The organism is Nocardia arthritidis NBRC 100137 (genome assembly GCF_001612765.1).
In the GTDB taxonomy this organism is placed as follows: Bacteria; Actinomycetota; Actinomycetes; order Mycobacteriales; family Mycobacteriaceae; genus Nocardia; species Nocardia arthritidis.
On the sequence record NZ_BDBB01000055.1, the window covers coordinates 1 to 43,126 of the forward strand.

34 protein-coding genes and 3 pseudogenes are annotated in these 43,126 nt (G+C 68.8%); 22 read left to right on the plus strand and 15 right to left on the minus strand.

Annotated features, from left to right (window positions below; all coding sequences use genetic code 11):
* The 4 genes and pseudogenes from NA8_RS28965 to NA8_RS28980 form a co-directional block, all read right to left on the minus strand.
* Positions 1-1,233 (minus strand): annotated as a pseudogene (locus tag NA8_RS28965) (endonuclease); the annotation flags it as partial.
* Between the two features lie 3 nt (positions 1,234-1,236).
* Positions 1,237-2,658, minus strand: a complete 1,422-nt coding sequence (locus NA8_RS28970; protein WP_063053500.1) for a TIGR02678 family protein — start codon at positions 2,656-2,658, stop codon at positions 1,237-1,239.
* Complete coding sequence (locus tag NA8_RS28975; RefSeq protein ID WP_245664046.1) at positions 2,658-4,367, minus strand: TIGR02677 family protein; 1,710 nt, start codon at positions 4,365-4,367, stop codon at positions 2,658-2,660. The genes NA8_RS28970 and NA8_RS28975 overlap by 1 nt, the downstream gene beginning before the upstream one ends.
* Positions 4,368-4,474: 107 nt before the next feature.
* On the minus strand, positions 4,475-5,614 hold the full coding sequence (locus NA8_RS28980) for an NsdA family TPR-like regulatory protein (protein WP_063053524.1): 1,140 nt from the start codon (positions 5,612-5,614) through the stop codon (positions 4,475-4,477).
* Positions 5,615-5,945: 331 nt separating this feature from the next.
* On the opposite strand from NA8_RS28980, the gene NA8_RS28985 reads away from it, so the two are divergent.
* The gene (locus NA8_RS28985) at positions 5,946-6,251 is read left to right on the plus strand and encodes a hypothetical protein (RefSeq protein ID WP_063053501.1); all 306 of its coding nucleotides are present in this window, start codon (positions 5,946-5,948) and stop codon (positions 6,249-6,251) included.
* On the opposite strand, the gene NA8_RS28990 is transcribed toward NA8_RS28985, so the two are convergent.
* Together NA8_RS28990 and NA8_RS28995 are read right to left on the minus strand one after the other, a co-directional pair.
* Positions 6,153-8,741 (minus strand): AMP-binding protein, encoded by a 2,589-nt coding sequence (locus tag NA8_RS28990; protein WP_157106979.1) that lies wholly within the window; start codon positions 8,739-8,741, stop codon positions 6,153-6,155. The two genes, NA8_RS28985 and NA8_RS28990, sit on opposite strands and share 99 nt — an antisense overlap.
* Positions 8,742-8,843: 102 nt before the next feature.
* Entirely contained in the window at positions 8,844-9,728 is an 885-nt protein-coding gene (locus tag NA8_RS28995; RefSeq protein ID WP_039798445.1) for a PAC2 family protein, read from the minus strand.
* A gap of 166 nt (positions 9,729-9,894) precedes the next feature.
* On the opposite strand from NA8_RS28995, the gene metH reads away from it, so the two are divergent.
* The 9 genes and pseudogenes from metH to NA8_RS33235 form a co-directional block, all read left to right on the plus strand.
* Positions 9,895-13,491 carry a methionine synthase gene (gene metH, locus NA8_RS29000; protein WP_157106980.1) on the plus strand — a complete coding sequence of 1,199 codons (3,597 nt, stop codon included), beginning with the start codon at positions 9,895-9,897 and terminating at the stop codon, positions 13,489-13,491.
* Between the two features lie 387 nt (positions 13,492-13,878).
* Positions 13,879-15,696 carry a serine/threonine-protein kinase gene (locus NA8_RS29005; RefSeq protein WP_063053502.1) on the plus strand — a complete coding sequence of 606 codons (1,818 nt, stop codon included), beginning with the start codon at positions 13,879-13,881 and terminating at the stop codon, positions 15,694-15,696.
* Positions 15,697-15,964: 268 nt separating this feature from the next.
* Complete coding sequence (locus NA8_RS29010; protein WP_369690274.1) at positions 15,965-16,636, plus strand: HAD family hydrolase; 672 nt, start codon at positions 15,965-15,967, stop codon at positions 16,634-16,636.
* Between the two features lie 159 nt (positions 16,637-16,795).
* Positions 16,796-17,659 carry a HalD/BesD family halogenase gene (locus NA8_RS29015; RefSeq protein WP_063053504.1) on the plus strand — a complete coding sequence of 288 codons (864 nt, stop codon included), beginning with the start codon at positions 16,796-16,798 and terminating at the stop codon, positions 17,657-17,659.
* 44 nt (positions 17,660-17,703) lie between these two features.
* The gene (locus NA8_RS29020) at positions 17,704-18,540 is read left to right on the plus strand and encodes a class I SAM-dependent methyltransferase (RefSeq protein WP_174550153.1); all 837 of its coding nucleotides are present in this window, start codon (positions 17,704-17,706) and stop codon (positions 18,538-18,540) included.
* Complete coding sequence (locus NA8_RS29025; RefSeq protein ID WP_063053506.1) at positions 18,537-20,351, plus strand: choline/carnitine O-acyltransferase; 1,815 nt, start codon at positions 18,537-18,539, stop codon at positions 20,349-20,351. Before NA8_RS29020 ends, NA8_RS29025 begins: the two co-directional genes overlap by 4 nt.
* A gap of 102 nt (positions 20,352-20,453) precedes the next feature.
* Positions 20,454-20,735, plus strand: a complete 282-nt coding sequence (locus NA8_RS29030; RefSeq protein WP_174315390.1) for a phosphoribosyl-ATP diphosphatase — start codon at positions 20,454-20,456, stop codon at positions 20,733-20,735.
* A 44-nt stretch (positions 20,736-20,779) separates the two neighbouring features.
* Positions 20,780-21,631, plus strand: a complete 852-nt coding sequence (gene hisG / locus NA8_RS29035; RefSeq protein ID WP_040867212.1) for an ATP phosphoribosyltransferase — start codon at positions 20,780-20,782, stop codon at positions 21,629-21,631.
* A gap of 261 nt (positions 21,632-21,892) precedes the next feature.
* Positions 21,893-22,312 (plus strand): annotated as a pseudogene (locus tag NA8_RS33235) (putative sulfate exporter family transporter); the annotation flags it as partial.
* Positions 22,313-22,368: 56 nt separating this feature from the next.
* On the opposite strand, the gene NA8_RS29045 reads toward NA8_RS33235, so the two are convergent.
* On the minus strand, positions 22,369-23,220 hold the full coding sequence (locus NA8_RS29045) for a RecB family exonuclease (RefSeq protein WP_063053527.1): 852 nt from the start codon (positions 23,218-23,220) through the stop codon (positions 22,369-22,371).
* A gap of 135 nt (positions 23,221-23,355) precedes the next feature.
* Here NA8_RS29045 and NA8_RS29050 point away from each other — a divergent pair, with 135 nt between their 5' ends.
* Positions 23,356-24,189, plus strand: coding sequence for a tRNA (adenine-N1)-methyltransferase (locus NA8_RS29050; RefSeq protein ID WP_063053508.1), 834 nt, complete (start codon positions 23,356-23,358; stop codon positions 24,187-24,189).
* Positions 24,190-24,230: 41 nt separating this feature from the next.
* Here NA8_RS29050 and NA8_RS29055 read toward each other — a convergent pair whose 3' ends face one another.
* Positions 24,231-24,749 (minus strand): WKL family lipoprotein, encoded by a 519-nt coding sequence (locus NA8_RS29055; RefSeq protein ID WP_063053509.1) that lies wholly within the window; start codon positions 24,747-24,749, stop codon positions 24,231-24,233.
* Between the two features lie 178 nt (positions 24,750-24,927).
* Here NA8_RS29055 and arc point away from each other — a divergent pair, with 178 nt between their 5' ends.
* From arc to NA8_RS29070, 3 genes are all read left to right on the plus strand, one after another.
* Positions 24,928-26,688, plus strand: coding sequence for a proteasome ATPase (gene arc / locus NA8_RS29060; protein WP_062972891.1), 1,761 nt, complete (start codon positions 24,928-24,930; stop codon positions 26,686-26,688).
* A gap of 110 nt (positions 26,689-26,798) precedes the next feature.
* Positions 26,799-27,464: a TetR/AcrR family transcriptional regulator gene (locus NA8_RS29065; RefSeq protein WP_063053510.1), complete on the plus strand. Its 666-nt coding sequence runs from the start codon at positions 26,799-26,801 to the stop codon at positions 27,462-27,464.
* Positions 27,436-28,905, plus strand: a complete 1,470-nt coding sequence (locus NA8_RS29070; RefSeq protein WP_245664047.1) for a glycosyltransferase family 39 protein — start codon at positions 27,436-27,438, stop codon at positions 28,903-28,905. The genes NA8_RS29065 and NA8_RS29070 overlap by 29 nt, the downstream gene beginning before the upstream one ends.
* Positions 28,906-28,955: 50 nt before the next feature.
* Here the strand turns inward: NA8_RS29070 and NA8_RS29075 are convergent, their stop codons facing one another.
* Positions 28,956-31,055: an acyltransferase family protein gene (locus tag NA8_RS29075; protein ID WP_084467166.1), complete on the minus strand. Its 2,100-nt coding sequence runs from the start codon at positions 31,053-31,055 to the stop codon at positions 28,956-28,958.
* A gap of 208 nt (positions 31,056-31,263) precedes the next feature.
* On the opposite strand from NA8_RS29075, the gene NA8_RS29080 reads away from it, so the two are divergent.
* Both NA8_RS29080 and NA8_RS29085 read left to right on the plus strand, forming a co-directional pair.
* The gene (locus tag NA8_RS29080) at positions 31,264-31,746 is read left to right on the plus strand and encodes a cation:proton antiporter regulatory subunit (RefSeq protein WP_063053512.1); all 483 of its coding nucleotides are present in this window, start codon (positions 31,264-31,266) and stop codon (positions 31,744-31,746) included.
* Between the two features lie 4 nt (positions 31,747-31,750).
* Positions 31,751-32,932: a cation:proton antiporter gene (locus NA8_RS29085; RefSeq protein ID WP_063053513.1), complete on the plus strand. Its 1,182-nt coding sequence runs from the start codon at positions 31,751-31,753 to the stop codon at positions 32,930-32,932.
* A 59-nt stretch (positions 32,933-32,991) separates the two neighbouring features.
* Here NA8_RS29085 and NA8_RS29090 read toward each other — a convergent pair whose 3' ends face one another.
* Positions 32,992-33,723 carry a peptidylprolyl isomerase gene (locus NA8_RS29090; RefSeq protein ID WP_245664048.1) on the minus strand — a complete coding sequence of 244 codons (732 nt, stop codon included), beginning with the start codon at positions 33,721-33,723 and terminating at the stop codon, positions 32,992-32,994.
* A gap of 206 nt (positions 33,724-33,929) precedes the next feature.
* Between NA8_RS29090 and NA8_RS29095 the strand changes: the two genes are divergently transcribed.
* The 3 genes from NA8_RS29095 to NA8_RS29105 are packed head-to-tail and all read left to right on the plus strand — an operon-like array spanning position 33,930 to position 37,283.
* On the plus strand, positions 33,930-34,766 hold the full coding sequence (locus NA8_RS29095) for a nitrilase-related carbon-nitrogen hydrolase (protein ID WP_063053514.1): 837 nt from the start codon (positions 33,930-33,932) through the stop codon (positions 34,764-34,766).
* A gap of 14 nt (positions 34,767-34,780) precedes the next feature.
* On the plus strand, positions 34,781-36,202 hold the full coding sequence (hydA, locus tag NA8_RS29100) for a dihydropyrimidinase (protein WP_063053515.1): 1,422 nt from the start codon (positions 34,781-34,783) through the stop codon (positions 36,200-36,202).
* A 34-nt stretch (positions 36,203-36,236) separates the two neighbouring features.
* The gene (locus NA8_RS29105; protein ID WP_063053516.1) at positions 36,237-37,283 is read left to right on the plus strand and encodes a TIGR03842 family LLM class F420-dependent oxidoreductase; all 1,047 of its coding nucleotides are present in this window, start codon (positions 36,237-36,239) and stop codon (positions 37,281-37,283) included.
* A 78-nt stretch (positions 37,284-37,361) separates the two neighbouring features.
* Here the strand turns inward: NA8_RS29105 and NA8_RS34150 are convergent, their stop codons facing one another.
* Complete coding sequence (locus NA8_RS34150) at positions 37,362-37,532, minus strand: hypothetical protein (RefSeq protein ID WP_157106981.1); 171 nt, start codon at positions 37,530-37,532, stop codon at positions 37,362-37,364.
* A gap of 584 nt (positions 37,533-38,116) precedes the next feature.
* On the opposite strand from NA8_RS34150, the gene NA8_RS34155 reads away from it, so the two are divergent.
* Positions 38,117-38,335 carry an effector-associated constant component EACC1 gene (locus NA8_RS34155; protein WP_157106982.1) on the plus strand — a complete coding sequence of 73 codons (219 nt, stop codon included), beginning with the start codon at positions 38,117-38,119 and terminating at the stop codon, positions 38,333-38,335.
* Between the two features lie 634 nt (positions 38,336-38,969).
* Here NA8_RS34155 and NA8_RS29115 read toward each other — a convergent pair.
* Complete coding sequence (locus NA8_RS29115; protein WP_063053518.1) at positions 38,970-39,554, minus strand: hypothetical protein; 585 nt, start codon at positions 39,552-39,554, stop codon at positions 38,970-38,972.
* Between the two features lie 89 nt (positions 39,555-39,643).
* Positions 39,644-39,799 carry a hypothetical protein gene (locus tag NA8_RS29120; RefSeq protein WP_157106983.1) on the minus strand — a complete coding sequence of 52 codons (156 nt, stop codon included), beginning with the start codon at positions 39,797-39,799 and terminating at the stop codon, positions 39,644-39,646.
* A 105-nt stretch (positions 39,800-39,904) separates the two neighbouring features.
* On the opposite strand from NA8_RS29120, the gene NA8_RS34160 reads away from it, so the two are divergent.
* Positions 39,905-40,075: a hypothetical protein gene (locus tag NA8_RS34160; protein WP_157106984.1), complete on the plus strand. Its 171-nt coding sequence runs from the start codon at positions 39,905-39,907 to the stop codon at positions 40,073-40,075.
* Between the two features lie 86 nt (positions 40,076-40,161).
* On the plus strand, positions 40,162-40,527 hold the full coding sequence (locus tag NA8_RS29125) for an HPF/RaiA family ribosome-associated protein (protein WP_063053520.1): 366 nt from the start codon (positions 40,162-40,164) through the stop codon (positions 40,525-40,527).
* A 408-nt stretch (positions 40,528-40,935) separates the two neighbouring features.
* Here NA8_RS29125 and NA8_RS29130 read toward each other — a convergent pair whose 3' ends face one another.
* Both NA8_RS29130 and NA8_RS29135 read right to left on the minus strand, forming a co-directional pair.
* Positions 40,936-41,847 carry a hypothetical protein gene (locus NA8_RS29130; protein ID WP_063053521.1) on the minus strand — a complete coding sequence of 304 codons (912 nt, stop codon included), beginning with the start codon at positions 41,845-41,847 and terminating at the stop codon, positions 40,936-40,938.
* A 234-nt stretch (positions 41,848-42,081) separates the two neighbouring features.
* Positions 42,082-42,768 (minus strand): annotated as a pseudogene (locus NA8_RS29135) (DUF4389 domain-containing protein); the annotation flags it as partial.
* Between the last annotated feature and the right edge of the window lie 358 nt (positions 42,769-43,126).

Below are 43,126 nucleotides of genomic sequence, written 5' to 3' on the forward strand. Positions count from 1 at the left end.
GGTCGATTCCGGCAGCGGCGCCCACGCGATCCCCGCCTCCTGCGCGGCGCCGCGCAGGTCGTCCTCGCCGCGGGCGAGCGCGGCCGCCGCGGTGCGCACCGCGGCTCGCGCGCGCTCGGCCTCCAGGGTCCGCTGGTCCAGGGTCTGGCTGGCCTTGAGCGCCTTGTCGGCGTGCACACCCGCCGAGGTCTCCAGGCGCCGCACCGCGTCGGCCAGGTCGTCGAGCTGCTGTTTGCCTTCGTAGGCGCTGGAACGCTGGAGGTTCTCCCGATCGGCGAGGGCCTGCTCGTAGGCGCGGTCGGCGTCCTCGGCGCGGGCCTCGGCGGCGGCGCGCTCGGTGTCCCTGCGCTCACGCAGAGCCGTAGCGGCGAACAGCGCCGTACTCGCGTGGGTCACCGCGTCCAGCCGCGCGCGGACCTGGTCGACGTCGGTCTTCGCCTGCACCGCAAGGTATTTGCGGTACACCCCGACGAACGCGCGCGTCGCGGTGTCGGCGTGCACCAAACCCTCCAGGGTGCGACCGACCTCCTCCATATCGCTGAACGACCGGGCGGCGTCCAGGATCAGCTGCTCGTCGAGCGGGCGCAGGCCGTCGGTGAGCGCCTGCGACAGGCCGCGCGGGTCCAGGTTCTTGGCCAGCTGCGGGCGGCGGAGCGTGAGGATCAGATTGATCAGCTGGTCGTAGCGCTGCGTGCCGAGACCGAACATGCGCGCGTCGATGGCGTTGCGATAGTCCACCGGCCGGTCGACGATCGAGTCGGTGCCGATCTGCTCGGCGAGTTGTTTGCGGGTGAACGGCCGGTCGTCCGGGCCGATCAGGGAGAAGTCGACGCCGACGCGGCCGTCGGCGACGAAATACCAGCGGGTCACCTTGTCCGAGGAACGGGTGGCGCGCATGCCGATGCCGACGGTGACCGCCTCGGGGTCCTCCCAGCGACCGCGCGCGAATTCCATCCAGACATAGGAATAGGCCGAGTCCTGCTTGCGATAGAGCAGATTCGACTTCATCGTGCGTTCCTCGCCGGCGAACGGATTGAGCCTGCGCGGCTCGATCCGCCCGTCCAGCACGAACGGGAACAGCACCTCCAGCGCTTTGGTCTTGCCCGACCCGTTCGGCCCGCGCAGCACTAATCTGCCGTCGGCGAAACAGAACTCCTGGTCGCGGTAGTCCCACAGGTTGACGATCCCCGCGCGGGTCGGGGTGAACCGCACTCCGCCGTGAATGAGCGACATCCCTCAGTTCCCTTCCGTGCCGGTACCGTCGGGCCCGTAGGTGTCGGCCGCGGTGACGAACAGTTCCGCGGCCCGCTTGGTGCGGACCGTCACGACCGCGCCACGGTAGCGGGCCAGGGCAGGCAGCACGAGCAGTCCCTCCTCGATCATCCGGACCAGCCGTAGTCGTTCCAGCAGCGCCACCACTTCGGTGGTGAGGCGCGCGACATCGGCCTGCCACTGCGCGGCGAAGGTCGTGCCGTACCGGTCGGCCAGTGCCCGCACCGTCTCGCGCAACCAGGCCCGCTCGATCAGCGGATAGCCGGGCGTGGGCCGGTCCTCCTGTCCCTGGGTGTCGTCCTGGGGATCGAGGTCGTCGGTGGGCGCAGCCGCTGAACGCGTCTCGGCCAGCGGTGCGAACACCGTGGATTCGGGGATGGCTTCATCGAGCTGGTCGGCCAGGGCCGCATCGGGCTGCGCGACGACGTGGCGTCGCGGCAACGGGTGGTCGATATCCAATACCCGGTCGGCGATCTCACCGGCCAGCAGTAAGGCGACCTGCGCGAGCGTACCGGTCCCCGGGAAGCGGACGTCCGACAGCCGCCCCGAGGTGTCGATCAGCGCGACCCCCTCGGCACGGCGTTCGGCGCGCAGCCCGGTGAACAGCTCGACCTCCGCGACCAGCCGCTCCTGGCCGAGGGCGGGGCGCTCTTCGGGCGCGAGGTCCTCGGCGTACACCACCGGCTGTTCGACCAGCGCCCTCCGCACCCGGCGCGCGATCTCGGCGGTGGTCGTCACGGGGGCGGAAACGGTGGTGCCCGTGGCCTCTTCGCCGAGCAGCCCACGCACGCTGTGCAGATGTTGCAATGCCCGCGGCGGCCGGAACAGCGCGAAGACCACGGGCCGGTCGATGTCGTAGAGCGCCTCACCGGCCTCCGGATCGGTGGCCCACCCGCCCGCGTCACCGTCGGCCAAGGCGAGCGCGCCGCGCGCGGTCAGCCAGCCCACCGCGTCGACGAACGCGTCGCGGTCGGCGGCCCGGTCGGTGGCCAGCTCCAGACCGTCCACCCGGCTCGCGTAGGCCGCGACCTGATCGGCCAGCTCCGACAACGTGATCTGGTCCCCGGCGCGCCCCAGCGCGGCGAGCGCGAGGGCCAGGTAGGCGTAGCGGCGGCGGTCGAAGACGCGCTCGGCGGGCGTGCGCGCGGGCCTGCCCGCGTCGAGGCGGTCCAGTACCGGGAAGACGCGTGCCGTCGTCTCGGTGACTTCGAGCCGATAGCCGAACAATTCGGCGAGGTCCTCGCGCAGTTCGGTGGCCCAGCGCCGGATCAGCGGCAGCGCGATCCGGTCCGGATAGGTGCGGGTCACCAGGTGGTTGGCCAGGATGATCCGGGCCGCGCGTTGATAATTGTCCAGCGCGAGCGAATCGATGGTGCGTCCGTGCATCAGCGGCGCTCCCCGCGCGGGCGCGACCGTGCTCCGGTCGTCTGCTCGATCTTCAGCGCCCGGTTGTTCAACCGCAGCAGCCCACGGGTGGTGCGCACGACGGTCGGGCCGTCGTGCTCGGACACCGTCAGGGTGACGCCGCTGTCGGAACCGGTGGTTCCCGCCACCCGGCCGCGCACCGGAACCCACGCGGTCGACGCGGCGTCCAGCAACCGCAGCAGCACTTCGGTTTCCCGTTCGTCCAGCACCCGTTCGTGTACGTCGCCGGAAGCCAGTGACCGGGCGGCCTCGGCGCGGGCCCGCTGCGCGTCCAATTGTGCCTCGCGCAGGCGCCGGATACCGGCGTCGTTGCGGTGGATGCGGGCGGGCGCACCCGCCGAGGGCGGGCGCCCGGTCTCGGCGAGCGTGCGCGAGATCTCCAACGGCGGTGCGTCCCACCAGGAACGGATGGCCGGAATCACGTCGGCGTCCGGATGCTCCATCGCCAGGTGCCGTGGCTTGCCCAGCCCGAACACCGCGTCGAACAGTGCGTGGGCGCTGTCCGCGCTCGGCGCCGCGGTGAACCAGCCCGCCAGATGCCGTAGCGCGGACTCCCGGCTGACCCCGCCGCGCCGCGTCTCGGTGACCCGGCGCAGCAACGACAGCACCGCCGCGATGGCGCTCATGGTGGCCTCGCGCAGTCGCTCGGCCTCCGTGGTGCCCGCAGGCTCGCCGCCACCGGAGGCGACGAACCAGGTCCGCAGTCCATCCCATCTGGCCTGCCAATCCGATCGGCGTTCCTCGATGCCCAGCAGCACTCGTTCGTCGCAGCGGGCCGCGCGGACGATCAGGTCCTCGATGCCGGTCTCCTCGATCTCGGCGATCGCGGCCGCCAGCCGCGGGGTGAACCGGGCCAGATCGAGGCTGAACTCCCGCATGTGCGCCAGCAGCGCGTCCTTGTGCGCGAGAAACGATTCCGGGGTGATCTCGGTGGTGCGCACCAGGTCGCCGAGCCCCAGATAGAAGTGCGCCGCGCGGGCGGCCAGGTCGGACAGCGCGGTGTCGAGGCGGCGCAGTGTGCGGTAGACGCGTTCGGCGTCGCCCGCCCGGTTGGCCTCGGCCAGGGTGTGCAGATCGGCCAGCAATTCCGGCAGGACCAAGCGCGACAACGAGGCCTCGTCGAGGCGCGCGCTGAGCACACCGGCAACTGCCCGGTATGCCTGGAATCCTGCCTGGGAGAACTGATATACGTAGTGCCGGTTGCGGTATTCGGCCAGCGTCGCGGCGCGGGTTCCGTCGTAACTGCGCTCCAGCATGCCCCACTGGTGCAGCTGGTCGAGCAGTGGACCGATCTCGGCGGCCGTCAGGCGTGGGCCCGCCGCCGGGCCGCTGGTCTCCGGGGATCGGTCCGGCGCGTCGGTCTCCGGTTCCGTCCGGCTTTTGCGCGGGCCTGCGGACCTTCGCGATTCCTCGGCGTGCTCCTCATCACCGGCCGTCGCGACCGGTTGGTTCGTAGCCACCAGATCGGGCGTACGCAGCGAATTTCCGTTGCGTACGATCCACTCCGCGACGTCGTCGGCGTGCAGCAGCACCACGTACGCCGCTCGCGCGCTGTCGAAAGCGCGCAGCACCCGCAGGTAGTCGGCGCGCCGCTCGGCGGTGGCGAAGGAGAACAGCCGCAGCCGGTCGTCCCAGCGGGTATCGGCACAGCTGTCAGCGGAGTCGGTCACCGGTAACAGGGTAGTAGCGGGCAGATCGCCGCCCGCACGACGTTCCGGTGTCCGGCGTGGCCGCGTCCGGTTCGGCACCGTTCGCCGCGGTCGCGGCGCGGGCCGGCTCATTCGACGGACATCGAACGCATCTGGTCCAGATACGCGCGCGTGCGCGGGTCGCCGGGGAAGCGCTCGATGATCTCGCGCGCGACTTCGCCGGCGATCCACATCAGCGAGGGCAGGGAGCGCCTGCTGCCCGCGAACGCGCGCATGCCCTCGGCCACCGCCAGCTCCAGGTCGCGGTCGCGCACCGCGACCACGGCCAGCGTCAGGTGGGCCTCGGAGACCCGCATCGGGTTGCGCACCGTGCCGTCGGGCCGGGTCGCGTTGCGGATCACTTCGCGCGCGTAGCTTTCGGCGAGCCGATCCTCGCCCGCGACGCGGCAGCAGTCCATCGCGTAGAAGTCGAACTTGTTCGCATCGATGACGAAGTGGTTGTCCAGATTAGCCGGATGTTCGAGTCGCTCCAAGATAGCTCGACCCTCGTCGAGCGCGGTCTCGACCTCGCGTGTGTTGCCGAGCCTGGCCCAGGCTTTGGCGCGCTGGGCGGCGAGCTGGACGCCGACGCGGAGGTGCTGGCTTACTTCCAGCGTCGGCTGAACGGCCTCGATGACGCCGCGGTAGTTCCCCTGGGTCAGCGCGAACCACGCGGTCATTTCCGCCGTCCACGCGGCGATCTCGACGTTCTCCGCCTCCTGCGCCAGCGACTGGGCGGCGCGGCGGGTCGCCTCGGCGGCGGTGCGCCGGCCGAGGTCGTAGTCCACGCAGCCGACCAGCAGCGCGACCCATCCGGCGAGAACGAGGATTTCGCGGTGCTGGGCCAGGGTCAGGCGACCGTCCAGCAACGAGGTGATCCTGCGCAGCCACGCCGTGCCCTCGGCGTGCAGGTCGTGCGGGTCGGCGTAGGAGTATTCGCAGCACAGGCGTTCGGCGGTGATGCGGATCGCCTCCAGGGTCACCGAGGACACATCGGACATGCGCAGTCGTCCGATGAACTCGAGCGTGTCCATGCCCGTCGCCGAGAGCAATTCGTCGTCCCGGTTCGGTCTGACCTTGGGGAAGAACGCCGCGGGCACCGTGTCGAAGGTGGCGGCGATGATGGGCGCGTAGAAGTCGTCGGGGCGCGATTCGCCCGATTCCCAACGGCGCCAATTGCGTAGGAGCGTACTGTCGGTCGGCAGGTTGTGCGAAGACTTTCCACGCATCACGCGAACAGCGTCGGCTTGCGACCACCCCCTCGCGTCACGCTCGGAACGCATTCGGACTGCCCAGACGGGTCGATCGTCGGTAGCGGCCACGTCTGTAGTATCGCACCAGTTAACGTTCGGTGGCCCCAAGAGGGCAGACAGATGTCCGTGTGTTGACAGCTACATTCGCGCCGCAGCATTGTGCATGCTGGACATGGCGCCGGAAGTTAGCCAGCCCCTCCTGTAAGAGCAACTGCAAGTACATCTGCTCTTGCACGAAGCGCAAATACCCCGTAAAACGGGTGGATCCACATAAGAGAACAGCGATCCCAATCCAACGGAGGTTCGGGTGGAAGCGTTGATCTATGGATACTTGCGTGACGATCTGGCCGATGGCCATAGCAAGGAGCTCGAGGCCGCGATGAGCAGTCTCGCCCGCGAGGAAGGGCTGTGCTTCGCCGCAACATTCCATGAATCGACCGGCGGCGACGGGACGGCTTTCGCCGAACTCACGGCGGAACTCAAGCGCGCGGACGCGCATCATGTGGTGGTTCCCTCACTCGATCACTTTGCCGGTCAGACGATTCCGCGCGACATCCTGATCGCCAAACTGGCCCAGGAGGCGGCGGCGCGGGTGTGGACCGTGCAGAGCTGACCGTCGCGACCGAATTGCCCGGTACCGCACCGATCCCCAGCGTCGCAATCCGGTAGCCGTGCCGGTCGCGACCACACCCGCTGCCAGGGAAGCGAGCAGCCCCGCGAGCCGGTGCTGTTCGAACAGCGGGTACACCTGCCAGTGCAGCAGATAGACGAACAGCGATCCTTCGGCCAGCACCGCCGCGCAGACGGCGACGACGGCGGGAACGCGGATCGCGGACAACCACACCAGAGCGAGCAAGCCAGCCATGATCAGTCGCTCCCGCTCGGGAACGCCGAAATATCCAGGCACCGCGATGAGTACGACGGCGCTCACCGTCATCCGCTGCCACATCGACGTCGCCTTCGCCGCCGCCCAGCCGAGCGCGAACAGCCACACCGCCAGAGGGGAGAACGGGATGTCCTTCGCCGAATACAGACCGAACGCCTGGTATCGGAAGACGAGACATAGTGCGACCAGCGCCATCGCGAACCAGAACGGCTCGGCGCGTTGCCACCGGTCCACCACGGGGAGCCGGATCAGCAGCGCGGCGGCCAGCATGAAGTACACGAGCACCTCGAGAAACCACAGGTGCCCGGCGGTGGCGCTGTCGTGCGGGCCGAGAATCTTGTTCAACAACAGGACATTCTGCCAACCGTAGTAGTCGCTGAACGGCAGCGTCAGCGCGACCCAGAGCGCCGTGGGCGCCGCGATGGATCCCACGGCGCGCAGCGTGTGCCGCAAGCGCTCGGCGGGTGGCGCCGCGGTCACGGCGAACCGCGCGAAGTTGAACCCGGCCACACCGAGCAGCACGTGCGCCGCGCCCCACCGCACGAACACTCCGGCGTGCGCGCTCACGATCAGCACGATGCCGATCGCACGCAGCAGGGTTCCGGTGTCGAGCGCCCGTCCGAACCGGCTGCGGCCCTCCGGTATCCGCTCCAAGTCCGCCACGGGCGTGTTCGGCCAGTCGGTGGGCAGGCCGCCGAGCGCCCGCTCCAGTCGTGCCGCGGTGGTCACGTAGGTCAGCGAATTCCCGCCGAGCTCGACGAACGTGCTGTCCGCGTGGACCCGCGCGGGGTCGATGCCGAGGGTGGTGGCGTAGAGGGCGCGGATGTCACGCACCTGCGGCAGGGATCCGGCCAGCCGGCGGATCGCGGGGTAGTCGGGTTTGCCATTCGGTAGCCGTGGCATCCGTTCGACCGGGCGGGTCCGGATGGCCGCGGCGGGCAGGCCGGACAAGCGCGTGGCGATTTCGGTCGGATCGGACCGGGGGGTCTCCACCGCGATGACCAGGTGCGTGTCGTCGTCGGCGCAACACGCCGTGAAACCGGCCGCCGCCAGCCCGGATTCGAGCCGCTCCAGATCGATGCGCAGGCCGAAGATCTTGGCGAACCTGCTGCGCCTGCCGACCACCTGATACAAGCCCTCCGGTGTGCGCCGGGCCAGGTCGCCGGTGCGCAGGGCGTCGAGCGAGCGGCCGAGTGCGAGGTCTGCGGCCGACTTCGCGTAGCCCATCATCACATTGGCGCCGTGATAGACCAGTTCGCGCGGTTCGTCCCCCTCGTCGGCTTCCTCGACCGGTTCGAGGGTGAATTCGCCACCGGGGATCGGTATCCCGATACAGTCGGGATGCGCGCTCGCCAGATGCGCGGGCAGGTAGGCCATCCGGGCGGTGGCCTCGGTCTGTCCGTACATGACCACGAAAGCCCAGCCGTTCGCCCGGCCCAGTTCGGCGTATTCGCGCACTCGCCGCGGCGCCAGCCTGCCGCCGGCCTGGGTGACGTAGCGCAGGTGCGGCAGAGCCATGCGAGCGAAACCGATGCGGTCGAGCAGATCGATGGTGTAGGGAACCGCGGCGAAAGACGTTGCGCGACACTCCCGGAACGCGCGCCAGAATTCCACGTCCAGTACCGACCGGTCGGTGAGCAGGAGGCTCGCTCCGCGCAACAGATGACTGTGCACCACCGACAGGCCGTAGCAGTAGAACATCGGCAGGGTAGTGGCCGCGCAGTCCTCCGGGCCGATGGTCAGGTACTCGGCGATGGCCGCGGCGTTGGCGCGCACGTTCGTCGCCGAGAGCCGGACGAGCTTGGGCGAGCCCGTGGACCCCGAGGTGCTCAGCAGCAGCGCGAGGTCCGGATGCAGACGATGCGCCGAGCGCTCCCGGACCACGCGTGCGCGGCCTCCTTCGATGAGGACGTCCGGATCGTAGGCGTCCCGCAACTCCGCAGTGATCTGCTCGGTGAGTAACACGACGCAGCCGGCGCTGAGCGCTCCGAGATACGCGACGAGCGAGGCGAGGTCATTGCGCGCGGCGAGCGCGACGAGGCGGCGGGCCGGGCCGAGCTCGGCCGCGTAACCCTCGACCAGCGCCGCAAGCCGAGCGTAAGTGACCTGCCGCGCGGGTTCGGGCACGGCGGCGTCCGTATCCACACGGTCGGCGCGCCGGACGGCGATCCGCTCGTCGAAGGTGCGCAGACGCTCGACGATCGGATGGACGGTCACCGGCGAAAGTGTAGGAGGCGGCCGTTGCCCGGCCCGAAGGTGGCCCCCTGGCGAACTTCCGGTGAACGGCCGTCCGGCCCGAACACGCCGCCGCCGCGCCGATCAGAGACCGAAGCTGCCCGGACCTCGTCTGCGCAGGTACTTCTCGAATTCCGCCGCGATGGCGTCGCCGTCGATCTTGGCCATCGCCTCGTTCACGTCGACCGCCGCGTCCCCGCGCTCCTCGAGCGAGCGCACGTACTCGCTGATCTCCTCGTCGCCCACGGTCATCTCGTTGACCGCGGTCTCCCAGTCCTCCGCCTGCTTGGGCAGCTCACCCAGCGGCACCTCGATGTCGAGCACGTCCTCCACCCGGTGCAGCAGCGCGATGGTCGCCTTCGGATTGGGCGGCTGGGAAACATAGTGCGGGACGGCGGCCCAGAACGACACCGCCGGGACGCCCGCCTTCACGCATTGGTCCTGTAGCACGCCGGTGATTCCGGTGGGGCCCTCGTAGCGGGTCTGTTCCAGGTTGAACCGCTCGGCCGCCTCCTTGCTGTAGGCCGAGCCGGTCACCGGCACCGGTCTGGTATGCGGAGTGTCCGCGAGCAACGCGCCGAGAATGACCACCGTCTGCACCCCGAGCTGCTCGATGAACTCCAGCAGGTCGCCGCAGAAGCTGCGCCAGCGCATGTTCGGTTCGATGCCGCGCAGCAGCACCACGTCACGGTCGCTTCCGGGCGGCGAGCAGACCGACAGCATCGTCGACGGCCACTGGATTTCCCTGGTCACCCCGTCCACTTGACGCACGGTCGGCCGGTTGACCTGATAGTCGTAGTAGTCCTCGGAGTCGAGTTCGGCCAACGGTTCGGCGTCCCAGATCAGTTCCAGATGCTCGACGGCGCCGCTGGCCGCGTCACCGGCGTCGTTCCACCCCTCGAAGGCGGCGACCAGTACCGGATCCCGCAACGTCGGCAGTTCCGGATCGGGAGTTTCACTGGCGTTCACTCGGTCAGCCTACGGCGTGCGGCGATATGGCGTGTCGTATGACGGCCGGACCGGGTGGCGTGTTCCGCGAGCGGATGCGGCGGTGTCGGGCCGGGCGTGTGGTCCAGGACACCGAGGCTCGACGCGGTGGCCTGGAACGTCCACCCCGCCCACTACGCTGGAACGCATGTCTGCGTCCATCCCCGCCGAGTTCGACACCACGCTACTCGACACGCTGCGCCGCCGTGTCGTCATCGGCGACGGTGCGATGGGCACCATGCTGCAAGCGGCTGATCTGACCCTGGACGATTTCCGCGGGTTGGAGGGCTGTAACGAGATCCTCAACGACACCCGCCCCGACGTCCTGCGCGCCATCCACCGCGCCTATTTCGAGGCGGGCGCCGACGCGGTCGAGACCAACACCTTCGGCTGCAACCTGCCCAACCTCGCCGACTACGACATCGCCGACCGGATCCGCGACCTGTCCGAGCGCGGCACCAGGCTGGCCCGCGAGGTCGCCGACGAGATGGGTCCGTCCGCCGACGGTACGCCACGGTACGTGCTCGGCTCGATGGGGCCGGGCACCAAGCTGCCCACGCTCGGTCACGCCCCGTTCGCCGCGCTGCGCGACGCCTACGCCGAGGCCGCCCTCGGCATGCTGGACGGCGGCGCCGACGCCATTCTCATCGAGACCTGCCAGGACCTGCTCCAGGTGAAGGCGGCGGTGACCGGCAGCAGGCGCGCGATGGCGAAGCTGGGCCGCCGGATCCCGATCATCACCCACGTCACGGTGGAGACCACCGGCACGATGCTGGTCGGCAGCGAGATCGGCGCGGCGCTGACGGCCCTGGAGCCGCTCGGCATCGACATGATCGGCCTGAACTGCGCGACCGGCCCGGACGAGATGAGCGAGCACCTGCGCCACCTGTCCCGGCACGCGCAGGTGCCGGTCTCGGTGATGCCGAACGCCGGGCTGCCGGTGCTCGGCGCCGCCGGAGCGGAGTATCCGCTCACGCCCGAGGAACTCGCGGTCGCGCTGCGCGGGTTCGTCACCGAGTTCGGGCTGGCCCTGGTCGGCGGCTGCTGCGGGACCACGCCCGAGCACATCCGCCAGGTCACCGCCGCGGTGCGCGAGGTCGAGCAGGCCCTGCCGCCGATCGCCGAGCGGCGCGCGCCGGTGCACGAGCCGAGCGTGTCCAGCATGTACACCGCGGTGCCGTTCGAACAGGACGCCTCGGTCCTGATGATCGGCGAGCGCACGAACGCCAACGGCTCCAAGGCCTTTCGCGACGCCATGCTGGCCGAGGACTGGCAGAAGTGCCTGGACATCGCCAAGGACCAGACCCGCGACGGTGCGCACATGCTCGATCTGTGCGTCGACTACGTCGGGCGGGACGGCACCCGCGACATGGCGGAGCTGGCCGCCCGGCTGGCCACCGCCTCGACGCTGCCGATCATGCTCGACTCCACCGAGGCCCCGGTGTTGCAGGCCGGGCTGGAACGTCTCGGCGGGCGTTGCGCGGTCAACTCGGTGAACTACGAGGACGGCGCCGGTCCCGATTCGCGTTTCCAGCAGACCATGCGGCTGGTGGCCGAGCACGGCGCCGCGGTGGTGGCGCTGACCATCGACGAGGAGGGTCAGGCCCGCACCGCGGCGAAGAAGGTGGAGATCGCCGAACGGTTGATCGCCGACATCACCGGCAACTGGGGGCTGTCGGAGAGCGACATCATCATCGACACGCTCACCTTCACCCTCGGCACGGGCCAGGAGGAGTCGCGCCGCGACGGGCTGGAGACCATCGAGGCCATCCGCGAGCTCAAGCGCCGCCATCCGCGGGTGCAGACCACCCTGGGTCTGTCCAACATCTCCTTCGGTCTCAATCCGGCGGCCCGGCAGGTGCTCAACTCGGTCTTCATGCACGAATGCGTCGAGGCCGGTCTGGACTCCGCGATCGTGCACGCCTCGAAGATCCTCCCGATCAGCCGGATCCCGGACGAGCAGCGCGAAACCGCGCTGGATCTGGTGTACGACCGCCGCGGCGAGGACTACGACCCGCTGCAGAAGCTGATGGCGCTGTTCGAAGGCGTCTCCACTTCCTCGTCGAAGGCGTCGCGGGCGGAGGAACTGGCCGCGCTGCCGCTGTTCGAGCGGCTGGAGCGGCGGATCGTCGACGGTGAGCGAGCGGGGATGGAGGCCGACCTCGACGCGGCCATGACCGAGGTGCCGCCGCTGCAGATCATCAACGAGACCCTGCTCGCCGGGATGAAGACGGTCGGTGAGCTGTTCGGCTCCGGTCAGATGCAGCTGCCGTTCGTGTTGCAGTCCGCCGAGGTGATGAAGGCCGCCGTCGCGTACCTGGAGCCGCATATGGAGGCCACCGACGACAGCGGCAAGGGCCGCATCGTGCTGGCCACCGTCAAGGGCGACGTGCACGACATCGGCAAGAACCTGGTGGACATCATCCTGTCGAACAACGGCTACGAGGTGGTCAATCTCGGCATCAAGCAGCCGATCGCCACCATCCTGGACGCGGCGATGGACAAGAAGGCCGACGTCATCGGCATGTCCGGCCTGCTGGTGAAGTCGACGGTGGTGATGAAGGAGAACCTGGAGGAACTCAACGCCAAGGGCGTGGCCGAGCAGTTCCCCGTACTGCTCGGCGGCGCGGCCCTCACCCGGTCGTACGTGGAGAACGATCTCACCGCGGTGTACGAGGGCGACGTGCACTACGCGCGCGACGCGTTCGAGGGCCTGCGGCTGATGGACGACATCATGACCCGCAAGCGCGGCGGCGAATCGGACCCCGACAGCCCGGAAGCCGTCGCCGAGCGGGAGCGGGCCGCCGAGCGCAAAGCGCGCCACGAGCGGTCCAAGCGGATCGCCGCGGAGCGCCGGGCGGCCGAGGTGCCCGTCGTGGTGCCCGAACGCTCCGATGTCGCGGCCGACCTGCCGGTGCCGGTGCCGCCGTTCTGGGGCACGCGGCTGGTGAAAGGTCTCGCCCTGCACGAGTACTCGGGTCTGCTGGACGAGCGGGCGCTGTTCCTGGGGCAGTGGGGCCTGCGCGGGCAGCGCGGCGGCGACGGGCCGAGCTACGAGGAACTGGTGGAGACCGAGGGCAGGCCGCGCCTGCGCGCCTGGCTGGACCGGTTGAGCACCGAAGGCGTGTTGCAGCACGCCGCGGTGGTGTACGGCTACTTCCCCGCGGTGTCCGAAGGCGACGACGTCATCGTGCTCACCGAACCGGAACCCGACGCGCCGGAACGGTACCGGTTCACCTTCCCCCGTCAGCAGCGCGACCGTTTCCTGTGCATCGCCGACTTCATCCGTTCCCGGGACTACGCCCGCACGACCGGTCAGGTCGACGTCATGCCGTTCCAGCTGGTCACCATGGGCCAGCCGATCGCCGACTTCGCCAACGAACTGTTCGCGGGCGACAGCTACCGCGACTACCTGGAGGTGCACGGCATCGGCGTCCAGCTCACCGAGGCGCTCGCCGAGTACTGGCACCGGCGCATCCGCGAGGAACTCGTCCTCGACGGCCACGCGGTCGCCGAATCCGACCCGGCGGACGTGCTGGAGTACTTCAAGCTCGGTTACCGCGGCGCGCGTTACTCCTTCGGCTACGGCGCCTGCCCCGACCTGGAGGACCGCGCCAAGCTGGTCGACCTGCTCGAGGCCGATCGCATCGGCGTGGTGCTGTCGGAGGAGTTGCAGCTGCATCCGGAGCAGTCCACCGATGCGTTCGTGTTGCTGCATCCGGAGGCGAAGTACTTCAACGCGTAAGCGTGCGACGTGGGTGGTGCCGCGGGCCGCAGGCGAGCGGCGGGGTGCACCGCGAGCCATAGCGAAAGGCTCTCGCGCCAAGGGTCTTTGCTACCTGGCCGGATGTCGATTCTCCCGCGAATCGGAGTGCGCGTCGGCGCGTCATGGCGCGCGGGCGCGCGGTGTTGACCTGGGCGATCGCCCAGGCCCGCGCCGGGAGGTGGATGTCTGTCGGGTGGATGTGCCATTGTCGAAGGCGTTGTAACTGCATCCGGGGCAGTCGGCGGATGCGTTCGCTTCCCTGCTCAGTGGTGCGAAGCACCTCGGCGCGTACGCCTTCGGAGTCCTTGGCGGGCTTGCGCGCGGAGTGCGAACGGCTAGGCGCGTGAGTAGGAGAGGCACACCACCATGACGGCGGATCGATTGATCGCGGGACGGTACCGGCTCACGGATCCGATCGGCACCGGCGCCATGGGTGTGGTCTGGCGCGCGACCGATGTCCGGTTGCAGCGCACCGTCGCGGTCAAACAGGTGTTGCTCGGTCCCGGACTGTCCGGGTCGGCGGCGCTGGAGGCGAAGCGCCGTGCCATGCGGGAGGGCCGGATCGCCGCCCGGCTGCACCATCCGAACGCCATCACCGTGTTCGACGTGGCCGAGGAGGACGGCCAGCCCTGGTTGGTCATGGAGTACATGGACGCGCCGAGCTTGGCGACCAAACTTTCGGGCAATCGCACGCTGCCGCCGATCGAGGTCGCCGAGATCGGCGCGCAGGCGGCGAGCGCCCTGGCCGCCGCGCACGACGCGGGGATCATGCACCGGGACGTGAAGCCGGCGAACCTGCTGGTCGCCGACGACGGCACGGTCAAGATCACCGATTTCGGCATTTCCCGTGCGGTCGGCGACGTGACGGTCACGGCCACCGGCTTCCTCGCCGGGACGCCGGCGTATCTGTCGCCGGAGGTGGCGCGCGGCGAGGATCCGGAACCGGCTTCCGATGTCTTCGCCCTCGGCTCGACGCTGTACGCGGCGGTGCAGGGCACCCCGCCGTTCGGTGAGGGTGACAACCCGCTCGCCCTGCTGCACGCGGTCGCGCGGGCGGAGATCCCGCCGCCCGAGTCAGCGGGACCGCTGGGGCCGGTGCTGATGTACCTGCTCGCTCCGTCCGTCGCCGACCGCCCGACCATGCGGGAGGCGAAAGCGATCCTCGAAGCCGTTGCGGCGGGCCGGGACCCGCAATTGCCCGTGCCGGTGACCAAGGTGATTCCCGTCCCCGCCGCGGCGACGACTGTCCTGCCCGACCAAGCCGCTGCCGTATGGCCGGAGCAGCCGGTCGACACCGGGGTCACCGATGTCGTGCCCTTCGCCGGGCCGAATCCGTCCGCGCCGCAATCGGTCACGCCACCGCCGAGGCGGCCCGGGCTTGCGGGGACGTTGCCGGGCGTTCTGCGGGGCGGGCAGCGCCGCCGTCTGATCGCCGTGGAAGTCGCCGCGGTGGTCGGGGTGCTGATCCTGGTCGCCATCATCGCGACGCTGACCACCGTCGACGGCGAGGGTGGCGACGCACCGACGTCGTCGGCAGTGCCTCCGGCCGCCGGGGCGCCCGAGAACCCGCCGTCACAGGCCGAGGCGGCCGGACCGGAGCCGCGACAGGCCCCGGCGCAAGCTTCCGCCCAACCCCCGGCTCAGGAGTCCTCCTCTCCGGCACCCGCCCCCGTGCCCGGGCCCGGGCCCGCGAACACTTCCGTGGGAGCGCCCCCGCCCCCGCCCCCGCCCGCACCGGGAACCACCCCGCCCGCGCAGACGACGAACCCCGCACCGAGCACCACTCCGCCGCCCGGCAGCACACCCCAGCCCACCACGTCGGGCCCGGCCCCGACCACCACCGGCCCGACCGCCACCGCGACGACCGCCCCGTCCGGGCCGCCGACGCCCGACCGGATCGCCTCGTTCATCCAGGGCTATTACGGCATGCTGCCCACGAACGTGTCCGGCGCCTGGACACAGCTCGCCCCTGGATACCAGTCGAAGACCGGCTACGACTCCTACGTGAACTTCTGGGGCTCCATCCGGTCGGTGCGCGTGGGCTCGGTCACGCAGAACGGTGCGAACCGGGCGGTGGTCGCGCTGACCTATACCCTGAAGAACGGCACGACGACCTCCGAGAACCGATGGATCGAGGTCGTCGGGGACAGCGCCAAGCTGCAAATCGCCGCGTCGGGTACCTAGGCCGCTTCGCCTCCGCGGCTCGGCGCGGTGTGCGCGACTTCGGCGCCGTCTCGGCTTGCTCGGGCTCGGTGTGGAGGCGCGCGTGACAATGCGCTGCGGGCCTCCGCGTCCGCCTCACGCGGCACGATGGACGGACGCTGGGCGTATCGGCTCATGGCTGCCCAGGCTGAGCGGGCTTCGCCCGGCGGTACGGTTCGTGGGCCCACTTCGCGGACGGTCCGCCGAGCTGTGCCCATGACAGGGACGAGATCTAGGAGAAGGACCGAACGTGACAGTGCGACTGGCCGGAGTGCTCTGGGACATGGACGGCACGCTGCTGGACTCGGAGAAACTCTGGGACGTCGCGGTGCGTGAACTGGCGCGCGAGCACGGCCGCGAGATGACCGACGCGATCCGGCACGCGCTGATCGGGGCGTCGGGCCCGAACGCTCTGCGGATCATGTTCACCGGTCTGGGCATCGCGCCCACGCCCGACTCACTGCGGGCGGCGGGGGAGTTCCTGGAACGGCGGGTGACCGAATTGATGACCGGCCCCATCCCGTGGCGGCCGGGTGCGAAGGACGCACTGGCCATGGTTCGCGCGGCGGGGCTGTCCAGCGCGCTCGTCACCAATACCAAGCGGTCGCTCACGGAATTCGGTCTCGACACCCTGGGGCGCGATTTCTTCGATGTCTCGGTCTGCGGCGACGAGGTGGCGCACGGCAAGCCGGAGCCGGATGTCTACCTGCGCGCCGCCGAACTGCTCGGACTCGATCCGGAACACTGTGTGGCGGTCGAGGACTCACCCACCGGTGCCCGTGCGGTGCAGGCCGCCGGCTGCGCGCTGGTGGTGGTCCCGTGCGAGATCCCGGTGCCGCACGCGCCGGGACGGGTGTTCCGGGATTCGCTGATCGGGCTGACCGTCGAGGATCTCGAACACGCTCTGCGCGTGCGCCGTTGAGCTGTTCGGGCGATCGCTCGACGCGCCGCTCCGGGCCGAGGTGAGACGAGAGTTACTGTGCCGCAACGCGAGTGCGCGCAGATAGCAGGTGTGACCGTGATCACCGGCAATCTCGCCGAATCCCGGGCGTGTCGGCGACGGCTCCACCAAAATGACGCCATGGCAGCGTTGGGCGTACTCGACGAGATCGTGGATACCGCACGGTATCCCCTGGCGGATCCGGACGGGCCCGGGCTGCGGGAAGCGGTGCGGCGCGCCCGCGCCGAACTGGCCGACACCGGCTGCACCGTGCTGCGCGGGTTCGTGCGCCCGGAGCTCGCCGAAACCCTGCGGGCGCAGGGGGAGCTGATGGCCCCCCACGCGCACTACGAGGTCGAGCGGGTCAACGCCTACAACATTCCCCTGGACGCCGAACTGCCGGAGAATCATCCGGGCCGGATCGTGCTGGAGCGGGGTAACGCCTTCGTGCCGCGTGACCGCATCCCCGCCGACGCGCTGATCCACCGGCTCTACACCGACGAGCTTTTCCAGCGGTTCGTCGCCGACTGCTTCGGCCTGGCCGAATTGCACGAGTTCGCCGATCCGCTCGCCGGACTGTGCCTCAACGTCGTCGCGCCGGGTATGTCGCATCCCTGGCATTTCGACACGAACGAATTCACCGTCTCGATGCTGACCCGGCCCGCCGAGGACGGTGGCGTCTTCGAGTACTGCCCCGATATCCGCACACCCGAGGCGGAAAACCTCGACGACGTCCGCGCCGTGCTGACCGGCAACGGCGAGCGTTTCGTCCAGCGGCTCGAACTGCGCCCGGGCGACCTGCAGCTGTTCCAGGGCCGCTTCTCGTTGCACCGCGTCTCACCCGTGGGCGGTGCGCGCCAACGCCATTCGGCCATTTTCGCCTACACCGATCGTCCCGGAATGGTCGGCACGGTGGAACGTACCCGGCAGTTGTTCGGCCGCGTGCTACCCGACCACCTGGCCGCCGCGGCCGCTGCCGTGCGGGGCGATCGACTGCTCGACTGAGCCGAACGGCTCGACTGACCGAGCTCGACCCGAGAGGACCGACAGTGCCAGTGCCGTTACACACGACCGGGAAAGCGTCTTTCGACGACATCTACGACCGCCCCGATCCGCGCGCGTACTACGCGCGTATGTCCGATCTGGACTACCGCATTCCGGAACTGGCGAAACCGTTCTTCCAGCAGCAGATTCGGGAATTCCGCGCCTCCGCGCGGGTCGCCGCGCCGACCGTGCTCGACATCGGCTGCTCCTACGGAGTGAACGCCGCGCTGTTGCGTTTCGACACGACGATCGGCGAGCTGGCCGAGCACTATGCCGTGACCGACATCGATCGGGCCGGTCTGATCCGGCGCGACCTGGCCCGCGTCGCGGCCCGGGCCGAGGCGGACGACGTGCGCTTCCTCGGCATGGACGCCTCCCGCCCCGCCCTCGACTACGCGCGGGAGGCCGGGCTCCTGCACGACGTGGTGCACGCCGACCTGGAGTCCGGCGAACCGACCGACGAACAGCGCGCCCTGCTGGCGACCGCCGATCTGGTCGTCTCCACCGGCTGTATCGGCTACGTCACCGAGAAGACCTTGACTCGCGTGGCCACCGCGCACCCGCGCAGGCGGCCGTGGATGGCACACTTCGTATTGCGCATGTTCGACTTCGCACCGATCGAGGCGGAACTCGCCGCGCTCGGCTACCGGACCGAGCAGGCGCCGGGGTTGTACGAGCAACGCAGGTTCGCCTTACCGGCCGAGCAGGCGCAGGTGCTGAACACCCTGTCCGCCAACGGAATCGACACGACCGGCCGGGAAGACCAGGGATGGTTGTATGCCAACCTGTACGTGTCCAGGCCGCTGCCGAAACATCACGCCGACACCGAGGACTCGCATTGACCGAACGCACCTTCGCCGCCGACGACCACCTACCCCGGGTGCCCCTGCCGACGCTGGAGGACAGCTGTGGGCGGTTCCTGCAGTGGTGCGAGCCACTGCTGACCGCCGACGAACTCGCCGCCACCCGGGCGGCGGTCGACGACCTGCTGCGACCCGACGGTCCGGGGCGTACGCTGCACGCGGCGCTCGCGGAGTACGACGCGACGCCCGGTGTCGGCAGCTGGCTGGACCTGTTCTGGCCGTCGCGGTACCTGGGCAGGCGGGACCGGATCGCCCTGAACGCGAACTTCTTCTTCCTGTTCCGGGACGACACCGCCCTGGCCGCCTCTACCGCCGCCACCCAGGTGGACCGCGCGGCGGGCATCATCTCCGCCGCCGTGGACTACAAGCTGGCGCTGGACCAGGAGAGCGTCCCGCCGGTGACCCAGCGCGGACAGCAGCTGTCCATGTGGCAGAACAAGTACCTGTTCTCCGAGACCAGGATCCCCGGTGTGGAGCAGGACACGGTGCGGGTCCCCTACAGCCATGAATGGCCGGGTCCCTCGCAGGCCCGGCACATCGTGGTGTTCTTCCACGGCAGCCCGTTCCGGATGGACGTGATCGGCCCGGACGGAGCGCCGTACTCGCCGGAGGATCTCGCCGACGGGCTGCGCGCGGTGCTGAAGGCGGGCGCCCGCCCGGCCCGCACCGACACTGCCGTCGGGCAGCTCACCACCAAGGCCCGCGCGGAGTGGGCGCAGAGCAGGCAGCGGCTGCTGGCCGAACCGGCGAACGCCACGGCGCTGGACACCATCGAGACCGCGCTGTTCGCCGTCTGCCTCGAGGATTTCGCTCCGCGCGACGAACTGCACGCCTGCGACGAGCTGCTGCACGGCGACAGTGCGAACCGGTGGTTCGACAAATCGGTGTCCTTCATCGTCTTCGAAGACGGCCAGGCGGGCATCAATGTCGAACACTGTGGACTCGACGGCACCACGATCCTCTCGTTCGTGGACGCCCTGCTGGAGACCCCGGTGCAGGAACACGCCACGCGCTCCGGCGCGCAGGCGCAGGGTCTGCCCGCGGTGGAGCCGATCGAGTTCGTGCTGGACGAGGCGCAGCGCGGCGATATCGCGGCGGCGGGCGCCGCCTTCGCCCGTTACGCCGCGGAGAACGCCACCCAGACGTTGTCGTTCCCGGACTTCGGCACCACCGCGGCGAAGGCGTTGGGCATCTCACCGGACGCGTTCGCGCAACTGAGCTACCAGCTGGCCCATCGGCGCAGCAAGGGGCTCACCGGCGCCACCTACGAGTCCATCGCGACCAGGCAGTACCGCAACGGCCGCACCGAGGCCATGCGGGTGGTCACCCCGGAGATGATCGTCTTCGTGGACACGATGCAGGACCCGGACGCGGGCGCCGAGGCCCGGCTCGCCGCGGCGCGGACGGCGGCGGCCGCGCACGTGGAACGGGCCAAGCAGTGCCAGACCGGGGCCGCCCCCGAGCAGCACCTGTGGGAGCTGCAGTGGATCCAGCGCCGTCGCGGCGCGGAGCTGGGTGTCACCGATCCGATCCCGCTCTACGACAGCCCCGGCTGGACGATCATGCGCGACGACTACCTGAGCACCAGCTCGGCGCCGTCGGTCAACATCCGCTACTTCGGTTTCGGCTCCACCAGCTCCCGGTGCATCGGCATCGCCTACGTCCTGCTGCCGGACCGCTGGAATCTGTACCTGGCCACCCCGAAGCCGGTCGCCGACCAGATGTACGCCTTCGCCGACCACCTCCGCACGGCGGTCGCCGATCTGCAGGCGTTGCTCGCCGCGAACTAGGCGCCCTCCGCCCGGTTCCTCCGCACCCCACCCGGGGCGAAGGAGCCGGGCGGGGGCTGTTCGCGGCCATCGTGGGCCGGAGCAGCGGGCCCGCATCCGGGTCTGAAACAATGGCTCATCGTGAAGAACTTCGAATCCCTGTTCGCCGAGCTGCAGGATCGTGCGGTCAACCGCCCCGAGGGGTCCGGAACCGTTGCCGCGCTGGACGCCGGCGTGCATACCCAGGGTAAGAAGGTGCTCGAGGAGGCCGGTGAGGTGTGGCTGGCTGCCGAACACGAGAGCGACGAGTCGCTCGCCGAGGAGATCTCCCAGCTGCTGTATTGGGTGCAGGTGCTGATGGTGGGCCGCGGGCTGAAGCTCGAGGACGTGTACCGACATCTGTGACGGCCGTCCGACACCCCGTTTCTCCTCCCGAAAGGACTCCTCCCATGCTGCGCGTCGCAGTTCCCAACAAAGGCGCCCTGTCCGAATCCGCGGTCTCGATCCTCGCGGAAGCGGGCTACCGCAAGCGCACCGATTCGCGTGATCTGACCGTTCTCGACCCGGCCAACCAGGTCGAGTTCTTCTTCCTGCGGCCGAAGGACATCGCCATCTATGTCGGCTCCGGGGAACTCGATCTCGGGATCACCGGCCGTGACCTCGCCCTGGATTCCGGCGCGCCGGTGCAGGAACGACTCGCCCTCGGGTTCGGCCGCTCCACCTTCCGCTACGCCGCGCCCGCCGGGCGGGAGTGGAAGGTCGAGGACCTCTACGACAAGCGGATCGCCACCTCCTACCCGAACCTGGTGCTGAGCGATCTGCGCCGCCGGGGCATCGAGGCCGAGGTGATCCGCCTCGACGGCGCGGTGGAGATCTCCATTCAGCTCGGCGTCGCCGACGCGATCGCCGATGTCGTCGGCTCGGGGCGCACGCTGCGCCAGCACAATCTGGTGGCCTTCGGTGAATCGCTGTGTGATTCGGAGGGTGTGCTGGTCGAACGCAAGGACGCCGACCAGGGCGACCGGGCGCGCAACCAACTCGTCGCCCGAATCCAGGGCGTGGTCTTCGCCCAGCAGTACGTGATGCTGGACTACGACTGCCCGAAGGAACTGCTCGACGAGGCGTTCGTCATCACCCCCGGGTTGGAGTCGCCCACCGTCGCGCCGCTGGCCGATACCGGCTGGATGGCCGTGCGTGCGCTCGTTCCGCGCAAACAGAGCAACGAACTGATGGACCAGCTGGCCGATCTGGGCGCGAAAGCCATCCTGGCCACCGACATTCGCTCCTGCCGCGCATTCTGAACCGGATTGGTCCGATACGCCTGATGCGCTCAGGCTGAGCGCAATCGGTGTGCGCTGTGACCGCGTGTTGCTACCGTGCGGCCTCTCGATGAGGAAACGCAAGGAGTCCCCGTGTCACAGTCGCCACCCGAGGAGCAGTCGGGCGGCACCTTCACCTGGAACGAGGATCGGCCGGCGGCCATCGCCGGCGGTGCTGATCGCGCTGGTCCTGCTCGGCGTGATTCCGGATCGGTTGGTGCCGTTCGGGCGCGATCGCGGAGGAGCATGCAGATCGCCACGATCGTCAAGACCACGCGGAACGCGTTGATCGGCGTCGTCGCAATCGCCCTGACCGTGTACTTCACGCTGCGCGTCGAGCGCGTGCCCGGTACGACCCTCGGGGCGCCAGTTCTGGGAGCGGTTCCCGAAGTTCGTCCTCGGCTTCATCGCCGCCTCGATCATCGGCACGCTGTACCTGCAATCGGCGGGCAAGAAGTCGGGCGCGGCGCACATCGCGATCGTCAACGATCTGCGCACCTGGTTCCTGATCTTCGCGTTCGTCTCCATCGGCTTGGAGTTCCGCTGCGCGGGCTGCGCGAAGCGGGCCGGCGGCCGGTCGTGGTGTTCGGATCGGCGGCGGTCGTGAATCTCGCGGTGGGGCTGGTGCTTTCGGTGCTGTTGTTCCATGACTTCACCGCCTGAGGCGACTCGCAGCCGATTCGAGCCGCCCGCCGTGTGCCCGGCTCCGGGCCGCGGGATCAGTCCGAGACGGCTTCGGCAAGGGTCTCGTCCGGGGACTCGGTCGCGCCGTCGCTCGGCCAGCCGGGGTAGGGGGGTGGCGTGCCGCCGAATGCCGGGCACAGCGGCTTGTAGTCGCAGTACGAGCACATCCGGCCGGTGTTCGGCGGGAAGTCTCCGGTGCGGCCGGCCTCCAAGATGGCCGCCCACAGCGCGGAGAGCGTGCGCTCGAAGCGCAGCAACTCCTGCTCGTCGGGGGCGTAGGTGAGGATCTGCTCGTCGGCCAGGTAGATCAGCCGTAGCTGGGCGGGCACCAGGCCGCGCGTGCGCAGGACCACGAGCGCGTAGAACTTCAGCTGGAACAACGCCTTGGTCTCGTGCGTCGGCCCCGGTACGCGGCCGGTCTTGTAATCCACCACGCGCAGGGCGCCGCTCGGCGCGATGTCGATCCGGTCGACGAAGCCGCGCAGCAGCGCGCCGTCGGCGAGTTCGACCTCCACCCGCGCCTCGCGCGATTCCGGGTCGAAACGCGTCGGATCCTCCAGCCGGTAGTAGCGGCGCACCAGTGCGCGCACCTCGCCGAGGAAGACGTCGAGCCGCTCGCCGGCGATCAGCTCCGCGACCTCCGGCTGCTCGGCGTGCACCCGCGCCCACGCCGCGGGCACCAGGGCCTCGGCGCGCTCGGGCACCCGCTCGGCCGCGGGCAGCCCGTAGAGATCCTCCAGCACCGCGTGGACCACCGTGCCGCGCACCGCATGCACCGACGGCTGCTCCGGTATCCGATCGATCGCCCGGAACCGGTATTTGAGCGGACACTGCTTGAAATCCATTGCCCGGGAAGGCGACAGCGCGGGCCGGGCGCGGCTCGCCATCGCGTCGGGCCCGGAGGTCCGCGCGTCGTCGGCAGGGGGCGTGGACACGGGCGAGCACATACCTGGCAGGCTATCCGGCGGTACCGACACGCCGGTGCCGGACAGCACGGATTCCAACCAGCGGAACGGAGATTCATGACGGCCAGACGGACCGGGCCATTCACCATCGGTGACCGGGTGCAGCTGACCGATGCCAAGGGGCGCCTGTACACGGTGGTCTTGGAGCCGGGTAAGGAGTTCCACACCCATCGCGGCGGGATCAAGCACGACAGCCTGATCGGCGCCGACGAGGGCAGCGTGGTGCACTCCACCAACGGCACGCCCTACCTGGCGCTGCGTCCGCTGCTGATCGACTACGTGCTGTCCATGCCGCGCGGCGCCGCGGTGATCTACCCCAAGGACGCCGCGCAGATCGTGCACGAGGGCGACGTCTTCCCCGGGGCCCGCGTGCTCGAAGCGGGCGCGGGGTCCGGTGCGCTGACCTGCTCGCTGCTGCGGGCGGTCGGGCCGCAGGGCCAGGTGGTGTCCTACGAGATCCGCGCCGATCACGCCGAGCACGCGGTCCGCAACGTGGAGACGTTCTTCGGCGAGCGCCCGGCGAACTGGTCGCTGACTGTCGGGGACGTGGCCGACTACACCGGAGAGCCGGTCGACCGCGCCGTGCTGGACATGCTCGCGCCGTGGGACGCGCTCCCGGCGGTGTCGAAGGCGCTGGTGCCGGGTGGCGTGCTGATCGTCTACGTGGCCACCGCGACGCAGTTGTCCAAGGTGGTCGAAGCGCTGCGCGAGCAGGAGTGCTGGACCGAGCCGCGCTCCTGGGAGTCGCTGGTGCGCCCGTGGCACGTGGTCGGCCTGGCCGTGCGGCCCGAACATCGCATGCAGGGTCACACCGCCTTCCTGGTCAGCGCCCGCAGGCTCGCCGAGGGCACCGTCACGCCCAAACCGCAGCGCAGGCCGTCGAAGGGCTGAGCGCGGCGGGGCGGCGACGGCGGGTGATCGGCGTGCCGGACTCAGACCGGGACGCAGGGCGCCTGCGCGAAGCCGAGCAGCAGACAGCCGCTCGCGTCCGACAGCTTCCAGGTGCCGTCGACGTTTTCCCAGGTCAGCGGCACGGCCGGAGCGGCGCCGTGCGGCGAGCTGATGGTCACCTGCGCGTTCGCGGTGTTGCCCTGGGTGGTGAGGTCGGCGACGGCGAAGGTCAGCGTGTAGCCCTGCAGGCCTGCGTTCATCTGGTCGATGTTCGCGGTGCGCTTGTCACCGTTGACGATCAGCTTGGACTTCTCCGCGGTGGGTACATTCGGATCGGCGATCCTGACCAGCGTCGCCTGCAAGGTCTCGGCGGTCGGCGCGCCGGTCGCATGGTCGCCGTGATCATGGGTACCCGACGCGGTGGCGCTGATGGTGGCGGAGGTCGCCGCGCTGGTGGAAGAGTCGTCGTCGGAGCCGCACGCCGCCAACGCACCGGAGATGGCCAGCGCCGCGGCGGCGGTGGCAAGGGAAACACGCAGGGTTCTCGCGGGAAGGAGCATGGTGGCAACCTTTCGGCTCGGGCGGCGAGCAGGCTCGCCAGGGTCGGGTTAGGGCAGGCTAACATGGTGGTCCGGCCGCCGATCGCGGCCCAGATGTGATCACCACGAAACCATGTCGGAAAGCGAGAACGGGTCGCGCCCGGTAGCGTTGATAGACCGGGACTGGGAGGAGCAGCACATGAGCCCCATCGAGAATTCGGATTCGGCGGCCTGGAGAGAGCTCGAGGCGGTACGCGCCGAAGCGGCTGCACTCCGAAGGCAACTCGCCGACTCGCCGGATCGCACACGGGAATTGGAAGCCCGCATCGATTCGCTGACCATTCGCAACACGAAGCTGATGGACACCCTCAAGGAAGCGCGCCAGCAGTTGGTGGCGCTGCGTGAGGAGGTCGATCGGCTGGGTCAGCCGCCGAGCGGATACGGCATTCTGATCGGTGTGTATGACGATCAGACGGTCGACGTGTTCACTTCGGGTCGCAAGATGCGGTTGACGTGTTCACCGAACATCGAGACCTCGACGCTCGAATACGGTCAGACCGTCCGCCTCAACGAGGCGCTCACGGTCGTCGAGGCCGGGCACTACGACGCGGTCGGCGAGATCGGCACCCTCCGGGAGATCCTCGACGACGGACGTCGCGCCTTGGTCGTCGGCCATGCCGACGAGGAGCGCGTGGTGTGGCTGGCCGGCCCGCTGGCGAAGGTCGCCGAGATGGACGACCTGGACGACCCCGATTCCCCCATCCGCAAGCTGCGGCCGGGCGACTCGCTCCTGGTGGACACGAAAGCCGGATTCGCCTTCGAGCGCATCCCCAAGGCCGAGGTCGAGGACCTCGTGCTGGAGGAGGTACCCGACGTCGACTACGGTGACATCGGCGGTCTCGGCAGGCAGATCGAGCAGATCCGCGACGCGGTGGAGCTGCCCTTCCTGCACAAGGACCTCTTCCGCGAGTACGCGCTGCGTCCGCCGAAGGGCGTGCTGCTCTACGGTCCCCCTGGTTGCGGCAAGACGCTCATCGCCAAGGCGGTGGCCAACTCGCTGGCCAAGAAGATCGCCGAGGCGCGTGGTGAGGATGCCAAGGAAGCCAAGTCCTACTTCCTCAACATCAAGGGCCCCGAGCTGCTGAACAAGTTCGTGGGCGAGACCGAGCGCCACATCCGGATCATCTTCCAGCGGGCTCGCGAGAAGGCGTCCGAAGGTACGCCGGTGATCGTGTTCTTCGACGAGATGGACTCGATCTTCCGCACCCGCGGCTCGGGCGTCTCCTCGGACGTCGAGACCACGGTGGTGCCCCAGCTGCTGTCGGAGATCGATGGTGTCGAGGGCTTGGAGAACGTCATCGTGATCGGCGCCTCCAACCGTGAGGACATGATCGATCCGGCGATCCTGCGGCCGGGCCGCCTGGACGTGAAGATCAAGATCGAGCGGCCCGACGCGGAGTCGGCGCAGGACATCTTCTCGAAGTACCTCACCGAGCACCTGCCGCTGCACGACGACGATCTGGCCGAGTTCGGCGGCGACAAGAACCTGTGCATCCGCGCGATGATCGAACGGGTCGTCGACCGGATGTACGCCGAGAGCGAGGACAACCGCTTCCTGGAGGTCACCTACGCCAACGGTGACAAAGAGGTCCTGTACTTCAAGGACTTCAACTCCGGCGCCATGATCCAGAACATCGTGGACCGCTCCAAGAAGTACGCCATCAAGGCGGTGCTCGACACCGGCAACCCCGGTCTGCGCATCCAGCATCTCTACGATTCGATCGTGGACGAGTTCTCCGAGAACGAGGACCTGCCCAACACCACGAATCCGGATGACTGGGCACGCATCTCGGGTAAGAAGGGCGAGCGGATCGTCTACATCCGCACGCTGGTCACCGGCAAGAACGCCAGCGCCAGCCGCGCGATCGACACCGAGTCGAACACCGGTCAGTACCTGTAAAGGTTCGCCGGACCACGAAGGGCCGCGTCTCCTCGGAGGCGCGGCCCTTCGCTGTCGAGGGAGTGCAGCGGCGGCGGCACCGTTCTGGCCGCCTGTGCTAAAATCTGACCATGCGGCCAGAAAATGGGACGGGCGGACAAAGCCGGTCGTTCATCGAGGAGGCCCGGCGGCGGCAGATCATCGCCGCGGCGGTGGAGGTGATCTCCGAGGTCGGTTACGGCAACGCCTCGCTGGCGCGGATCGCCGAGCGCGCGGGAATCTCCAAGGGCGTCATCTCCTACCACTTCGAGGGCAAGGACGATCTGATGACGCAGCTGGTGATCCAGCTGTACGTCTCGGCCGCGGAGTACATCGCCCCGCGGGTCGGCGCGGCGTCCGGGGCGCGCGCAAGCCTGCTGGCCTACCTCGAATCGAATCTCGGCTTCATCGCGGCGAACACCACCTACGTGGCCGCGCTGGTGGACGTCGTGACGAATCTGCGCGACGCGGACGGTCAACCGAAGTTCGCCTCCGCCGACGGGGAACGTGACATCATCGCGCCGCTGGTCGAGATCATGACCGAAGGACAACGCACCGGGGAATTCGGCGAGTTCGATCCGCTGTTGATGGCCGAGTCGATCCGCGACGCCATCGACGGCGCGGCCGGGCGCGCTGTGCGGGACCCGGATTTCGCGATGGACGCCTACTCGGCGCATCTGTGCGGGTTGTTCGACACGGCGACGCGGAAGGCGGGCGAAGGCGGCCGACATGCTGGATGTTCCACCGCGGCCGGCTGATTCCGGCGAACCGCTACCGCCGTTCGCCCTCGGCGGTGTGGGCGTGGTAGCGGCGCTCGGCGCACTGGCGCTGCTGGTCTCCATCGGGCGGTACGGATTCTTCGGTGACGAGCTGTATTTCGTCGCGGCCGGGCGCAGACTGGCGGTCGGCTACGCCGACCAGGGGCCGCTGCTGCCCGCGATCGCCGGGACGATGGACCTGCTGGCCCCGGGTTCGCTGGTGGCGCTGCGTCTTCCGGCCGTGCTGGTCACCGTGGCGGCCGTGCTGGTGACCGCGCAGATCGCCCGGGAGTTCGGCGGCGGCCGCGCGGCGCAGGCGCTGACCGCGGCCGCCTACGGGACCTCACCATTTTTGCTGGTGCAGGGCAGTCTGCTGGCCACCAACACGATCGACACGGCGCTCTGGGTGGTGGTGAGCTGGCTGGTGGTCCGCTGGGTCCGCACCCGCCGCGACGGCCTGCTGTTGGCCTCGGGGCTGGTCACCGCGCTGGATATGCAGGTCAAGTGGTTGATCCCGGTGTTCTGGATCGCGCTCGCGGTCGGGGTGGCGGTCTACGGGCCGCGGGAGCTGCTGCGCCGCCCGGCGCTGTGGTGCGGCGGCGTGGTCGTCGCGCTGACCTGCACGCCCAGCCTGGCGTGGCAGGCGGCGCACGGCTGGCCGCAGCTGCGTCTGGGTGGTGTGGTCGCCGCGGAGCAGGCCACGATCGGCGGGCGGGCTGTCTGGCTGCCGCTGGCGCTCGCCTCGGCCGGCTTGCTCGGCGGCATACTGCTGATCTACGGCGTGTGGACGCTGTTGCGGGCGGAGAACTGGCGGCCCTACCGATTTCTCGGGCTGTTGCCTTTGGTGCTGGTGGTCGTCTTCATCGCCACCAACGGACGTCCGTACTACGCGGCGGGCTGCTATGGGGTGCTGATCGCGGCGGGCGGTGCACTGGACGGAGAATATGCGGCGCTCGCGGGTGCTCGTCACCGTCCCGGTGCTGGCGCTCTCCGCCGCACTGCTGGTGGTCTCGCTGCCGCTGCGTCCGGAGACGGACATCGAACCGGTCGCCGACCAAGCCGAGGCAGGCCTGGAAATCGCGGTGTACGGGCGATTCGGGTGGTCGGAGCTCGCGGCGGGCGTGGCATCCGCGTACCGGGCGCTGCCGGAGCAGGAGCGGGCGTCGGCGGTGGTGATCGCCGATTCCTATTGGCAGGCAAGCGCTCTGGATGTCGATCGTGCGGCTTACGGCTTGCCCGCCGTGTACAGCCCGAACCGCGGGTTCGGATACTTCGGCGCCCCGCCGGATACGGCGACCACGGTGCTGTGGGTGGGCGGCGCCGAGACCGATGTGCTGGCACGCTGCGCCGAGGTGAGCGCGATCGGGCACGTCGACGCCCGGCTCGGATTTCCCGGTGTCACGCGCGCAGTCACCCTCTGGCGCTGCGCGCGGCCGCATGAGCCCTGGTCGAGGGCCTGGTCGGACATGTTGCGGCTGAACTGACTCCGCTTCACCACCAGCCGAGGATCGGTGACAAGCGCCTGCCGAGTTCCGGTGCGAGCGAGCGCGAATAGCTGGCGGTGAGGTGGTGCTCGTCGTGGTAGATCAGGATGTTGCCCTCGGCGACTGCGCAGACGTCGCGTTCACACAGCGCGTCCGATAGATCCACCGGGAACACGTTGGGGAACGAGGCGGAGAACTCCAGCGCCGGGTTGACGGCGTTCAGCGCGGCCGCGCGCGGCATGCCGCAGCTGATCCGGTCGCCCTGCTGGGCGAGGCAGTCGATGGCCCGATACCGCACCCCGTCGCGGCGCAGCCATGGTGTGTCGCGGATGGCGAGCACGTTGAGTCCACGGTCGGCCAGCCGGGCCCAGACGTCCAGGTAATCGCCCGGAGTCTCGTCGCCATCGCCGTCTCGCGGCCGGGTCGCCGTCGTGAAGACCCACTCCGGACGTTCGACGGCCAAGCGGTCGATCACCTCCACCGACCAGTCGCGGCAATCCGGATTCGCTTCGCCCTTGTACATCGGTTCCGCCGCCACGGTCAGCGGGCAACCCATCTTCAGATACACCTCGACCCGGAAGGCGTGCTCGCGAGCGAGCAGGTCGAGGGCGGGTATCCAGTGTTCGGCGTGCGAGCTGCCCACCACCGCGACGGTCCGCTCCGCGTGGGCATCCCCGTAGGTGCAGGTGATGACGTCGCGGGTGTCCCAGTCCGCGATGCAGCCGTCGCGAGACGGGTAGGCGGCGTCGGCCGGCGCTTCGTACATGCTCGGACGCATCGGGGCCTCGGGCGTGCTCGCGCCGGCGACCAGCGCCTCCGCGCCGGGATAGTGCACCGGTTCCAGCGCCGCCACCGCCCGCGGCGGGTTGGCTCTGGTCGCCACCTGCTCGCCGGCCGACACCACGAGCACCGCGATGCCCAGGGCCGCGACCAGCCGGCCGGTACGCAGCGGGCGGACGGCCTGGCGCGCTGGGCGGCCGGACCGCATCCGCAGCGGCTCCTCGACGAACCGGTGCGTCAGGTAGGCGAGCACCAGCGACGCCCCGATGACTCCCAGGCCGACGCCGAGTCCGGCGGTCGCGGCTCCGGTCCGCGCCAGGACGAAGATCAGGATCGGCCAATGCCACAGATACAACGCGTAGGACAGTTCGCCGAGACGGACCGCGGCCGCCGCGCCGAGCAGCCGGTTGGGCAGCGGTCGCTCGGCGGCGGTCAGGTCGGCGCCCGCGAGGATCAGCGCCAGCGTGGCGCCGACCGGCACCAGCGCGGCCGGACCGGGAAACCGGTCGGCGCCGTCGATCAGCCATCCGCAGGTGAGCACCGTGACCGCACCGAGGACGGCCGCCGCGATCCGCACCGGGCGCGGCGGTGCCAGCCGGGGCGCCACGATCGCGAGCAGGGCGCCGGCCGACAACTCCCAGGCTCGGGCGAAGCTGTCGTAGTAATTCCAGCCCTGCTGCACCGCGGTGCCGTGCGCGGCGTAGACGAACGAGGCCACCGTGCCCGCGGCGAGGAGGACGGCCAAGCCGGGGCGCAGTGCTCCAGGTCGTTCGAAACGCACGCACAGGGCCGCCGCCGACGCCACGACGAGCAGCGCGAGCAGGTAGAACTGCATCTGCACCGCCATCGACCACAGGTGCTGGAGCGGGCTCACCGACGGATCGGCGGCCAGATAGTCCGACCAGGACAACGCCAGATACCAGTTCTGGTAGTACAGCAGCGAGGCCAGCGTCTGCGCCGCCATCTCGCCCCACTGGGTGAACGGGCGCAGCAGTACGGTCGCCGCGACCACGGCGGCCAGAAGCGTCACCAGCGCGGGCAGCAATCTACGGGCGAGCCTGCCCGCGGTGTGGAGGACGCGGACGGTGCCGGTGGATTCCGCGCCGCGCAGCAGCGAGCCGGTGAAGAAGAAGCCGGAAAGCACCAGGAACACGTCCACGCCGCCCGAGACTCGCCCGAACCAGATGTGGAACGCCACGACCAGCGCTATCGCCACGCCGCGCAACCCGTCCAGATCGTGCCGGTATCCGGCGGCGCCCGCCTGTGGCCCTGCCGGGGCGACCGCGCCCGGCCGGAGGAGCCGGTTCACCGCTCGGGCGGCCGTCACCGGACTCGCACGCCGCGGTCGCCGCGGCAACGGAATGCGACGGTTGGGCGACGGGTCGATGTACGGGACACGTCATCTCTCTTACCACGGCCGGTGAACCACGGTCCAACTCGCGGGGCCTGGTCTGTGGTGCGAAAACAGGCCGTTGATACGGACAATTCGGTCACCCGCAGACCGGCCGCCCTCTGCTGGTCGTTAGGGTGGAATCGTGAACGTTGAGGTGACACCCCTGCCGGGTATCGGTGTGCGTAAGGATTTTCCGCTGGCCAATACGCGACGCCGGATAGGAGTGATCGACCATCGCGACGGCACGATGGACCTCATCGTGAGCAAGCCGGACGACCCCGACGAGACCGAACAGGTACCGCTGACGGCGAAGGAGGCGGCGGTGCTGGCGAGCCTGCTCGGTGCGCCGCAACTGGTCGAGCAACTGCGCGAGGAACACCGCGAGTTCACCGGACTGACCACGCGTCAGCTGTCCATCCCGGACCGGTCCCGCTTCGACGGGCGCAGGCTGGGCGAGACCCAGATACGTACCAGGACCAAGGCGTCCATCGTCGCGGTGGTGCGCAGCGGGCAGCCCATTGCCTCTCCGGGACCGGACTTCACCTTCACCGCGGGGGACGTGCTGGTCGTCGTCGGCACCGCGGAGGGCCTGGAGGCCGCCGCCAAGATCCTGTTAGACGGCTGAGCGCATGGTGGCACACGAGACCGCGCTCGCGCTGATCCAGCTGGGCGCGGTATTTTTCGGCCTCGGCCTGCTCGGGCGGATCGCCGCGCGCATCGGCATGTCGCCCATCCCGCTGTACCTGATCGGCGGGCTGGTCTTCGGCACCGGCGGCCTGGTCGAGTTGCGACAGGTGGACGACTTCATCCACCTCGCCAGTGAGATCGGCGTCGTCCTGCTGCTGTTGCTGCTCGGCTTGGAATACAGCGCGCCGGAGCTGGTCACCGGCATGCGCCGATCGTGGGCCGCGGGCGTGCTGGACCTCGTGCTCAACGCGACGCCTGGTGTGCTCGTCGCGTTCGGGCTCGGCTGGGGGTTCACCGGCGCCATCGCCATGGCCGGAGTCACCTACATCTCGTCCTCGGGCATCGTCGCGAAGGTGCTCAACGATCTGGGCAGGCTCGGTAACCGCGAAACGCCGGTGGTCCTTTCCATCCTGGTGTTCGAGGACCTGGTGATGGCCGGATACCTGCCGGTGCTGACGGCGGTCCTGGCCGGTGTCGGCTTCGTCGCCGGACTGAAGACGCTGGGCATCGCCTTGGCGGCGGTCACCGTCGTGCTGATCGTCGCGCTGCGCTACGGCCGCTACGTCTCCGCGATCGTCGACAGTGCCGACCGCGAGATCTTCCTGTTGAAGCTGCTCGGATCCGCGCTTCTGGTGGCCGGCGCGGCCTCCGCGGTCCAGGTATCCGCGGCGGTGGGCGCTTTCCTGCTGGGCATCGCGATCTCGGACTCGACCGCGCACAACGCGACCAAACTGCTGGAACCCCTGCGCGATCTGTTCGCCGCGCTGTTCTTCGTGCTGTTCGGCCTGAGCACCGACCCGGCGAGCATCCCGCCGGTGCTGGGCTGGGCTTGCCTGCTGGCGCTCGTCACCACGGCCAGCAAGATCGCCACCGGCTGGTGGGCGGCCAAGCGGGCCGGTGCGGGCCGCCTGGGCCGGGCGCGCGCGGGCACCGCGCTGGTCGCCCACGGCGAGTTCTCCATCGTCATCGCGGGACTCGCCGTCGCCGCGGGCGCGGTCCCCGCCGAATTCGCCGCCCTGGCCACCACCTACGTGCTGTTGATGGCAGTTCTAGGTCCGATCGCCAGCCGCTTCGTCGAGCCGGTCATGGCGCTGGTGCTGCGGCGGCGTGCCGGCGTGTCCTGACCGGCAACGGGCCGAACCCGCGGTGGCGACGCCGGAGCGCACCGCCACCGCGGCGGGCTTCAGTTCCTTCCGGCGGCGACGGAGTTCAGCACGACCTCGACGGCAGGCTCGCCATCGGAGGAGCCGTCCTTGACGCCCGCGGCGGCGATGGACGACAGAACCTCCATGCCCGCGGTGACCCGTCCGAACGGGGTGTAGCTCGGCGGCAGCGGCGCGTCGCGGTAGACCAGGAAGAACTGGCTGCCGTTGGTGCCGGGCCCCGCGTTCGCCATGGCGACCGTACCGGCCGGGTAAGTGGCCCCCGCCAGGTTCTCGTCGGGGAAGAAGTAACCGGGGCCGCCCATGCCGGTCGCGGTCGGGTCGCCGCACTGCAGGACGTAGATGCCTTCGGTGGTCATCCGGTGGCACTTCGTGTGGTCGAAGAACTGCTCACCGGCCAGGAACACGAACGAGTTGACCGTGCGCGGCGCGTGTGCCGCGTCCAGGGCGATGGTCACGGTGCCACAGCTGGTGGTCAGCGTCGCCGTGTATCCGGCATTGGCATCGATGGTCATGCCGGGTTCGGCGGGCCATTGCTTGCCGTTCGGCTGACCGGCGGCCGGTGCGCCGCAGCGGGCCGGTCCCTGCTCCCGAGCCGGCGCGGGGGTCGCCGAGACGACACCCGCCGCGGACGCCACCAGTGTCACGCCGACGGCGAGTACCCCGAGGATCCGCAGCGATCGCCACGGTAGGTTCCGGCGCCCCGCGCGCCGGCCGTTGACGAGTTCTCGCGCTTGCACTTCGCTGCTCACCGCTGAAAAGCTCCTTCACTCGGGGTTGCGCACCGGACGATGCAGCGCGAATCATTCCATCTCCCCCGCAGTGGTGGGGGAGTACGGCTCGATTTCCGCCCGCGCGGTCCGATGACAGGGCCTGCGATGGCCGCAGATCGGCCACAAAAATGTTTCCGGCAACTTGTTGGACAACAGAATTGGTTCCCGGTGACGTATAACAAAGCATGGGAATCGTTCGAGCGGCGCTGGTCCAAACGAACTGGACCGGTGACAAAGAGTCGATGCTGAAGGCGCACGAGGCCTACGCGCGCCGGGCCGCCGCGGAGGGAGCCGCGGTGATCTGCTTCCAAGAGCTGTTCTACGGGCCTTATTTCTGCCAGCGGCAGGACCAGAGGTTCTACGACTACGCCGAATCCGTCCCGGGGCCGACCACGCAGCGATTCGCCGCGCTGGCGAAGGAATTGCGCCTGGTGATGATCCTGCCGGTGTACGAGCAGGAACAGCCCGGCCTGCTGTACAACACGGCCGCCGTGCTCGACGCCGACGGCAGCTATCTCGGTAAGTACCGCAAACACCACCTGCCGCACGTGCACGGGTTCTGGGAGAAGTTCTACTTCCGGCCGGGCAACCTCGGCTGGCCGGTGTTCGACACCGCCGTCGGCAGAGTCGGCGTGTACATCTGCTACGACCGGCACTTCCCGGAGGGCTGGCGCGCGCTGGCCCTGTCCGGGGCGGAGATCGTGTTCAACCCGTCGGCCACCTCGCGGGGTCTGTCCGGCTATCTCTGGAAACTGGAACAACCGGCGGCCGCCGTGGCCAACGAGTATTTCATCGGCGCCATCAACCGCGTCGGCGTCGAGGAGTACGGCGACGACGACTTCTACGGAACCAGCTACTTCGTCGACCCGGAAGGCAAGTTCGTCGGTGACGTCGCCTCCGACACCGACCCCGAGCTGGTCGTCCGCGATCTGGACATGGACCTGATCAAGGTGGTGCGCGATCGCTGGGCCTTCTACCGCGACCGCCGCCCCGACGCCTACGGGCCGCTGGTGGCCCCCTGAGACCGGGGAACGACATGGCGCGCACCTTCATCCATGGCGGCACGGTCGTCTCCGCCACCGGATCGCAGCCGCTCGACGTGCTCGTCGAGGGCGAGACCATCGTCGCCGTCCTCCAGCCGGGCTCCGCCGTGCTGGGCGCGGACCTCGCCGCCTCCGCCGATCGGGTGCTCGACGCGACCGGCAGATACGTCATCCCCGGCGGTGTGGACGGCCACACCCACATGCAGATGCCTTTCGGCGGGACCCAAGCCTCCGACACCTTCGAGACCGGCACCCGCGCCGCCGCGTGGGGCGGCACCACCACCATCGTCGACTTCGTCGTGCAGAAGCCGGGGGAGCGGGTGCAGGACACCTTGGCCGCCTGGCATGCGAAGGCCGCCGGGCAGTGCGCGATCGACTACGGCTTCCATCAGATCATCGGTCACGTCGACGACGAGTCCTTGAAGGGGATGAGCGAATTGGTGGCCGAGGGTGTCACCAGCTTCAAACTCTTCATGGCCTACCCGGGTGTCTTCTACTCCACCGACGGTCAGATACTGCGCGCCATGCAGTCTGCGGCCGAGCTGGGTGCGCTGTTGATGATGCACGCCGAGAACGGGATCGCCATCGATGTACTGGTCGAGCAGGCGCTCGCGCGCGGGCACACCGCGCCGTACTTCCACGGCACGACCAGACCGTGGCAGCTGGAGGAGGAGGCCACCCACCGCGCGATCATGCTGGCCGAGCTGACGGGCGCGCCGCTGTATGTGGTGCATGTGTCGGCCGAGCAGGCGCTGGCACAGATCGCCGCCGCCCGCGACGCCGGACGCAACGTCTTCGGCGAGACCTGCCCGCAGTACCTGTACCTCTCGCTCGAAGACCAGCTGGGCGCAGCGGGTTTCGAGGGCGCGAAGTGGGTGTGCTCGACACCGCTGCGATCGAAGGCCGAGGGGCATCAGGACGAGCTGTGGCGCTATCTGCGCACCGGTGACGTCACGACCGTGGGCACCGACCACTGCCCGTTCTGCATGAAAGACCAGAAGGAGCTGGGTCTCGGCGACTTCAGCAAGATTCCCAACGGCATCGGCGGCGTCGAGCATCGGATGGACCTGATGTTCCAGGGCGTCCGGAGCGGGCGGATCTCGCTGGAACGCTGGGTCGAGGTCTGCTGCACCGCGCCGGCCCGGATGTTCGGCATGTATCCGCGCAAAGGAGTGATCAGCCCGGGGGCGGACGCCGACATCGTCATCTATGACCCGGACGGCCACACCAGCATCGGTCTCGGCAAGACCCACCACATGAACATGGACTACTCGGCCTACGAGGGATTCGAGATCGACGGTCACGTCGACACGGTGCTGTCCCGGGGCCGGGTGGTCGTGGACGGCGGCGGCTACCTCGGTCGCGCGGGACACGGCCGGTTCGTCAAGCGTGACCTCTCGCAGAACCTGATCTGACGCGCCTTTCGATCCTCGAAACGGAGAGTGCCGCATGGACATCGGTCTGGTGCTGCAATGCACGCCCCCGGCCTCGCGGGTGATCGAACTGGCCAGGCTCGCGGAGACCTACGGGTTCTCCCACGTCTGGACCTTCGACTCGCATCTGCTCTGGCAGGAGCCGTACGTCATCTACAGCCAGATCCTGGCCGCCACCCGCAAGGTGATGGTCGGTCCGATGGTGACCAACCCGGCCACCCGGGACTGGACGGTGACCGCGTCGGCCTTCGCCACGCTCAACGAGATGTTCGGCAACCGCACCCTGTGCGGGATCGGCCGCGGTGACTCGGCCGTGCGCACGCAAGGCGGGAAACCCGCCACCCTGGCAACGCTGCGGCAAGCGGTGGAGGTGATCCGCGAGCTGGGCAACGGGCGCAGCGCGCGTATCGACGACACGGTGGTCCGGCTGCCGTGGGCGGCCGACTCGCGGCTCGAGGTATGGGTAGCGGGCTACGGGCCGCGTGCTCTCGACTTGACCGGCGCGGTCGCGGACGGATTCATCCTGCAACTGGCCGACCCGGACATCACCGCCTGGACCATCGCGCGGGTGCGCGCGGCGGCCGAGCGAGCGGGCCGGGACCCGGCAGCGGTGCGGATCTGCGTCGCCGCGCCCGCTTACGTCACCGACGGGACGGACGCGGCGCTGGCGCACGCGCGCCGACAGTGCCGATGGTTCGGCGGGATGGTCGGCAACCACGTGGCGGAGATCGTCGCGAGATACGGGACGACGGGGGATATTCCGGCCGCCCTCACCGACTACGTCGAAGGCAGGCGAGGCTACGACTACAACCAGCACGGACGCGCGGGCAACGTGCACGCCGAGTTCGTGCCCGACGCCATCGTGGATCGCTTCTGCCTGCTGGGCACACCCGACGATCAGCTGTCCCGGTTGCGTGACCTCGCCGAGCTCGGTGTGGACCAATTCGCCGTCTATCTCCAGCACGACGCGAAAACCGCGACCCTCCAGGCGTACGGTGAATCGGTGCTGCCTCGTCTCGCTCCCCTCGTGACCGCTACCCAGTCCACCGAAGGGAGCGACTAGCGTGGTCGATCACGTCTTCTGACTCGCCGATCGGGGTGAACTCGCATCGGGTGCGTGTTCATCGGGTCAGGGGGTCCATCAGCGGGCGACAGCTTCGCCGAATTCTCGTTCGACGTAGGTGAGGGTGGTGTGGCGCACCCAGTGGATCGATACTTGGAGTCGCTGTGCCCCGGCCAGGTGCTGTTTGACGCGTTGAGTGAGGTAGTCGTAGCGGCGTGCGGTGATCGGCCGGCCGTTGCGGTAACGCACCCGATCGGCCGACCGACCACCGACTCTGCCCGGCAGCGCGGGCTTTGCTGCTACGGTGATCGCTGTCGAATGAAATGCTCTGTCCCGCAGCCCATCCGAGTATTCCAATTGCCGACCTGTCGGACAGTCGGCTGTGGTCGTCGAGTGTTGTGGTTGCGCAATGCGCGACCGAGATCAGGATGCTGCTGTCGACCACGCTGGGGAATGCGAACAGTATCGACACCAGCTGTGTCGGTCGACGACGGGGCTGATACAAGTCGTCGAATACGGAGGCCACGGACTGATCCGCTTGTGCGCGAGCGTCTGAAGGTCCATCAGCACCGGGCCGGACCTTGGTGCTGTCGGCCAGTCGGTTCGAAGCTCGGTCCAACTCACCGAGATGCAGGTCAGCTGCGCTACTCGCAGCCGATGCAGACGGCGGTTGTGCGCCTCGAGCGTCCGGGGCCGGAAGGTTGGAGCCGTTCGCCGCCGAGGCGGCGTTGTCTTGGGCATGACGAATTGATGGCATAGGGCACTGCTTCCTGCCCGGCTTCGCCGAGTGAGGATGTCTGGTTCCAGCGCCATGCTTCAGGACACATGAAGCCATGCAGGGTTGGTTCGCTCTGGCAGGTGCTGGTTCACTCTCGACCTGGCTCAGCCAACGCCATTCCGACATCGAGCTGATGGTCGATGACCGGGACGGCCGCCGAGTCGAGTTGAAGGCGCGCCGAGTACGCGATGTGCCGGAATTGCTTGATCAGGTCGCCCGGATGCTGGATGAAGCGCAGGCGAGCCAGACCCTGTGCTGGACGAAGCGTCGTTGAGCCAGTCCCCCGAAACCGAGACTCCGTCGGTACTGCGGCGGGCCTAACCTCCGCGCGGGCTGGACCGGCGAACGCGATCCTGGGCTCATGGACGACCTGCACCGCAGACTCCACGAATAACCTACCGTCATTCCTCGCCCGACGGTCGGGCTCTGGTCCCGGCGCCACGTTTACCCGGCGAGGTCACCGAACAAGTCGAGCTGTTCAGCACGGGGTGGCGGGGTCCGGGGGAGGGTCACTTCACGGTCCAGAATGCGGCCGGTGGGTTGAGGGTGCCGGACTTTGGTGACCTGTCCGCCGGCGGGGACGTCGAATGAGATGCAGCCCTGGCGTCGTTCGCTCGCTGGCGATCAGGGCGCCGGACAGGCCGATCTGACTGCCGCTGGGATAGGAGCCGCCGCCGGTGAGGAGTAGCGCGTCCGCTGCTGCTGCCGCGGTGGGGGGATGCGGCGCATCGCTCAGCTGAGGCCGTATCCGAGTCCGAACGTGACGGCCAGCCATCTGAGGAACGCGTGGAGGCCGACGCCGAGATCGAGGCCGAAGGAGTCCATCGATCTCATCTCCTTCCGAAATCGAATCTTCTGCGGGTCCCTGACCTGTACATGATTTTATCGCTGGTCGCAGCCTTGCCGCATCATCGATCGGCACTGATGGGAGGTTGGTCGGCGCGGTCGGTGGCGCGGGCGCGGCCGAGGGGGAATGGGAGGGTGATGGGGTCGCCGGGGCGGTGGGCCTCGATGAGTTTGAGATGGGGGGTGAGGCCGGTCAGGCCGGTGAGGCGGGCTTGGCTGTAGGGGGTGCCGACGAGCAGCACTTCGACTTCGCAGTCGTGCACGGTGTCGGTCGGTAGCGAGCGGTCGAGGGTGGCCGCGATCGTCGTGACCGGTTCCAGACCGCGGTCGAGACAGGTCTCACCGGCGTCGGACGGTCCGTAGATCCAGGTGAGGACTTCCGGGCCGGAGCATTCCCCGAGAAAACTCCAGCCGCGTACTCGCATCATGACCTCCAGCCCGGCGAACACCCGCAGGTCCGCCGCGGGTACCGGGTGACCGCAGGGTGTGCCCAGCGCCTGCATCACCGAGGACGGGGGGTATCGGCGATGCCAGATGTGCGCGCGCATCGCCGCGACCCACGCAGCCTCACCGCGCGGTGAGCTCCAGGCCGCGTCACCGCCGGATCGCCTGGCGCGGCGGGCTGGTTTCTTCTTCGCACCGGACATGGGCGCTCATGCTCGCAGCCCGCCTTGCCGCACCCAAGCAGACACGCCCACCGTGTCGCGGGGTTTTCCGACACCGACCATGCCCCGGCTCAGCGCCCGGTCGAAGACAAGCTCACGGCGCAGGCCAGCGGGGTATTCGGGGACGCGGTGGCGGCGGGAGCGGCGATGGCGCTGCGATCACGCAGGCACAGCGTCTGCAGACCGGCGGCGAGCTCGTGGAGGTCCTCGTGGAAACGGGTCCGCACCCGGCCCATCCTCGGCGAACCCGCCTCGCCGAAGTGGCAGGCGCGGCCGGTGGCGTTGCCCAATCCGGCGTGGACTCGGCCGCATCCGGCTGATTGATAAAGCGCGTGTCCTTTGCCGCCGATCACGGGGCTGGTGAGCTGTACAACCGCGAGCGCAACAACGTCACTCTGTGCTACCCGGGACTGATCGCCGCGCTGCACATCGTCAACAGCTGGGCGGCCCAGACCGCTCAGTCGATGATCATCGGGGATTTTACGGTGAGTATTGGGGTATAGACGGAGCAGGCGACGGCGGAGCAGTCGACGAATACCGTCCGCCTCCGTCCGAGGAGCAGTTGCCACCTACCGGAACGGATTCGCATATGCAGATTCAGGTCAACACCGACAGCAACATCGACAGCGGCGAAAAGCTGATCCGGCACTTCGAGGAGGAGATCGCGTCGACGCTCGAGCGCTTCAGCGACCAGATCACCAGCGTCGAAGCCCACCTCAGCGACCAGAACGCGGGCAAAGGTGGACCGGATGACAAGCGATGCGTGCTGCAGGCTCGTCCGACCGGTCAGCAGCCGGTCGCGGTGACCCACAACGCCGCGACCATCGATGACGCCTGCCGGGGCGCGGCCGAGAGCATGGCGCATCTGCTCGCCAGCCGGTTCGGCCGGCTGCACGAGACAAAGGGTGGCGACTCCATCAGGCACCCGCACAAGAACCACCCGCACACGAACTGAGTCAGCAGCACCGGGTTGTTCGGCCTTCGGTGAGCAGTGGAACTCGGATCGCCACGGCGAGATGCCTAACCCAACCTCGAGATGCCCGGGTGAGACAGGGTCACCGGGCGGATTCCGCCTTGCTGGTGGCATCGACGACGACCTGCCGACCCTCGTCTCGGCGCGACCACGACGCCCACTACGCCCGCCGAGCTACCGACCACGGTCCAGAAGTGCGTCGAGCCATACCTGTTGCTCCTGGCGGGTGCCGGTCTTGGGTCGTTCTCGGTCACGTGCGGCTTCCCCCGGTAGCGGACGCTGTCGAAACCTGGCACAGGCGAACCGCAACCCGCACCGCAGAGGCTGTCTACGCGTCGGCGAGACACCAAAGACTCTACATAGCACGAATACGGGTTCCACGCCGACAGGTCAGCGGTCACCGGCTGTTCCGCGGGCGGGATGCCGAACCGGCCCGCGTGCGCAGCGGTACAGAAGCAAAGCGGTCGCGCCTACGAAAGCCCCTGTGATGAACGGCTCCGCGGAGTCGAATCCCGCCCCCGGTATCGCGGCACGCACCTGGAAGATCATGGCCGAGATATACGCGAACTGGTGTAGCGATCCGGCGAGCAGCAGGGCCGTCGCGAGGATGAACCCCCAGGGGCGCCGTCGCCAGAGCAGGACCGCTGCCGCGGCATAGCTCGGAACCAGCAGGGCCAGGTCGAGAACGAAACCCAGGTGCGTCATGGCGGACGGCAGTATCAGCCGAGATGGTTCGGTCACCTCATCGGTGACGGCGAAGCGAATCGAGTAGTAGATCCACATCGCCCCGAGCGAACCGGCAAGGATCAGCAGGACCATCGCCACCGAACGCACCGGCGTGGCGGCGGAGAATCGAGCTGCCACCGCGTCCACATCGGTACTGGCCAACGCGAGCACGAACGTACCGATGGACAAGGAGAACAATGCCGTATGGATGAGGAACGCGCCGTTGAAACTGGTGCCGAACACGTACAGCGCGTAGTTGTATACGGCATAGGCGAGCACTCCGATCCAGATTGATCGAGCCCATGCGGCATGAAACCAGCGCGGCACCAGCGCGGCCGCGAGCAGGGGAGCACCGATTACCAGCGCGATGAAGTCGTACCCGCGCAACGCGGCCGCTACTTCCGGGGGATCTCGGTACAGTCTCTCGATCCACAGCCCTGCGACCGATGACACCGTCATCAGGGCGAGGATCAGCAGCGACATCCAGCGTGCCGCGTACTCGGCGTAGTGTCGGCCGTCGGCAGGGGCTACAGGGGTGTCCCGTCCCATCATGATCTTCTCGCTTTCCGAACTCATCTGGCGAGCCGATGCCGTGCGGCAGCTGTACCGACCGGGGGTTGCCCATTCGACGGCTCGATAAATGTCACGACTCGTCTCCGTCGACACCGCGGTTCACATGGAACCGTCCGCCGAGTACAGGTACAGCATCGGCCGGGACGCCGATCGCGTGGACCAGATGCAATGGCGCGCTATGCCGGGCGGCTGCCACGGCTGCCCAACGGACCGCGGCGAACGAGGCCGTCCGACCGCTCAAACCCCCGTCTGCTCTCCGGAGCTGTGGGAGGTAGGGGGATCGATTGGTTCATGTGGGCCCTGATCGAGGCGGAACGGCGGGTATTCGTCGCGCATCAGCGCGGCGTAGGCTAGGACCCGGTACAGCCAGCGGTTGATGCCGACGACGAAGTCGAACAATTGGCGTGGGTAACGTCCGGTGAATAGCAGAGTGACCGCGGCGATGAGTACGAGGATCCCGATAAGCGGGATCGCGGTAGGGTTGTTGCCGTCGTCGTCGGTGAGTACTACCGAACCATTCCACATCGCGGTGATTACCAGGTAGTGCGGGATTGCCAGCAACCACCACTTCACCAGTACAAGGCCACGCGACAAGCGTTCCGGATAGTCGACCTGGATTTCGGCGGGATATCCGGTGGGGCGCAATGTGAACGGTGGGTACCGGTCGGTGCCGAGCGCGGCATAAGTGTAGAACTGCACCCGCCATGACCACCGCATCACACCGACGTTGAAGTCGAAGATCCTTCGCGGGTATCGGCCGGTGAGCAAGATCGCCACGCCGGCTATCACGGTGAGCACGACGAATGCGATCCACAGGAAGAACAGGACGATGTAGTGCGGGATTGCCAGCAGCCACTTCACCAGCCAAAGCCACCGCGACAGCGGCTCTTCCAGGTCGCCACGCAGGTATACCGGATATGCGGAGGCGGTGTCGAAGTCCGGGCCGGCCGCACTTGTACTTTCGAGATTCATGCTCGACGCTCCTTATCGCGTCATGGTGAGAGCGTCGAAATGGGCGCTCGTCACCCAACGTTCGGAAGGCCGCGGATTCGGTGTCTGTCCGACCGGAAGTTCCGCACAGCCGCATGCAGGGCGATAACGTGGCGGGTCGATCATGGCGGAAGGGGTGCGAGCGGCCATGACCGACAGCCTCGCGGGAAATTTCCTTCCGGGCGAGAGTCCTTGGGCCCGGGCGTCGAGGGACTTGGGTGTCAGCTTCCTCTGTTCGCATCGTGGCCTTTCGTCCCTGTCCTCGAGGCCGATAAGCCGCATTCCCGGCTGC

What these genes read in the sequence shown, in the direction of transcription:
- NA8_RS29005 (WP_063053502.1), top strand. Translation starts at nt 13,879, where the DNA reads ATGACGGCGGATCGATTGATCGCGGGACGGTACCGGCTCACGGATCCG.
- NA8_RS29130 (WP_063053521.1), bottom strand. Translation starts at nt 41,847, where the DNA reads ATGAGTTCGGAAAGCGAGAAGATCATGATGGGACGGGACACCCCTGTA.
- NA8_RS29065 (WP_063053510.1), top strand. Translation starts at nt 26,799, where the DNA reads ATGCGGCCAGAAAATGGGACGGGCGGACAAAGCCGGTCGTTCATCGAG.
- metH (WP_157106980.1), top strand. Translation starts at nt 9,895, where the DNA reads ATGTCTGCGTCCATCCCCGCCGAGTTCGACACCACGCTACTCGACACG.
- NA8_RS34155 (WP_157106982.1), top strand. Translation starts at nt 38,117, where the DNA reads ATGCAGGGTTGGTTCGCTCTGGCAGGTGCTGGTTCACTCTCGACCTGG.
- NA8_RS29115 (WP_063053518.1), bottom strand. Translation starts at nt 39,554, where the DNA reads ATGTCCGGTGCGAAGAAGAAACCAGCCCGCCGCGCCAGGCGATCCGGC.
- NA8_RS29095 (WP_063053514.1), top strand. Translation starts at nt 33,930, where the DNA reads ATGGGAATCGTTCGAGCGGCGCTGGTCCAAACGAACTGGACCGGTGAC.
- NA8_RS29125 (WP_063053520.1), top strand. Translation starts at nt 40,162, where the DNA reads ATGCAGATTCAGGTCAACACCGACAGCAACATCGACAGCGGCGAAAAG.
- hisG (WP_040867212.1), top strand. Translation starts at nt 20,780, where the DNA reads ATGCTGCGCGTCGCAGTTCCCAACAAAGGCGCCCTGTCCGAATCCGCG.
- NA8_RS28970 (WP_063053500.1), bottom strand. Translation starts at nt 2,658, where the DNA reads ATGCACGGACGCACCATCGATTCGCTCGCGCTGGACAATTATCAACGC.
- NA8_RS29070 (WP_245664047.1), top strand. Translation starts at nt 27,436, where the DNA reads ATGCTGGATGTTCCACCGCGGCCGGCTGATTCCGGCGAACCGCTACCG.
- arc (WP_062972891.1), top strand. Translation starts at nt 24,928, where the DNA reads ATGAGCCCCATCGAGAATTCGGATTCGGCGGCCTGGAGAGAGCTCGAG.
- NA8_RS29085 (WP_063053513.1), top strand. Translation starts at nt 31,751, where the DNA reads ATGGTGGCACACGAGACCGCGCTCGCGCTGATCCAGCTGGGCGCGGTA.
- NA8_RS29045 (WP_063053527.1), bottom strand. Translation starts at nt 23,220, where the DNA reads ATGGCGAGCCGCGCCCGGCCCGCGCTGTCGCCTTCCCGGGCAATGGAT.
- NA8_RS28980 (WP_063053524.1), bottom strand. Translation starts at nt 5,614, where the DNA reads ATGCGTGGAAAGTCTTCGCACAACCTGCCGACCGACAGTACGCTCCTA.
- NA8_RS29015 (WP_063053504.1), top strand. Translation starts at nt 16,796, where the DNA reads ATGGCAGCGTTGGGCGTACTCGACGAGATCGTGGATACCGCACGGTAT.
- NA8_RS29055 (WP_063053509.1), bottom strand. Translation starts at nt 24,749, where the DNA reads ATGCTCCTTCCCGCGAGAACCCTGCGTGTTTCCCTTGCCACCGCCGCC.
- hydA (WP_063053515.1), top strand. Translation starts at nt 34,781, where the DNA reads ATGGCGCGCACCTTCATCCATGGCGGCACGGTCGTCTCCGCCACCGGA.
- NA8_RS29050 (WP_063053508.1), top strand. Translation starts at nt 23,356, where the DNA reads ATGACGGCCAGACGGACCGGGCCATTCACCATCGGTGACCGGGTGCAG.
- NA8_RS29105 (WP_063053516.1), top strand. Translation starts at nt 36,237, where the DNA reads ATGGACATCGGTCTGGTGCTGCAATGCACGCCCCCGGCCTCGCGGGTG.